This is a genomic window from Roseibium sp. AWQ4_290 (assembly GCF_056160985.1).
This window is the reverse complement of the sequence record NZ_JBSWYG010000007.1, coordinates 113,134-168,571: the sequence shown is the minus strand read 5'-3', so window position 1 is coordinate 168,571 and position 55,438 is coordinate 113,134. Positions and strand designations below refer to the sequence as shown.

Annotated in this window: 53 protein-coding genes and 1 riboswitch; of the genes, 24 read left to right on the top strand and 29 right to left on the bottom strand. The window is 59.7% G+C overall.

Features of this window, described 5'->3' with window-relative positions; translation table 11 throughout:
• Positions 1–3: 3 nt before the first annotated feature.
• The 3 genes from ACXAH0_RS09265 to ACXAH0_RS09255 form a co-directional block, all read right to left on the bottom strand.
• Complete coding sequence (locus ACXAH0_RS09265; protein WP_475190540.1) at positions 4–1,578, bottom strand: tetratricopeptide repeat-containing sulfotransferase family protein; 1,575 nt, start codon at positions 1,576–1,578, stop codon at positions 4–6.
• A gap of 115 nt (positions 1,579–1,693) precedes the next feature.
• A complete protein-coding gene (locus tag ACXAH0_RS09260) occupies positions 1,694–2,566 on the bottom strand; it encodes a hypothetical protein (RefSeq protein WP_475190538.1) in 873 nt (290 codons plus the stop codon).
• A 77-nt stretch (positions 2,567–2,643) separates the two neighbouring features.
• Complete coding sequence (locus tag ACXAH0_RS09255; protein ID WP_475174501.1) at positions 2,644–2,853, bottom strand: hypothetical protein; 210 nt, start codon at positions 2,851–2,853, stop codon at positions 2,644–2,646.
• A 280-nt stretch (positions 2,854–3,133) separates the two neighbouring features.
• On the opposite strand from ACXAH0_RS09255, the gene ACXAH0_RS09250 reads away from it, so the two are divergent.
• Entirely contained in the window at positions 3,134–4,213 is a 1,080-nt protein-coding gene (locus ACXAH0_RS09250; RefSeq protein WP_475190533.1) for a DUF2336 domain-containing protein, read from the top strand.
• Between the two features lie 106 nt (positions 4,214–4,319).
• On the opposite strand, the gene ACXAH0_RS09245 is transcribed toward ACXAH0_RS09250, so the two are convergent.
• From ACXAH0_RS09245 to ACXAH0_RS09235, 3 genes are read right to left on the bottom strand one after another with little or no spacing between them, the layout of a single operon-like run.
• The gene (locus ACXAH0_RS09245; protein WP_475190531.1) at positions 4,320–4,700 is read right to left on the bottom strand and encodes a DUF1491 family protein; all 381 of its coding nucleotides are present in this window, start codon (positions 4,698–4,700) and stop codon (positions 4,320–4,322) included.
• 53 nt (positions 4,701–4,753) lie between these two features.
• Positions 4,754–5,518, bottom strand: a complete 765-nt coding sequence (locus ACXAH0_RS09240; RefSeq protein WP_475174497.1) for a peptidoglycan-binding domain-containing protein — start codon at positions 5,516–5,518, stop codon at positions 4,754–4,756.
• A gap of 8 nt (positions 5,519–5,526) precedes the next feature.
• Positions 5,527–7,215, bottom strand: a complete 1,689-nt coding sequence (locus ACXAH0_RS09235; protein ID WP_475190526.1) for an ATP-binding protein — start codon at positions 7,213–7,215, stop codon at positions 5,527–5,529.
• 385 nt (positions 7,216–7,600) lie between these two features.
• Between ACXAH0_RS09235 and ACXAH0_RS09230 the strand changes: the two genes are divergently transcribed.
• The gene (locus ACXAH0_RS09230) at positions 7,601–8,050 is read left to right on the top strand and encodes a DUF5330 domain-containing protein (RefSeq protein WP_475190523.1); all 450 of its coding nucleotides are present in this window, start codon (positions 7,601–7,603) and stop codon (positions 8,048–8,050) included.
• A gap of 353 nt (positions 8,051–8,403) precedes the next feature.
• Positions 8,404–8,835, top strand: coding sequence for a SufE family protein (locus tag ACXAH0_RS09225; protein WP_475190518.1), 432 nt, complete (start codon positions 8,404–8,406; stop codon positions 8,833–8,835).
• Between the two features lie 195 nt (positions 8,836–9,030).
• Here ACXAH0_RS09225 and ACXAH0_RS09220 read toward each other — a convergent pair whose 3' ends face one another.
• The 8 genes from ACXAH0_RS09220 to ACXAH0_RS09185 all read right to left on the bottom strand — a co-directional run bounded on the left by ACXAH0_RS09220 (position 9,031) and on the right by ACXAH0_RS09185 (position 15,724).
• Positions 9,031–9,447, bottom strand: a complete 417-nt coding sequence (locus ACXAH0_RS09220; protein WP_475174486.1) for a Ros/MucR family transcriptional regulator — start codon at positions 9,445–9,447, stop codon at positions 9,031–9,033.
• 319 nt (positions 9,448–9,766) lie between these two features.
• Complete coding sequence (gene mnhG, locus ACXAH0_RS09215) at positions 9,767–10,111, bottom strand: monovalent cation/H(+) antiporter subunit G (protein ID WP_475174485.1); 345 nt, start codon at positions 10,109–10,111, stop codon at positions 9,767–9,769.
• A complete protein-coding gene (locus ACXAH0_RS09210) occupies positions 10,108–10,464 on the bottom strand; it encodes a cation:proton antiporter (protein WP_475174483.1) in 357 nt (118 codons plus the stop codon). Before ACXAH0_RS09210 ends, mnhG begins: the two co-directional genes overlap by 4 nt.
• Positions 10,461–10,937, bottom strand: coding sequence for a Na+/H+ antiporter subunit E (locus ACXAH0_RS09205; protein WP_475174482.1), 477 nt, complete (start codon positions 10,935–10,937; stop codon positions 10,461–10,463). The genes ACXAH0_RS09210 and ACXAH0_RS09205 overlap by 4 nt, the downstream gene beginning before the upstream one ends.
• Positions 10,934–12,538 (bottom strand): Na+/H+ antiporter subunit D, encoded by a 1,605-nt coding sequence (locus tag ACXAH0_RS09200; protein ID WP_475190515.1) that lies wholly within the window; start codon positions 12,536–12,538, stop codon positions 10,934–10,936. The genes ACXAH0_RS09205 and ACXAH0_RS09200 overlap by 4 nt, the downstream gene beginning before the upstream one ends.
• A gap of 5 nt (positions 12,539–12,543) precedes the next feature.
• Positions 12,544–12,921, bottom strand: coding sequence for a Na+/H+ antiporter subunit C (locus ACXAH0_RS09195; protein WP_475174477.1), 378 nt, complete (start codon positions 12,919–12,921; stop codon positions 12,544–12,546).
• Positions 12,921–13,340, bottom strand: coding sequence for a Na+/H+ antiporter subunit B (locus tag ACXAH0_RS09190; protein ID WP_475174476.1), 420 nt, complete (start codon positions 13,338–13,340; stop codon positions 12,921–12,923). The genes ACXAH0_RS09195 and ACXAH0_RS09190 overlap by 1 nt, the downstream gene beginning before the upstream one ends.
• Positions 13,340–15,724, bottom strand: a complete 2,385-nt coding sequence (locus ACXAH0_RS09185) for a putative monovalent cation/H+ antiporter subunit A (protein ID WP_475190508.1) — start codon at positions 15,722–15,724, stop codon at positions 13,340–13,342. The genes ACXAH0_RS09190 and ACXAH0_RS09185 overlap by 1 nt, the downstream gene beginning before the upstream one ends.
• Before the next feature lie 733 nt (positions 15,725–16,457).
• Here ACXAH0_RS09185 and ACXAH0_RS09180 point away from each other — a divergent pair.
• Together ACXAH0_RS09180 and msrB are read left to right on the top strand one after the other, a co-directional pair.
• Positions 16,458–17,435: a GGDEF domain-containing protein gene (locus ACXAH0_RS09180; RefSeq protein ID WP_475190502.1), complete on the top strand. Its 978-nt coding sequence runs from the start codon at positions 16,458–16,460 to the stop codon at positions 17,433–17,435.
• A gap of 101 nt (positions 17,436–17,536) precedes the next feature.
• Positions 17,537–18,007 (top strand): peptide-methionine (R)-S-oxide reductase MsrB, encoded by a 471-nt coding sequence (msrB, locus tag ACXAH0_RS09175; protein WP_475174470.1) that lies wholly within the window; start codon positions 17,537–17,539, stop codon positions 18,005–18,007.
• 409 nt (positions 18,008–18,416) lie between these two features.
• Here the strand turns inward: msrB and ACXAH0_RS09170 are convergent, their stop codons facing one another.
• Together ACXAH0_RS09170 and ACXAH0_RS09165 are read right to left on the bottom strand one after the other, a co-directional pair.
• The gene (locus ACXAH0_RS09170; RefSeq protein WP_475190496.1) at positions 18,417–21,044 is read right to left on the bottom strand and encodes an ATP-binding protein; all 2,628 of its coding nucleotides are present in this window, start codon (positions 21,042–21,044) and stop codon (positions 18,417–18,419) included.
• Positions 21,045–21,484: 440 nt separating this feature from the next.
• Complete coding sequence (locus ACXAH0_RS09165; protein WP_475190492.1) at positions 21,485–21,940, bottom strand: winged helix-turn-helix transcriptional regulator; 456 nt, start codon at positions 21,938–21,940, stop codon at positions 21,485–21,487.
• 123 nt (positions 21,941–22,063) lie between these two features.
• Between ACXAH0_RS09165 and ACXAH0_RS09160 the strand changes: the two genes are divergently transcribed.
• The gene (locus ACXAH0_RS09160) at positions 22,064–22,936 is read left to right on the top strand and encodes an SDR family oxidoreductase (protein ID WP_475190488.1); all 873 of its coding nucleotides are present in this window, start codon (positions 22,064–22,066) and stop codon (positions 22,934–22,936) included.
• Positions 22,937–22,999: 63 nt separating this feature from the next.
• Here ACXAH0_RS09160 and ACXAH0_RS09155 read toward each other — a convergent pair whose 3' ends face one another.
• From ACXAH0_RS09155 to ACXAH0_RS09140, 4 genes are all read right to left on the bottom strand, one after another.
• Positions 23,000–23,998 (bottom strand): FecCD family ABC transporter permease, encoded by a 999-nt coding sequence (locus ACXAH0_RS09155; protein WP_475190634.1) that lies wholly within the window; start codon positions 23,996–23,998, stop codon positions 23,000–23,002.
• 90 nt (positions 23,999–24,088) lie between these two features.
• Positions 24,089–25,024 carry an ABC transporter substrate-binding protein gene (locus ACXAH0_RS09150; RefSeq protein WP_475190486.1) on the bottom strand — a complete coding sequence of 312 codons (936 nt, stop codon included), beginning with the start codon at positions 25,022–25,024 and terminating at the stop codon, positions 24,089–24,091.
• A 16-nt stretch (positions 25,025–25,040) separates the two neighbouring features.
• Positions 25,041–25,814, bottom strand: coding sequence for an ABC transporter ATP-binding protein (locus ACXAH0_RS09145; RefSeq protein ID WP_475190483.1), 774 nt, complete (start codon positions 25,812–25,814; stop codon positions 25,041–25,043).
• Positions 25,811–26,245, bottom strand: a complete 435-nt coding sequence (locus tag ACXAH0_RS09140) for a DUF1636 family protein (protein ID WP_475190481.1) — start codon at positions 26,243–26,245, stop codon at positions 25,811–25,813. The genes ACXAH0_RS09145 and ACXAH0_RS09140 overlap by 4 nt, the downstream gene beginning before the upstream one ends.
• A 334-nt stretch (positions 26,246–26,579) precedes the next feature.
• Positions 26,580–26,790, bottom strand: a riboswitch (cobalamin riboswitch).
• A 214-nt stretch (positions 26,791–27,004) separates the two neighbouring features.
• Here ACXAH0_RS09140 and ACXAH0_RS09135 point away from each other — a divergent pair.
• From ACXAH0_RS09135 to ACXAH0_RS09120, 4 genes are all read left to right on the top strand, one after another.
• The gene (locus ACXAH0_RS09135) at positions 27,005–27,958 is read left to right on the top strand and encodes an ABC transporter substrate binding protein (protein WP_475190477.1); all 954 of its coding nucleotides are present in this window, start codon (positions 27,005–27,007) and stop codon (positions 27,956–27,958) included.
• A gap of 71 nt (positions 27,959–28,029) precedes the next feature.
• The gene (locus ACXAH0_RS09130; protein WP_475190476.1) at positions 28,030–30,114 is read left to right on the top strand and encodes a S9 family peptidase; all 2,085 of its coding nucleotides are present in this window, start codon (positions 28,030–28,032) and stop codon (positions 30,112–30,114) included.
• Positions 30,115–30,372: 258 nt separating this feature from the next.
• A complete protein-coding gene (locus tag ACXAH0_RS09125) occupies positions 30,373–31,965 on the top strand; it encodes an ABC transporter substrate-binding protein (protein ID WP_475190472.1) in 1,593 nt (530 codons plus the stop codon).
• A 122-nt stretch (positions 31,966–32,087) separates the two neighbouring features.
• Positions 32,088–32,474 (top strand): hypothetical protein, encoded by a 387-nt coding sequence (locus tag ACXAH0_RS09120; RefSeq protein ID WP_475174454.1) that lies wholly within the window; start codon positions 32,088–32,090, stop codon positions 32,472–32,474.
• On the opposite strand, the gene ACXAH0_RS09115 is transcribed toward ACXAH0_RS09120, so the two are convergent.
• Positions 32,462–33,385 (bottom strand): LysR family transcriptional regulator, encoded by a 924-nt coding sequence (locus tag ACXAH0_RS09115; RefSeq protein ID WP_475190468.1) that lies wholly within the window; start codon positions 33,383–33,385, stop codon positions 32,462–32,464. The genes ACXAH0_RS09120 and ACXAH0_RS09115 overlap by 13 nt on opposite strands.
• 99 nt (positions 33,386–33,484) lie before the next feature.
• Between ACXAH0_RS09115 and ACXAH0_RS09110 the strand changes: the two genes are divergently transcribed.
• Genes ACXAH0_RS09110 through ACXAH0_RS09100 form a run of 3 tightly spaced genes read left to right on the top strand, consistent with a single transcriptional unit; the run spans position 33,485 to position 34,416 of the window.
• Complete coding sequence (locus ACXAH0_RS09110) at positions 33,485–33,799, top strand: putative quinol monooxygenase (RefSeq protein WP_475190467.1); 315 nt, start codon at positions 33,485–33,487, stop codon at positions 33,797–33,799.
• Between the two features lie 7 nt (positions 33,800–33,806).
• Positions 33,807–34,025 (top strand): DUF2798 domain-containing protein, encoded by a 219-nt coding sequence (locus ACXAH0_RS09105; RefSeq protein ID WP_475174448.1) that lies wholly within the window; start codon positions 33,807–33,809, stop codon positions 34,023–34,025.
• 16 nt (positions 34,026–34,041) lie between these two features.
• Positions 34,042–34,416 carry a RidA family protein gene (locus ACXAH0_RS09100; protein WP_475190464.1) on the top strand — a complete coding sequence of 125 codons (375 nt, stop codon included), beginning with the start codon at positions 34,042–34,044 and terminating at the stop codon, positions 34,414–34,416.
• Positions 34,417–34,431: 15 nt separating this feature from the next.
• Here the strand turns inward: ACXAH0_RS09100 and ACXAH0_RS09095 are convergent, their stop codons facing one another.
• Both ACXAH0_RS09095 and ACXAH0_RS09090 read right to left on the bottom strand, forming a co-directional pair.
• Complete coding sequence (locus ACXAH0_RS09095; RefSeq protein ID WP_475190461.1) at positions 34,432–34,926, bottom strand: GNAT family N-acetyltransferase; 495 nt, start codon at positions 34,924–34,926, stop codon at positions 34,432–34,434.
• Positions 34,927–35,037: 111 nt separating this feature from the next.
• Entirely contained in the window at positions 35,038–35,640 is a 603-nt protein-coding gene (locus ACXAH0_RS09090; RefSeq protein ID WP_475190457.1) for a superoxide dismutase, read from the bottom strand.
• Positions 35,641–35,977: 337 nt separating this feature from the next.
• Between ACXAH0_RS09090 and ACXAH0_RS09085 the strand changes: the two genes are divergently transcribed.
• Positions 35,978–37,159 (top strand): YbfB/YjiJ family MFS transporter, encoded by a 1,182-nt coding sequence (locus ACXAH0_RS09085; RefSeq protein ID WP_475190453.1) that lies wholly within the window; start codon positions 35,978–35,980, stop codon positions 37,157–37,159.
• A 31-nt stretch (positions 37,160–37,190) separates the two neighbouring features.
• Here ACXAH0_RS09085 and ACXAH0_RS09080 read toward each other — a convergent pair whose 3' ends face one another.
• Positions 37,191–38,048, bottom strand: a complete 858-nt coding sequence (locus ACXAH0_RS09080; protein WP_475174435.1) for a branched-chain amino acid aminotransferase — start codon at positions 38,046–38,048, stop codon at positions 37,191–37,193.
• Positions 38,049–38,432: 384 nt separating this feature from the next.
• On the opposite strand from ACXAH0_RS09080, the gene ACXAH0_RS09075 reads away from it, so the two are divergent.
• Both ACXAH0_RS09075 and ACXAH0_RS09070 read left to right on the top strand, forming a co-directional pair.
• Entirely contained in the window at positions 38,433–38,849 is a 417-nt protein-coding gene (locus ACXAH0_RS09075; protein ID WP_475190451.1) for a VOC family protein, read from the top strand.
• A 140-nt stretch (positions 38,850–38,989) separates the two neighbouring features.
• Positions 38,990–39,652, top strand: coding sequence for a haloacid dehalogenase type II (locus ACXAH0_RS09070; protein ID WP_475174431.1), 663 nt, complete (start codon positions 38,990–38,992; stop codon positions 39,650–39,652).
• 82 nt (positions 39,653–39,734) lie between these two features.
• Here ACXAH0_RS09070 and ACXAH0_RS09065 read toward each other — a convergent pair whose 3' ends face one another.
• Positions 39,735–40,346 (bottom strand): outer membrane protein, encoded by a 612-nt coding sequence (locus tag ACXAH0_RS09065; RefSeq protein ID WP_475190449.1) that lies wholly within the window; start codon positions 40,344–40,346, stop codon positions 39,735–39,737.
• 341 nt (positions 40,347–40,687) lie between these two features.
• Here ACXAH0_RS09065 and ACXAH0_RS09060 point away from each other — a divergent pair, with 341 nt between their 5' ends.
• Positions 40,688–41,266, top strand: coding sequence for a DUF2975 domain-containing protein (locus ACXAH0_RS09060; RefSeq protein WP_475190446.1), 579 nt, complete (start codon positions 40,688–40,690; stop codon positions 41,264–41,266).
• Between the two features lie 53 nt (positions 41,267–41,319).
• Positions 41,320–41,541: a helix-turn-helix domain-containing protein gene (locus ACXAH0_RS09055; protein ID WP_475174424.1), complete on the top strand. Its 222-nt coding sequence runs from the start codon at positions 41,320–41,322 to the stop codon at positions 41,539–41,541.
• A 33-nt stretch (positions 41,542–41,574) separates the two neighbouring features.
• Here the strand turns inward: ACXAH0_RS09055 and scpA are convergent, their stop codons facing one another.
• A complete protein-coding gene (scpA, locus tag ACXAH0_RS09050; protein ID WP_475190442.1) occupies positions 41,575–43,740 on the bottom strand; it encodes a methylmalonyl-CoA mutase in 2,166 nt (721 codons plus the stop codon).
• Entirely contained in the window at positions 43,737–45,749 is a 2,013-nt protein-coding gene (locus ACXAH0_RS09045) for a methylmalonyl-CoA mutase family protein (protein ID WP_475190439.1), read from the bottom strand. The genes scpA and ACXAH0_RS09045 overlap by 4 nt, the downstream gene beginning before the upstream one ends.
• 703 nt (positions 45,750–46,452) lie before the next feature.
• Between ACXAH0_RS09045 and ACXAH0_RS09040 the strand changes: the two genes are divergently transcribed.
• Positions 46,453–47,154 (top strand): LuxR C-terminal-related transcriptional regulator, encoded by a 702-nt coding sequence (locus ACXAH0_RS09040; RefSeq protein ID WP_475174418.1) that lies wholly within the window; start codon positions 46,453–46,455, stop codon positions 47,152–47,154.
• 182 nt (positions 47,155–47,336) lie between these two features.
• On the opposite strand, the gene ACXAH0_RS09035 is transcribed toward ACXAH0_RS09040, so the two are convergent.
• Positions 47,337–47,744 carry a DUF4332 domain-containing protein gene (locus tag ACXAH0_RS09035; protein WP_475174416.1) on the bottom strand — a complete coding sequence of 136 codons (408 nt, stop codon included), beginning with the start codon at positions 47,742–47,744 and terminating at the stop codon, positions 47,337–47,339.
• A gap of 45 nt (positions 47,745–47,789) precedes the next feature.
• Complete coding sequence (locus ACXAH0_RS09030; protein ID WP_475174415.1) at positions 47,790–48,182, bottom strand: DUF2267 domain-containing protein; 393 nt, start codon at positions 48,180–48,182, stop codon at positions 47,790–47,792.
• Between the two features lie 209 nt (positions 48,183–48,391).
• On the opposite strand from ACXAH0_RS09030, the gene ACXAH0_RS09025 reads away from it, so the two are divergent.
• The 5 genes from ACXAH0_RS09025 to ACXAH0_RS09005 all read left to right on the top strand — a co-directional run bounded on the left by ACXAH0_RS09025 (position 48,392) and on the right by ACXAH0_RS09005 (position 55,247).
• On the top strand, positions 48,392–49,951 hold the full coding sequence (locus ACXAH0_RS09025) for a helicase HerA-like domain-containing protein (protein ID WP_475190434.1): 1,560 nt from the start codon (positions 48,392–48,394) through the stop codon (positions 49,949–49,951).
• Between the two features lie 6 nt (positions 49,952–49,957).
• Complete coding sequence (locus ACXAH0_RS09020) at positions 49,958–50,905, top strand: cation efflux transmembrane domain-containing protein (protein ID WP_475190431.1); 948 nt, start codon at positions 49,958–49,960, stop codon at positions 50,903–50,905.
• A gap of 133 nt (positions 50,906–51,038) precedes the next feature.
• Positions 51,039–52,955, top strand: coding sequence for a mechanosensitive ion channel family protein (locus ACXAH0_RS09015; RefSeq protein WP_475190427.1), 1,917 nt, complete (start codon positions 51,039–51,041; stop codon positions 52,953–52,955).
• A gap of 250 nt (positions 52,956–53,205) precedes the next feature.
• Positions 53,206–54,594: a dipeptidase gene (locus ACXAH0_RS09010; protein ID WP_475190423.1), complete on the top strand. Its 1,389-nt coding sequence runs from the start codon at positions 53,206–53,208 to the stop codon at positions 54,592–54,594.
• Between the two features lie 71 nt (positions 54,595–54,665).
• Positions 54,666–55,247 (top strand): LOG family protein, encoded by a 582-nt coding sequence (locus ACXAH0_RS09005; protein WP_475174405.1) that lies wholly within the window; start codon positions 54,666–54,668, stop codon positions 55,245–55,247.
• The last annotated feature ends 191 nt before the right edge of the window (positions 55,248–55,438 follow it).

Here is a 55,438-nt window from a genome sequence, read left to right as displayed (position 1 = left end):
CTTTCACCCCGCCTTGGGCGCGTAAGGCCCAAGGGCCTCGAACAGCTCCCGGTAATGGGCTTCCTTGCCCCGCCAGCGCTCCAGGGAGGAGCGGAAGATCGGGCGGCGGACCTGGGTGTTGGAAAAGGTCGTGACCGGGCTGTCGCTCTTGTAGAACTCAAGGCAGCCGTCTTCCCAGTCAAGGCCCGCATGTTCCAGCAAGGCCGCGCTTTCCCCGCGCTGGTTGTCCACCAGCGCCTCATAGGACAGCGGATGGATGGTGACCGGCGCGACCTGCTGCCAGTGGTCCATCAGCCCATGATAGCTGCGGAAATAGCGGCCGACGCTTTCCTGGGTCTGAGCATAGTTATGGGCCGGGGACAGGGGATGGGACAGCAGCGAAATACAGATATCGGCCGCAGACCGCTCGCAGTGAATGAAGGCGGCCTTCGGGAACAGCAGGCTCATCAGCCAGATCATTTCATAATTATGGGGCATCTTGTCGGTCACCCGGTCCGCCCGCCGGTTGACCCCGTCCACAAGACCAAGATATTTGCGCGCGATCCGCTTGAACTCCTTCGGTTCCATGTCCTTCAGCCGGGTTTCCAGCTCGGGGCCCGGCCTGGCCTTCAAGCCCAGCTCTTCCTGAAGATGGCGGAAAAACTGGACTTCGCCGCCACTAGCTGCGCGCGAATGGCAGCTGACGATCTGTTCCACCAGGGTCGTGCCGGACCGGGGCAGGCCGAAAATGAACACCGGCTTTTCCGAGGGGTCGCCGATTTCCATCCGGCCTGCGAAATAGGCCGTGTCGAACACCTCTTTCATGAAGGCGATGCGCTCTTCATATGCGGCCAGATCAAAGGCCGGATAATGGAGCGTGCGCGCCTTTTGATAGTGGTCCAGCCCCCGTTCGGTCTCGCCGATATCCAGGCAGATCTTGCCCGCCGCCCAATGGAGATTGGCCTGATCCGGGCCCGGACGCGGCACACCATCGCCGATCAGCGCTTCAATCTGGTCCAGCTCAACGGGTTTGTCCTGGAAAGAGCGCGCGAGGCTGAGGCATTGGTAGGCGGTCGGCAGTTCCTTTTTGCAGGCAATCGCCTTTTCAAACCAGCCGATGGCCTCCTCGATCTTGCCGACACTCACCTCAAGCTGGCCCATTCCGACAAGGGCATAGCCGTTTTCCGGCTCCAGCTTCAGCGCCCGCTCATAGCTTTGGCGCGCCAGGACCGCCTGACGCCGTGCCCGGTAGACATCCCCGAGCTGTGCCTGAAATTCGGCCTGCTGCGGCGCCAGGGACACCGCCTTTTTCAGCGCGCCCTGCGCCCCTTCCAGATCACCCGCATTCAACAGGGCAAGGCCCAGCAACTGATGCACCTGCGGGTGTTTGGCCGCCTTGCGGGCGGCCAGTTGCAGCCGTTCGATAGCAAGGCCGATCCGCCCCTCCTGATAGGCGGCGATCCCAAGGGAGAAATTTGCCTGCGGGTTACGCGGGTCGAGCCGCAGCACTTCCTCAAACATGTTCAGGGCCACAGGAAGACGCCCGGCATGCTGGTGGCTGAGGGCTTCCTGAACAAGCTGCGACACGCGGGGGGACATGAACTCTCCTGACATCACTTTCCGGCAGCGGCCGGTTGCTGTCCCTTGCAATAATGCTGCGCCTTGAAAAGTGCAAACCAAATGGTCCCGTCAGGAGGGACAGGAGGGAGGAGCCTTATTTTTGAACGGGCTTGCGCTCCGTGCCCCAGCCGGTATAGATCCGAGATCTGCGCACCGGCTTTTGTGCGCCCGTTCGGCTGGCGGTTTCGCAGCGTGCCTCGGCCAGCCGCACCTGCCCTTCCAGCTCCCGGATGGCATTGTTGACCTTCCAGACCCGGTTCTTGCTCGGGGTCTCGATCTCAAGCCCCTTCAGTGCCCGCTGATAGGCCACAATGCGGTAGCGCAGCGCCTGGCTGACCCATTTCACCATGACCCGGTTTTCCCAGACCCGTGCCTTGGCGCCATCATAGGTCTCCTCGGTGGTCACTTTCCGGTTGCGCAGCACCCGCAGCCGTTCATCGTCAGCCTTTTGCACCCGCATAGCGACCTCGCAAAAGGGCATGACCAGTTCCGCATCACCGGTCGCATCCGCCGCGATCTTGTCGTAGCGGGCATCGGAGGAGCTGAATTTGTCCGAGCGCAGATAGATCAGGTACAGATCGGGCGGCACCCGCCCTTCCGTTTCCGGCAACACCCGGGTGCGCGACAACTCCACCATCGTGCCGCCGATCCAGTCCTTGGTCCAGGGTGGGCGGATCAGCGTCCAGCCCCGGTCACGCAGCAGCTTTTCGTCATTCGTATAGTTGAACTTGGACACGGGATCGCCGCGCAGGCGGGCCGCTTCAGTGCCGGCGGCCGGCATCAGATCGTCATGGACCACGGACGGTGCTGCACGGCCAAAATCACCGGTGGGCCGTACACAGGCGCCAAGCATGAGGCAGGCAGCCAGGACAGCGGCAGCCGTGACAACAGCAGACGAGTGGGCACAAGGCCGCTTCTGTCCACATTTGCCCGGCCCGCCAAGAACCGCTGTGACGCCTATGCCCATCGGGCGTATCTCCAAACCGCAATCATCAAACGCCCGGACAAGGATGATGCCCGGTGCGGCTGGAAAGGCGTGGACCGTCAGTCCTTGTCAGACCCAGCAGGTCCAGCTGCCTGTCCGATGGTCGCGATTCGCGCGGCAAGATCAAGATCGTGATGCTCATAGCGGATGCCTGGAAAGAGGATAACTTCCCCAAATGTTTCCTGGCCCGCCGTCTGGCGGTGTCTGGCCTCCTGGCCCACACGCGCAGTGGGCCGTTGAGCGGACGCAAAATCCAACAAAGTGCCCATCGTCTACCTCCTTCGGTTCCAGTTCCCTTTTCCAGCGTATTACCGGGAGGGAACGGTCAAACGGGCGACGCATTACTTCCTGCAGGTTCATTGGAAGCTGTCAGGGTTAACAGCATGCTAACGCTTTTCCTGCAATTTGAAGGAAACAACTTTCGACGGTCGATCTGTCTTTCGTATTTTTTAGTCGGGTGACATGCGAAACAACCAGCGAACACAAGCAGCCGTGCCGCCTTCTTCAGCTCCTTCCGGCTCCCGCCCCGTTTCCTCTTCAGCGCAGCCCGTGTTGCTGCCTGCAGCGGAAATCTTTGTCGGGCGTGCGAACCATACCCCTGAAGAAACACGGGTTTTTCTGGAGCTTGCGCGCAATCTGCTGCCGCTGACCCCGGTAGAGCACCGCCGCCGCATCGCCCATCTGATCGCCGGGCACCCAGCTCTTCCGGACGATCTGAACGAACAGCTTGCCCGGGATGAAGACCCGCTGACCGCAGCGCAAGCGCTTTGTAACAGCCCCAGGCTTTCTGTGGATCTCCTTCTGTCGGTTGCCGAAGCGGGACCGGAAGTCTGCCGTCTGGCCGTCGCCCGCCGCCCGTCTTTGCGCGAATCGGTCCTGTCCGCCCTGTGTGATCACGCCGAAGCCAATGTGATCCAGCGCCTTATGGACCGGGACGACGTGAAACTAACCAAAACCCATCAGGCCAAGCTCAGCCGGCGCAGCGACATCATTGCTGCCCTCGGCCTCGAGCTGGCCGGTCAGGATGCCCTCCATCCTGAAGGTCTGATGGGCCAGTTCCTGCATCTGCCGGCCCCCTTGAGAAAACAGGCCATAGCCGCCGCCGAATTGACCAGCCTGGTGAAACAGGCCCAGACCCAAGGTGGACCCATGTCGCAGAGAACCGAACCCAACCGTCTCCGCATTCAAGACGCTCTTGTCGCCGATGCCCTGACCCAGGACAGACCCCGTTTTGCCGAACGCCTTGCCCAGGGCCTCGGGCTGTCACGGGCAACCTGCAACATTTTGATGCGCAGTGATCAGGGCGAAGGGCTCATTATTGCCCTCAAAGCCCTTGGCATGCCGGAGTGCAAAACCTCCACGATCCTGATCAGGCTGCTCGGAGAAGACAAACCGCTTATGGATATACGGGGCCTGCTGCGCATGCACCGCACGCTCAGCAACGGCGCTGCCGAAGCGCTCGTGAGCCAGTGGATGCTGCATGATCAGGCGCCGCAGACGGCCCAGCCGCGCCACTCGTCCCAGTATCAGGAGGCTAAAGGGCGCAAAGGGACGGCCCAGCCATCCTTTGCCGAGCGGGGCAAGGAGCTGCGCCAGACCAGGCGGCGCAGCGGATCGGCCGAAGGCTGACCACCGGAGCGCCAGCCCAAGCCTTAAAGCATATCGCGGTTCACTGAATTTGCCTTTTGCGTCCTATGCTCATGGATCTCGGGCGCGCCCAAGCCGCAAAAGGACCCTAGAAGCGGAACAGCCCGGCCGCCGGATCGTCGTCCGGCTGGTCCTCGTGTGCCAGCGGCAGGTCGATCCGGCCGTCCCGGGCCTCGACCTCCACAAGCCAGAAGTCCGGATCCATGCGGGCTTCACGGGACAATCGGTCCTGAACCGCTTCGGCTACGGCCTCTTCCAGCACCTTTTCAAAGAGGCGTCCCTCAGGCTGTTCGGTAAACATGGCTTGCGGTGCCGGGCCATAAAGGTCAAGGGTGCCGTCCATCCGGTCAACACTCACAAATACAGCTCCAGCTTCTTCCGCCCCCCGCCTGGAGACTGCCGCAAAACCGCCTTCGCCGAAAATCCGGCGCACCAGCGCGCTGACGAAAAACTCCGATGTAACCCGCATAAGGCTCCCACCCTACCGATCTGGCCATTCCGATCTGGCCCCTCCGGCCTGGCTCACCCGGACAGGGACTGTCCGCTGAGCGCCTCAAGCCGCCGGATGGTCTTGGGGCCAAGATGACCGGTCAGGGGCAGGCCCCGGTCAAGCTCAAACCGCTTGATGGCAGCCGTCGTGTTGGCGCCCATCACCCCGTCTGCCTTCAAGGGGCCATAACCCAGTTCGGCGAGGGCCTTTTGAACGCGCATCAACTGCGGATCGGCATCAACACCGTCCGCAGCCCCCATCTCCTTCGCCGGTCTGGCGCGGACCGGCGGCCCCAGAACCGCAGCGCCCGGTTTGATCCGTGGTACGGGAACGGCAGATCCTGCCGGTTTGTCCCCTTCCATCAGAACCAGAGCCAGCAGCGCTTCATCCGCCTTGCCGGTCTCCGGCCGCCCGGCCTTGCGTTCAAAGGCCCGGATGGCCCGTTCGGTGGCCGGGCCATTCAGCCCGTCAAGCGGTCCTTCATAGAGCCCGATGCGGCGCAGTGAAATCTGCACATCAAGAACAAGTGTCGAAATCTCCTGGACCTTCAGAGCGCCCCGCCGGCCATTGGGTTCAGGCACCTGCACGGCCTCCGGGCGGTCCCGCGTGCTGAAAAACGGAGCAGGGTGCCGGCCCGGCTGCAGGCCGATGGCATTTGCAACGATCAGACAGGCCGTAAGCACCATGACAACGCTGCCCCCGGCTGCTGCCGGATTATCGAGCGCTGCATGGCCGGCCCGTGCCATCAGGCTGTCCGCCGGCTTGGGATGCTGGGATTTTTGTGACTTCCTTGCCATGCCGCTGCCTATGCCGGGACCGCCAGACGGCCGGGATCAAAGACCGGCATCGAACCGGCCTCACCACGCGCCCCGTTCTGGCTGGCGGGCACAAGAACAAGGACACTTTCGCCCCGGCCAAGGGCGGATTGGATCTTGAGAGTTGCCCCCGTCTTTACCAGAAGAGCCCCCGCCTGATCCAGTACAGATCGCGACCCTTCCGCATGCCAATGCAAACTGGAAGACCGGTTGACCGGGTCAAAATGCACCGCAATCTCCTCGCCTGCCACAGCCGCTTCGACAAAGACCTGCCCCCCTGCCCCAACGGTTTCCACCAGTTCGGACAAGATCAGGTGCAGGGACTGGCGAAAGGCCTTTTTTTCGGCAAAGGCATCTGGCAAATCATCAGCTGCAGAGACATCAAGCCCGACGGCTTGCCGGTCTGCGAGCGGGCGAATCAGATTGCTGCTGTGGTCCAGGCAGGTGCGCACATTCACCGGGCCACAAGCAGCCGAGGTGGCGAGCGGCGCTTCCGGCACCAGATCCAGAATCGCATTGAGAGAGTCAGCGCTGCTCTTCCCGGCGGTGCGGATCCGCTGAACCGACCTGTGAAGGCTGCCATTGGAGAGGGTTTCCTCCTGATCTTCCACCATGGAAGCCAAGTCTACGATCTCGGCAAGCTGATCCCGCGCAGCTGTTCCGGCCTCTTCAATCATGGTCCAGCGGGTGTCTGTTCCGCGCCGGGTTCTGTCCTCAACAGCCGGTAGACTGGCTTCTCCGATATCCTTAGCCGCCGGACGCAGAGACAAAAGAAGCGTGCGCTCACGGCTCTCCTCCTCTCCGTCTGCGGAATTTGCGGGGCGCAAGGTCAATGAGAAGACCGCGTACTCGGCCTTGCCCAAATCGCCCGGGCGTCCTGATCCGGTGCGCAAGCGCACGTCGAACGTTTGTACGTCGCCATGCATCCGCACATCCGCCAGATTGGTCAGATAAAGGGGACGGTCAGCTACATGCAGACGGTGAAACAGCCAGTCCCGCTCACTCTCGCTCGGCTTGACACCGACCATTTCTTTCACCGGCCCGCCAAGAACCGAGATCCGGCCATCGGGCGAGACGGAGCAAAGCGTTTCGGACAGATTGCTGCAGATCGTCTGCCGGCGCACCTCTGCGGCCGACACAAGATGGCGGGCAAGCCCACGATCCATCGATATGCGCACAACCAGCATTCCAGCATAAAAGAGCGCTGCCGAAGAGGCGACAATGCGCGCCTCCAGCGGCAAGTTGACAACGCTTGCCACCTGCCCGGCCAGAAGGCACACCCCGGCAAACAACGCCAGACAAAAGCCGCTGATGGCAAGGGTTACCTTCCGCTCGGTCGCGAAAGCGGATTCAACAATCGGGATAACCAGCCAGAGCAGCGCAAATGAGCTTTCGCCGCCGCTCATCACGCAGATGGCCGATACAAAACAGGCAAACAACCCGGAGGACAGGCCAATTGCCTTGTTCAAGGCCCCTGTGCGCGACAGGAAATGAGCAATCGGCCACTGGCTCAGCATCCAGGTCATGACCAGCAAGGTGGCCGCGTGGGGCGCACCTGCAAACGCCAGATGAAGCGGCAGGATAAAGAGAGCGGCCGTACCACTGACAAAACAACTGATCAGGAAAGACCGGTGCAAAGGCGCAAGAAAAATATCGGCCGCTGCCTCAGGGTGAATCATCCCGTCGACACGCACCGCCAAAAGACTTCCAAAATCTTTCAATTTTTTCAGAAGGTTACGCACTATACACTTCCACACGAAACTCGCGGATTCTTCCGCTAGGAACTCCTGTACAGGCATTGTCAGGTTCAGCGCTTAAGGAAGGATAAAGGATGAATCCAAAGGGCGAAAAAACTTCAAATCCTCAGATTTTCAGGCAGTTCTACGGAGAAAGATAAAATTTGAATCAAATTATCAGAAAACTTAAGTCAAATACCTGATTCATTTTACGAAAATCCAATCTTCCCGCTCAACCAGGCATTCTCATCTGTTTGCTAGATTGTGCTCATAACAAGTGTTCCGCCAAAAGGAGCACGGGCTTTGAACAGACTGAATGGGTAGCAACATGTTCTTTCTTCTGAGGACGGCCTTCTGGCTCACCTTGGTGCTGGTTCTGATTCCTCTTGGCTCGGAAGAAGGCACCACAGAACCGCAAAACGCCGCTGTAGATCCAGTGTCCGCCTTCCTGGCGGCTCAGGCCACAGTGTCCGACATTGGCGGCTTTTGCGCCCGCAATGCCGATGCCTGCGAGACGGGCGGCAATGCCCTGACAGCCATTGGCAGCCGGGCCAGAGATGGCGCCCGGATTGTTTATGAGTTTCTCGACACCCAGATTGCCAGCCAGCCGGCAGGCGATGATCTGGTGACGGGCTCCACATCCAAGATATCTTCCAGGGACATGGCGGCCGCAGTGGCTGGCCAAAGCTTGCCCGCAGCTGGAGAAACAGCCGCCCCCCTGGAGGTTGCCACCGGCCCGGTTCCCCGGCCCAAACCACGCTCAGGCGGAAATTCCTGAGTTAAAAGCCGCTGGTGGGGAGAGCCATCTCCCACACACCGGCACCTTGCACCCCGCGAGAGCGATGCTGCCAGAACCGCAGCAACGACGGCTTAACTTCAGCGGCTTGTACCGCTGCGCCGCAGATGGATAGCTGCCCATTTCATCTGCGGCGTGTTTTCTTGCCCGCCGTCTTCACGCGTCCCCCGATACGTCATACCAACCGCAGACCTGAAGCCCTCCCCCCTCCCCCTTTCGCGCATCCTCACGGCAAGGAGCCTTGAGCAAACAGGGTCACGACCCCAGGGCCGCATTTGCACTTTCGAGGCCAGGGGCTATATCAAGGCGGGAACTGACCTTTAAAGACGGGCGTCATGACCACAAGCATTCAAGATATTCTGGACACATTCGATTTTCTCGACGATTGGGAAGACCGCTACAAATACCTGATCGATCTGGGCAAGGACCTGCCCGCCTTAAGCGATGCGGAGCACACCGACGACTACAAGGTGCCCGGTTGCGTCTCCCAGGTCTGGCTTGTCACCTCGGTGGCTCGGGGCCCAGATGGCCAGCCTGTCCTCAGCTTCAAGGGCGACAGTGATGCGCTGATCGTTCAGGGGCTTGTGGCTATTGTCACCAGCCTGTTCAGCGGCAAGACCGCCCAGGACATTCTGGATACGGATGTGGAAGCTGTGTTTGCGAAGCTCGGCCTTCAGGACCATCTGACCCCGCAGCGGTCGAACGGCCTGCGCTCCATGGTCGGGCGCATCCGCGCCGATGCCCAAAACGCCCTCACCGCGGCCTGACAAACGCCACAGCGCCTTGTCATTGGAGCAAAGCCCTCACGGCAAGGAAACCGGGCTGGTGGCATCCATCGCCGGAGCAAGTTGCCCTTGACCCGATTTGTCTTTCGCTGCCTGAAATCAAAGATTTCAACGCAAAAACAAAAAAAAGAGCTGCCCGGCCGGGCAGCTCTTCAAATCGTGCGAGACACGACAGACTTACTTGGAGCGCTTGCGCTGCTGTCCAAGGCCCATCTTCTTGGCCAGTTCAGAACGCGCAGCGGCATAGTTCGGCGCCACCATCGGGTAGTCAGCGCCCAGGTCCCATTTGTCCCGGTACTCTTCCGGGGTCATGTTATAATGGGTGCGCAGATGACGCTTGAGGGATTTGAACTTCTTGCCGTCTTCAAGGCAGATGATGTAATCAGGCATGACCGACTTCTTAACAGGCACAGCGGGCTTCAGCGGCTCTGGCTCCGGCTCGCTGGATGCGGATGCTGTTTTCTGCAATGCGCCGTGGACGTCGTTGATCAGGCTCGGCAAGTCAGTTGAAGCCACCGTATTATTACTTACATATGCGGACACAATGTCTGCGGTAAGATCAATCAGATTAGCATCCACCGGATTGTCAGTCATATTCCACCCGTTCTCTTCTAAATTCGGATACAGCTTCGGTTTTAACCTGCAAATATTTCACTCCGAAAACGTCCGAAAAAAGACGTTACTTACGGAGTTAGAAATCAAAAATGATTCTACTTTGCAGGTGATTGTCTCTGCCTTATATAGGCGCTCTGCACTTCGCACAACCCCGAAAAACAAATAAAAATGCCTAACAGCCAATAAAAATTAGTTTTTAATAATACCGACTATTTCATGAAAATCGAAAACGTCAAAAACAGGACAGTATTCCCATACGGCAGTCTTCGAGGATCGCATGGCAGCTATGCGCCTCATGTCAATCTCTTGGGCGGACCGTGTCCGCGAGTTCGTCGATTTTTGTGTCCGCGCATGTGCGGTAGCCTGCCGCATATGCCGCCTTGGCCAGCAAATGCGCCGAGATCGGAGCCGTCAGCATAAAGAACACCACACCGGCAACCGCCCGTGTAAACAGCGACAAATCCCCCGCCTCAACGGCCAAAGCCAGAAGCATCAGCCCGGACCCGAGCGTGCCAGCCTTGGAAGCTGCATGCATGCGCATATAGACGTCTTTCAACCGGATCAAGCCAAGGGAAGCAACAAAAGCAAACAATGCACCGGTTACCAGCATAATGCCGGTTACAATATCGACAACGGCACTCATTTCCCTGCCTCCCTGCGCTCAATACTCTCCTTCACTTCGTCCATGATCGTTTCGTCCCCGGCAAGTCCCCGGTTGAGGACGAAGCGTGCGAAAGCGACCGTTGCCAGAAACCCGACGAGGCCAAGGGTGATCGCGATATCGATATAGAGATAAATTCCGGTCAAAACACCGATCGCGGCAATAAAACCGATCCCCACCGCCACCAGCATATCCAGCGCGACAATCCTGTCGGGAAGGCTTGGCCCCTTCACGGTCCGGTACACGATGATCAGGAAGGAGACCGTGAGAATAGCCAGGGAGATCTTGAGCGAAACCGCCAGGAACAGCGCCGCGAACATTTCCGGTACGGTCATCTGAACGCCTCCATGATCTTGCGCTCAAACCCGTTCTTGATCACTTCAATGGTCGCTTGTGGGTCAGGAACATCAATGCAATGGACGTAGAGCGTCTTGCGGTCCTCCGAGACATCCACGGACAGGGTCCCCGGTGTCAGTGTGATCAGATTGGCCAACATGGAGATTTCGAAGTCGGTGTCGACCGTGAGCGGAAAGGCAATGATCCCGGGCTCCAGATCGATCTTCGGCCGCAGCACGATCATCGCAACCCGCCAGGCAGACAAGACCAGTTCATAGACAAACAAGGCCGCCAACCCGGAAATCTTGCCGATCCTGCGGAAATAGGCCGAGGTGCCGATCTGCTCACGGATGACAAACAGAACTCCGAAGCCGAGCACAAAACCGAAGAAAAGATTGATCTCGGCGAAGCTGCCCGTCACGGCTCCCCAGGCCAACGCCATGAGGATGTTGATTAGAAAGAGGCCTGTCATCCCTGCCCTCCCAAGACCGACCGCAGATAGCCAAGCGGGTCAACAACACCGCTCGCCCCCCGGGTAGAAAGTTCCAGCATCCATTCCGGCTGCAGCCCGAAATAGATGACGAGCGCAGTGAGCACCCCAAGCGGCAGCCAGACCGCTCCGCCCGCCAGTTGCTGCTGCGCCGCCCCCTCCACCGCAACGCTTTGCCCATCGGCCGTGCCTTCCGGACCGCCCCGCCAGAAGGCATAGATCCAGACCCGGCCCATGGCGAGGGTCGTCAGGAAGCCGCTGACCAGGATCGCGGCCCCCAGCCAGAAGCGGCCATCACTGAAGGCCGCATCCACCAGCATGATCTTGGGCCAGAAGCCGGAGAATGGCGGCAGCCCGGAAACCGCAAAGGCCAGAACCAGAAACACCCCGGCAAAGGCGGCATTTTTCTGGTAGAGCCCGCCCAGCTGACGCAGGTCATAGGTGCCGCTCATCATGTTCATGATCCCGGCGGCCATATAAAGCGCGGTCATCACGATGATTGAATGCACCGCATAGAAAATCACGCCGGACACGGCCAGAACCGCCTCGGTGCTGCTGGAGGCGACAGCCAGTCCGGCCAGCATCGAGCCGATGCCCGCAATCACGAGATAGCCCAGAAGACGCCTGAGCTCGCTTTGGGCCAAGGCCCCAAGAGCGCCGGTCAGAAGCGTGAGAATGGCGACAAGTGCGATCATGTCCGCCATGTAGCTGAGCGAAGCGGGCAGAATAAGCACGAAGATACGGATCAGGGCATAGACACCAACCTTGGTCAAAAGGCCCGCAAAGACCGCCGAAACCACAATGTTCGGCGTGTGATAGGAGGCGGGGAGCCAGAAATTGACCGGAAAGGCCGCCGCCTTCATTGCAAAGGCCAGGAAATACAGCGCCGCGACCGTCGCTAACGTGCCGGAGGCCGGATTTTCCAGCTCGGACACCTTGAGCGCGATATCGGCCATGTTGAGAGTTCCGAAAATCCCGTAGAGCAGGCCGGTTGCGATCAGAAACAGGTTGGTGCCCACCAGATTGAGCACCCCGTATTTGACCGCTCCGTCCAGCTGGATCTTCTCGTTGCCCAGGACCAGCAGGCCGTAAGACGAGATCAGCAGCACCTCGAACCAGACATAGAGATTGAAAATATCCGCCGTCAGGAAGGAGCCGCATACACCGGTCATGAGCAGCAGCAAAAACGGATAGAAGCCGTAGCGGCGTCCGGAGCTGTTGACCGTCTTCATGCCATAAAGACCGGCACAGAAGGCCACGATGGACCCGATCAGCGTCAGCGTCGCCCCCAGCGCATCAGCGGTCACGGCAATGCCGAAGGGCGGCAGCCAGTTGCCCATGACCATGGTGATGACACCCTGATCCAGAACCCGGATCAGAAGAGCCAGGCTTGCCAGCACCAGCGCCCCCAGAAAAGCGATGCCGAGCCTGGGCTGCAGATCAGTGTCCTTACGCAGCATCAGGCACAGGGCCCCGCCGAGCATGGTAATCAGCGAAGGCGCCACGACGAGCCAGTCTCCCGCCGGAACCGGCGTGGTGAGCATCGCATCAGCAATATCAACGGAAACAGAAGAACCGGCCATAAAGTCTAGTACCCTTGCGGCGGAGTTTTTTCGTTGTCAGGCTCGGCGATCCGCATCTTGTCCACTTCATCGGTGCCCAGCTCCTGATAGGCACGGAAGGCGAGCACCAGAAGGAAGGCGAAGAAGGAAAAGGAAATCACGATCGCAGTCAGAACCAGCGCTTGCGGCAGCGGATTGGCCGTCTCCACCGCAGGTGTATAGAGGTCGGAGGGAATGAGCGGCGGGATTTCCCGCGTCAGGCGCCCATTGGTGAAGATCAGCATGTTCACCGCATTGCCGAGGATCGCGATCCCCAGAAGGATCCGCACCAACTGGTCCGACAACATGAGATAGACCGCGACCGTGAAAAAGAGTCCGATCAGGATGGCAACCCCCGTTTCCATCAGTCCGCCTCCCTTTCTTCCAGCGCAAGGGCAATAGATCCGATGGCCCCGACCACCACGAGATAGACCCCGATGTCAAAGATGAGTGGGGTCGACAGGGCGATTTCCTTGTCGACCAGATCAAAAATCAGCCACTGGCTGGTCATGAAGGCCTGCCCCTTGAAGAAGGACAACACTCCGGCCAGCGCACCGATGAAAAGACCGAAGCCTGAAATGCCCATCGGGTGGAACACGATGGCCCGCCGGACCGGTGCAACGCCACAGGCGATCCCGTAAATGGCAAGCGCCGAGGCAGCGATCAGGCCGCCGATAAAGCCCCCGCCCGGCTCATTGTGGCCCCGAAGAAGCACGAAGATCGAGAATAGGACCATCAGAGCGGCCAGGTAAGGCGCAATGGTGCGGAAAATGATCGTACGCATCAACGGGCCTCCGCAGTCTGGGTCGTGGCCGCTTCGTCAGCGGGAGGTTTCGGAGGCTCGCCCCAGTTCGGGCGCACCCGGATCAGCGCCAGCACACACAGTCCGGTCAGCACCACCACGGCGATTTCACCAAGCGTATCAAAGCCGCGGAAATCGACCAGGATCACGTTGACGATGTTGCGGCCATGGGCAATCGAGCGGCTGAACTCGGTGAAGAAGTCCGACAGGGTGCTGTCGAAGGGCTGCTGCACGATGGCCAGCATGGTCAGGGTCAGGCCGAGCCCAAGCGCGATGGCCACCGCGCCGGTTGCCACACTCGACACAGCGGATCGGTGATCGCTGGGCGCAAGATTAAGGCGCGTCATCACAAGGGCCAGGATGACCACCGACAGGGTTTCCACCATGAACTGGGTGAAGGATAGGTCCGGCGCCCCGAACATCATGAAGATCAGCGCCACGGCAAAGCCCTGGATGCCGAGAGAGACAATCGCGTTCAGGCGGGTCCGGGCCGCCAGAACCGCAATCAGCCCCAGAAACGCAATCAGCAGGATGCCCCATTCATAGAAGCGGTATTCCGGCATTTTCGGCATGGCCGGTAGGCTGCCGGTCAGAAAGCCGGGCGCAAACGTGGCGGCCGCCGCAAAGACAAAGGTCAGCAGCATGTAACTCTGCATCTTGCCGCCCTGCAGGAGACGGGTGATCAAAGATGCCACATGCACGATGGCGCTGACAAACTGGTCGAAGCCCTTGTCCGGCCCCCAGCCGATGCCTGTCAGCACCGAGGCGACCAGTGCCCGGAGCTTGTCCAGCTGGGTGAACAGGGCAATGCCGAGGCCAACGGTAATAATGGAAAGGATCACCGGTTCGTTGATTTTGGTCGGCACCAGATGCAGGTCAATCTCGGTGAAAGTTCCCACAAGGGACGACAGGGTCGGGCTGATGAACAGCACTCCTGTTGTGTGGGCCATCAGCGCCAGCACAAACCCGGTGACCGACAGCACAACCGGCCCTGCATAAAGAAGAACCGGCCCTTCATGGGCATGTTTGGGTGTTTCGGCCCTGGGCCCGAAAAACGGTTTGATGGAAATGGCCGCCGCAATCACCAGCATCAGCGCATTGCCGATGACGGCAACACTGGTGATGACCAGTCCGATTTCCGTCCAGTCCCAGGTCCCATCATAAAGGATTTCCTTGGCGATGAAGCCGATAAAGGGCGGCAGACCGGCCATGGAGAGCGCCGCCAGCCCCGCCGCTACAAAAGTAACGGGCATGGCGCTGCGCAAGCCACCCAGCCGGGTGATATCCCGCGTGCCGGCCTCATGGTCGATTGTTCCGGCCACCATGAACAAGGCGCCTTTAAACAGGGAATGGGCCAGCAGATAAAGCACCGCCCCTTCAAGCGCTTTCTCGTCGCTGGTGCCCGTCAACATCACCAGCAGGCCGAGGGAGGCCACGGTCGTATAGGCAAGCATCAGTTTCAGATCTGTCTGGCGCACGGCCAGGATCGTGCCCACCAGAAGTGTCACTCCGCCAAACAGGGGCAGAACCGTCATCCACATAGGCGTGTCGCCTAAAAGCGGATGCATGCGCATCAGCAGATAGACCCCAGCCTTGACCATGGTGGCCGAATGCAGGAAAGCGGAGACCGGTGTCGGCGCTTCCATGGCATTGGGCAGCCAGAAATGAAACGGAAACTGGGCTGACTTCGTGAAGGCACCGCCAAGCACAAGCAGAAAGACCGGCAGATAGAAATCGCTGTCCTGGATGATCTCCGGAGAGGCCAGAAGAATGGACATCTCAACTTCGCCGGTCGCCATGATGATAATGATGAACCCGGCCAGCAGCGCCAGCCCGCCGCCGCCCGTCACCACCAGCGCCTGAATGGCCGCCCGGCGGGACGCGGCCCGCAGGTGATCAAACCCGATCAGCAGGAACGACGTGATCGAGGTCAGCTCCCAGAAGATGAACAGGGAAATCAGGTTGTTGCCGAGCACAAGCCCCAGCATGGCGCCCATGAACAGGAACAGGAACGAAAAGAAACGCCCCTGCTGCGGATGCCCCTTCAGATACCCCCCCGCATAGAGAATGATGAAGGTGCCAATGCCGGAGATCAGCAGGCCGAACAGCGTTGACAGGCCGTCCACATAGACGGAAAAATTGATCCCGTAGCTGGGCGCCCAGGCCTTGGCGGCCACGAAACTCTGCCCTTGCGAAACCGGCCCAATAAAGCCGGCGAAATGCAGGAAGATCAGAGCTGGAACCAGCGCCAGCGGCCAGGCGGCGTTGTGTTTGAACCAGCGTGTAAGAAAAGGAGCTGCAACGGCTGCGGCGAACGGGGCCAGTACGGCGTATAAAGTAGTGTCGTCAATCACTGCTGGCGTCATACTGATCTTTCGTTTCGTTTTGAATTAAAACGACTGATGTCAACCTGATCGAATCAACACCCTCCCGCTAGATAATAACGGTTAGGAAGATTAATGACATGTCTTAGGCATAAGAATTCACGTCTTCAAGCCTTTCCGGCAAGATTTTAATTTCCTTCAACACTTGACTTTAAACATCTTAACCCCATGAAATTCCCACCACGCATTCACGACGTTGCGGAAGCTAAAACAGGCAGGATATCGCAGCCCAATGTTCTGGTTTCAGAACGCGATCGACAAGGTCAAACTGTGCAAATTAACCAAGTCCGCGCCACTTCCGCCCCAGGCGCCCGGACCCGGGCAGCAAAGCCACTTGATTTCACACCTCAAATACCGTTGAGTTTGGAACAGCGAAGCCGAGGTCTGTCCAAGTCAGAAGTTGGTCGCGATTTGAGGGATAGCAGCCCATCTGACCATGAAGAGAATGCCGGTTTGGCAATCCCCGGGTCGGAAAGAAAAGGGCGGCAAAACGGGAACAGCCGCAGGATCTAAAGGGATTGTCAGCGGCCTCAGGCCTGAAAAGACAAGTAAGGGCGCGCTGGATGGAGACGCCGCGTGCCTCTTGTGCCTAAGCGGGCGTCCTGCTGGTCCACAGACCGCATACTGGTCTGGTGTGTCCTTGCGCCCTGTCCCTTTGGCGTGTCACCGGATCGGGACAGACGGCGGTGCGATCGGAATGCTCAGTGAGGCAAATATGGCGTTGGACGGCAACACAACTCCTTCGACCGGACCGGACCTGCTCCGGCCATCCGGCATTGATTTTGAAACCATCGTCGGGTTGAGCAAGGACGCGGTGATGCTGCTCGGGCTCGACGGAACCCCTACCTATATTTCCCCGGCCTCAGAAACCCTTTTTGGCTGGAGCCCGGACAGCCTCGCCGAGCGCTTGAGCGACCTGGTCTATGTCGAAGCCTCCAATCCGGAAGCGGACGAGCTCCACAAGATCTTGTCCGGCAGAGGCGACCCGAACGGGCCGCTGCCAGCCACCGAGGTTCAGGTGAGATCCGATGGCGGGCGACTTGTCTGGGTGGATGTCAGCACCCATGTGCTGACCAACCAGGAAAAGGCCCCTTATGCCTTCGCCGTCTTTTTCCGCAGCATTGCCAAACAGCGCGAGCTGGAGGGCCTGCTGGAAGCAGCATCCCAGACCGACACCTTGACCGGCCTTTACAACCGCCGGGCCTTTGAAGAGAACCTGAAGCGGGAATGGGCCGTGGCCCTGCGCGAAAAGACCCATACCACCTTGATCAAGGTAACGCTCGACCGGTTCGACGCGCTGGCGGACGCGCACGGCCCGGGGGTGGCAGAAGACTGCCTGACCAAAGTGGCAGATGTCCTGAAACAGACCGCTCGCCGGCCGGCGGATATCACGGCACGCACCGCCTCGTCTGAATTCTCGCTGCTGTTGCCGAGAACCCACGAAATGGGCGCCGAGACCATCAGTGCCTATATTCAGGTGGCCATTGAGGATCTGGGCATTCCCAATCCCGGTAACACGGAGGGAAGCGGTATCGTCACCGCCTCGGTTGGGGCCGCCTGTGCGGTGGCCGAGCAGACCGGCATTTCCGAAAACGCGGATTTTATTGTGGCAGCCGCCGAGAACTGCATGTTCGAGGCCCGTCAGGAGGGCGGCAACCGGGTGAAGACCGTCATGAACACCCTCACCCGCTAGCCCTCTCCGGCAGCAACACAAAGGCATGGTCCGAGGATGTGTTGCGGCCCGGCTGATCGCCTCCTATCTGCCCCACGGATTAAAGGTTGAGACAATCAAAGATGAGCGACGATATCTCCCGCCCTGACGAAGACACACCTCAAGTGCGTAAAACAACTGCCGAATGGATGGACCAGCTGACGGCGGAGCAATTCTATGTCACCCGCCAGTCGGGCACTGAACGCGCGTTCTCCGGCCCCTATTGGGACAACACGCTGGTTGGCCGGTATGATTGTGTGTGTTGCGATGCGCCGCTGTTCATGTCGGACACCAAGTTTGATGCGGGATGCGGCTGGCCAAGTTTCTTTGAGAGCGTTCATCCCGATGCCATCCGGGAACTGGAAGACCGCTCCCATGGCATGGTGCGCACGGAAATCCGCTGCCGCAAATGCGATGCGCATCTTGGCCACGTGTTCCCTGACGGGCCAAAGCCGACCGGTCTGAGATATTGCCTGAACGGGCATGCCATGAATTTCGTTCATGGCGGCAGGCGCCCGGCCAAATCCAGTGGTCCAGAGGGGGCCCCAGAGTAAGACAAAACTCAAACGAGACAAAAGGCCACCCGGCCAAGGGCCGAACCGGAACTCGCCGATCCGGCCCTGTCGGTGCAGTGGGGCACAAGGCAGCAGGAACAGGCGCTGCCAGACGCTGGCACACAGGAGCGTTTCGGGCTTGCGGAAGAAAGAGCCGCAACGTTCAGGCAGCGTCAAGCCGCTCAAACGCATCTGGCCCAAAGTCTTCTGCACGCTCCCGTGCCGGAAACCAGATCGCTGGTCCCGTTGCAACCGGACGTCGCCCCCCTTGAGTGGATGAGGGTTGACCCGGTCCGCGTACCCTAGCGCCCTACCCGTGATCGGTCTTGAGTAAAGCTACGCAAATTTCACAAGCAGGACACCCCCGGACAGCGTTTCATGAGGCCGGATGCCCTACAGTCTCCCGCTGTCAGGCGTCCGCTTGAACCGCCAGGAGAGACGGCTCATTGCGGGCCTTGAGGATCACCTCAAGACGGCTTTGCGCCTGAAGCTTGGACAGGATCGACGCCACATGGTTTTCAACCGTTCTGGGCGAGCGGGACAACTCATCGGCAATTGCCCTGTTGCTCTTGCCGTCCACCAGATGGCGCAGCACCATCTGCTCCTTGCCGGTCAGCCCATAGGGATGGCGTCTTGCGGCTCCGTAGTGTCCCCGGGCCAGCTTTGGCAACGCCACTTCTCCGGCACGATCCCCACCGATCATCCGCCGCAGGCCTTTGCGCGCCGCCTGGGCGCCAATCTGACTGAAGATCCCGTCCGCCTTTTGCTGGAAAGCTGCGTCCTTCAAAAGCGTCAAGCTCCAGGCCGACAAATAGGCCGCACCTTCAGCTGAGAACTGGTCAGCGGCAAGAGCGGCCTCGCCTTGCAGCATACGCCGGAACGGGTCCGGTGCCTTGCGGGCCAAATCCACCGCCACTGTTTGACCGGCCAGGCGCGACCAGAACAGCCACTCCCCCAATTTGCGCGGGCTGAGAAGATCCTCCCCCAACGCACCGGCTTTGCCGTGCAAATCCCGGGCGGCCTCTTCATCTGCGCTCAAAACCGCCAGCTCAAGCGCAGCGGTCCAGACGGCAGCAAGATATTGCGGCTCGCCGATCTTTTCCGCGCCTTCAAGGGCCCTTTGCAGGATCTCCTGTCCCTCCGCTTCCCCCAGCCGGATCAAGGATCTTGCAAGGATCAGCAAGGCAGGCAGACGCATAAGCAGGGTCTGGTTTTCCTGCTCCAGCACATCTCGGGCAATTGCAGCCGCCTCGTCATAGCGGTCCTGCTCGAAGCGCAGCTGCGCCTTGCGTCCGATCAGGTAATATGTCCAGGAATCCAGATCATGAGCCAGATCAAAGGCAATTCCTTCTTCCAGCAGGGTCTCAGCCGCGTCCAGATCCCGCAACTCGATCAGACATTCGGACAGGTTCGTATAGACGCGGGCCGCCTGTTCGTGAAAGCCGTGGGCCAGAGACAAGGACAAACTGTCCCGCAGCAAGGCCTCCCCGTCCCTGTCCCACCGGAACAGCTTGGCAGATCCGACCGTGTTCAGCGCATGCGCGCGGGTTTCAAGGTCGGGGAAGCGCAGTTCAACGGCCAGAGCCTTCTCCCCCCAGAGGACCGCGTCCTCCATCAGGTCCTGCAACATGAAAAACTGGGCGCGCAGGGCATAGGCTTTCGCCCTGGCCGCCGAGGGGGCTTCCCCCTCCAGCGCCTCAATGGCCTGACGGATATAGTCCTCCGCCAGTTCCCCCTCCCCCCGGTACCAGACAAACCGGGACAGCCAGCGCAGGTTTTCGCCGACCCGCACGGCCCGTCCCGCCTTTTTCCAGATGGCAAGAGCGGCCTGCTGAGCGGCAATCACCTCTTCATCAATGGCCTGCGACAGGCCAGCTTCATAAGCCCAGCTTTCCAGGATATCTGCAGCCTGCTCATCCTGGTCCTGCTGGACCAGATCCTTCGCATATTCCAGATAGCGCGCCGCCTCCCGATGAGCACCAAACCCGGCAGCCTGACGGGCGGCCCTTGGCGCATACTCCACAAGAATGTCTTCCCGTTGGGCGCCCTGGGCATGGTGAACCACCATGTCGAGCGGCGGGTCTTCCGGCAGCGCCAGAAGACCTTTGAGAAACAACTCATGAGCCGCAATCTTGTGATGGGGCAACAGGCGGGAATAAGCAGCCTGCCGCACCAGTTCGTGTCGGAATTTGTAGCCCCGGCCCGCATCAACCAGAAAATGGCGTTGCAACGCCAGTTCGGGCCCGGCTAGCCTCTCTTCCTTGTCCAGGGCTTGCAGGCAGGCAAACGGGATGACACCGGGCCAGCACGAGACGGTCTCCAGAAACCGCATGACTGGTGCGGGCAAGCCATTGAAGCGGGCGTCGAGCGCATCGGCCACCGACAGTGGCATCTCCCCGGCCGGGGCCGTCTCCGCCGCCATTTCGGTCAGAAAAAACGGATTGCCGCCGGTGACTTCCAGCAGCTTTTCCGGCTCGTAGCGATTGGCAAAGTCCAGTTTGCGGATCGCGTCCAGAGACAGTGGCGCCAACGGCATACGGGTCTTGCGCCCGGCCGGAATATTGCCGATTGCCGAGCGCAGCCCATGATCCGGACCCACTTCATCCTCCCGGTAGCTGCAGATGAGAAAGACCGGCAGGGCGGCGATCCGGCGCCCGAGAAATTTCAGCCAGTCCAAAGTCCGGTCATCAACCCAGTGCAGATCTTCCATCACCAGCACGACGGGCACCGGCTGGGCCTGCAGTTTTTGAACGAACCCGCCGAAGCAGGCATCTTCCAGCGTTCCCTCAGCCACCGGCCCGAAGAGCTGAAACGCCATGTCCTGAACCGGCCCCAAGGGCCGGGGCGCATGGAGCGGATCACACAGGCCCATGGCCTGGCGCTGTCCAGAGCCCAATGTGGACACATAGCGCTCGATCAGCGTCGACTTGCCAATGCCCGCCTCACCGCAGACAAAGGCAATCCGCCCTCCCGAGCGGCGGACCAATTCCTCCAGATCCCGCAATTGCTGGAGGTTTTCTTCCCGTTCCAAGAACACAGGCTGCATCCCGTTTCACGAAGACAACAACACTTTGAAATCACTCATCAAATCCTGAGGGCAGCCGATCGGTTCACCGGAAAGGCTGGAAAACCGCCATTGTTCTTGTCTGCCCGCAGCCGGAACTATCGCCGTAAGACCGGCCGGGACGCAAGCGCTGTTGCCGAACGTTGTGCGGTCAGGCCCGCACTGTGGGCACTCAAAGCGCTTTGTGTCAGAGGATGTTCCAATCAAAAAGTGTTGATCAAACCTCCGCGAACAGCGCCCAGGTCATCAGGCCGGTTCCGGCAAACCGGTCCCATAGGGCACCGGGCGCGGCCCGGGAATGCCGGTCATATAAAGCAGCACATAGAAAACCGGCCCCAGAAAAAGAGCTGCGCGCGGCCGAACAGGCCGGCTGTCCCTCTTCCCTCTGACCGTCTTGTCAGAAAACTCCGCTTCTAAGCAGCGCTTTCTGCCTCCGCCCGCCGCTCGGCCTTGGCGGTGAGAATACGGCCGATATTCACCTCGATCCAATCGGCCAGATCACGCACCTTGATGGCAACTTCGCGCCCGAGCGGGGTCAGACTGTAATCCACATGGGGCGGGACCACCGCGTGGGAAAACCGGTCGACAAAGCCGTCCGCCTCAAGCGTTTGCAGGGTTTGTGCCAGCATTTTCTCACTCACCCCTTCAATGGTCCGGCGCAGCTCGGAAAACCGCCGGTCCTTTTCCAGGAGAGTAATCAGCACAAGAACGCCCCAGCGGCTGGTCAGGTGTTTGAGAACATCCCGGGACGGACACTTCCCGCTGAACAGCACGCCACGCCGCATCAGCTCCGACAGGGCCAGCCCGGTTCCCTCTGCCGGATAAGGCATAGGATCGGCGCTCTTTCTCTCTTCTGACGTGTTTTTCATCTGCTGTCCCAAAGTTTCTTAAAACTAACCTTTTTGTACGTACTAACAAAAAGTAAGCACATCGTCTACATGGGAGTTATCCGAGCCGATTCAACGGTGCACCCGTTCAACAGGAGACAGAAAATGATTGCAGTTACCGGCGCCAATGGCCAGCTTGGCCGGCTTGTTCTCAAGTATCTCGCCCAATTGACCAGCGGACCCGTCCGCGCTTTGGTCCGCACGCCGGAAAAGGCTGCGGATCTGGCAAGCGACACCGTCAAAGTCGTAAAAGCCGATTACAATGACCCGGCCACCTTGCCGGAAGCGCTGAAAGGCGTCGAGCGGCTGGTGCTCATCTCCGGGTCCGAAATCGGGCAACGCACTCCCCAGCACGCCGCTGTTATCGATGCTGCCAAAAGCGCAGGCGTCTCCTTTATCGTTTATACCAGTCTTTTGAACGCGGACCGCTCCAGCATGATCCTGGCTCAGGAACATGTTGCAACGGAAACTTACCTTAAAGACAGCGGTCTTGCCCATGTGGTGCTGCGCAATGGCTGGTATCTTGAAAATTATCAGGGCACGGTCGCGGCCGCCCTGCAGCATGGGGCGATTGCAGGCGCGAGCGGAGACGGCCGCATCAACGCTGCCAGCCGCTCAGACTATGCAGAAGCAGCCGCCAAGGTGGTGGCCGGGGACGACTTGTCCACGCGCATTTATGAACTGGGCGGCCAGCCCGGCTTCACCATGGCTGAATTCGCTGCCGAACTCTCCAGCCAGACGGGACGCGACATTCCCTTCAGCAATATGGGAGAACCCGACTATGCCGGAATGCTGGCGACCGCTGCGGGCCTGCCAGAGGCTTTTGCCAAGGTCCTGGCCGATTCAGACCGGGGCGCGTCAGAGGGGGATCTCAGCACTCAATCCACCGATCTGGAGACCCTGACTGGCCATCCGGCAACATCTCTTGCCAGCTTCCTGTCAGACAATCTGGCAGCGTTGAAAAGCTCAGACGCCTGACCGGCAACATGGAAACAAGCCGGGGGCCAATCGGCGCCCCGGCCCTGTTTGAAGACGCGCGTGTCAGCCCCGCCCTGCCTTTGAACGCAACAGACAGATGAAGAAAATACCGCCGATCAGGCCCGTCAGGATGCCAATGGGCATGTCTTCCGGCGCCATCAGCGTGCGTGCGGCCATATCCGCCCAGACCAGAAAGATTGCCCCCAGGAGCAGACTGATGGGCAAAACACGGCTGTAATTTCCTCCGACCAGAAACCGGGCGATATGCGGGATCATCAGGCCGACAAAGCCGATAATTCCGGAAAATGCGACCATCACACCCGTGATCAGTGCACCTGCGGTAAACACCACCAGCCGGAACCGGGCGACGGGAATGCCAAGGGTGGACGCTGTCTCATCCCCGATGGTCATGGCATTGAGATCCGCAGCCTTCATCAGCAAGTAGGGCACGGTCAGCACCAGAATGCCCAGGGGAAAAAGCAGATGGCTCCATTGGGCAAGGCCCAGCCCACCCAGCATCCAGAAAACCACCGTGTGCGTGGCTCTCGGATCTCCGAGAAAAATCAAGATGTTGACAAAGGACATGATAATGAAGGAAACCGCCACCCCGGCCAGCACCAGCCGGTCGGCACTGGTCGCAGAGGCAAAGCGGGTGACGCCCAGCACCACCAGAGTGGCTGCCAGCGCTCCGGCAAACGCCATCAGGGGAACGGTCAAAAGCCCCAGAAACAGCCCCGTGTGCAAAAGCGCCAGAATGGCCCCGGCCGCACCGCCTGAGGAAATGCCCAGAAGATGGGGATCTGCCAGGGGATTGCGGGTCACCGATTGCAGAGCAGCCCCTACAATCGCCAGCCCGGCTCCAACAAAGGCGGCCAGAAGGGTACGCGGCAAGCGGATGTTCCAGACAATCGCCTCCCGGCCTGCCGACCAGGTGACCTCTACCAGGCCGGGCAGCATCTTGTTGGCCACCACACCGAAGACCGTACCGGGGGCAACCGGAACCGCCCCGACGGAGACGGCCAGAACCACCGAGACCAGCAGCACGCCCGCCCCAGCGGCCAGAAGAAGCGCAAAGCCCCCTCTGGAGGCTTTGACCGGGAGTGAGTCTGTGACTGGGTCCTGCGAGGGAGGAGCCGGGCGTTGCAGCAAGGCTCAGTCTCCCCAGAAGGCCGCAGCCAGTTTCTTCACCGCCTTGATGTTGCGCGGGCCCGGCGTTGCTTCCACATATTCCAGCGTCACAAACCGGTCGTTGCGCACCGCATTGATCTGTGCCAGCGCCGGATTGGTTTTCATGAACGCCCGCTTCTGGTCCGCAGTCACATTGCCGTAATTCACGATCACGACCACATCCGGGTTCTTTTCCACCACGGTTTCCCAGTCGACCTTCGCCCAGCTCTTGTCAAAGTCATCCAGAATGTTGACCCCGCCTGCGGCCTCGATCAGTGCAGTCGGCATGGCGTAGCGGCCCGCTGTGAACGGCCGATCTTCTCCACTGTCATAGACAAAAACTTTCAATGTTTTATCTGATCTATTTAAAGTCGATTTGAAGCTTCCCAACTCGGCCTTATATCCGTCCACAAGCTTCTGAGCCCTGTCTTCCACGTCAAAGATCCGGCCCAGATTGAGCAGGTCATTATACATGTCCTCCATGGAGACCTTCGGTTTGTCACCAATATGGATGCAGGATTCCGTCAGTTCATAGACCTTGATACCATAGGGCGCGAGGGTTTCCGGCGTCACCTCACCGCCCACTTTCATGCCGTAATTCCAGCCGGCAAAGAGGAAATCCGCATCTGCGCCGACCAGCACTTCCTTGGTCGGGTATTTGGCCGCCAGTTCCGGCAGCTTGGCCACGCCCGCGCGCATGTCCTCATCCAGCGTCTTCCAGCCGGAAATGCCCGTATACCCGGCCATGCGGTCGCGCAGGCCCAAAACCAGCATCATTTCAGTCAGATTGACATCATGGGAGACCGCCGCCTTCGGTGGATGGTCAAACGTCACATCCCGGTCGCAGCTGCGGACAGTGGTTTCGGCAAATGCCTGGGCGGAAAACAGCGAGGCGGCAAGACACAGGGCCAGTCGTTTCATGAAGAACTCCAGAGTTTCAAAGGTGAAAAGTCAGATGCGGCTCATTGCCCGGCACCAGCTTCTGGCGCTGCGCCTGAACGCAATAGGCTTGTTCGATATGGGTCGGGGTCAGCACTTGTTCGGGCAGACCAAAGGCAACAGCACTGCCCTTGTGCAATAACAGAACCCGGTCGCAGACCCGCCCGGCAAGATTCAGATCATGCAGGCTTGTGACAATGGTGATGTTGAGACTGCCGATCAGGGCAACGATCTCTAGCTGATGGCGGATGTCGAGATGGTTTGTCGGCTCATCCAGTACAAGCAGCTGCGGCTCCTGGGCCAAGGCCCTTGCCACCATCACCCGCTGGCGCTCCCCCCCGGACAAGGTCCCGAAAGATCTGGAGGCAAGAGGCGAAAGCCCCATGCGTTCTAGAGACGCCCCAGTGATCTCCCGGTCCCGTTTTCCGGCAGCGGCAAAGCCGCTGCCATGGGGCCTGCGGCCGAGCGAAACGATTTCGCGGACGCTCAAGGCAAAATCAGTCGGCTGCTCCTGAAGAACAGCAGCCACTTTGCGCGCAGTCTGCCGGGCAGACAGTTTCCACAGATCAGCCCCATCGAGCAGGATCATGCCGGAGCTCGGCCTGTGAAACCGATATAACAGCCGCAGCAAGGTCGACTTGCCAGCCCCATTGGCCCCGGCAATTCCAAGCACCTGCCCCGGCGCCAGATCGAAACTGACCGATCTAAGAATGGTCGTGCCCTGCCCGGTGGCCCAGCTGGCTTCTTTCACGGAAAGCGACGCGCCCGTCATAGCTGGCCCCCCATGGCAGCTCCGCCGTTTCGGGCAGATTCACAGGCAAAACACAGAAACTGCCTGCCAGCGCCGCGCGGCTTGCCCGGCCGCGTGCCGGAATTGAACCAGCCATCCAACGGCTCCCGGTACTGGTTAGCAAAGGCAACAAGATCCCCGATATCCGGCTGCGGATCGATGTCCCCGAAAAAACAGGCTGCTTTGTCCCTGACGCTGAAGGCAACCTTGCCGGGCCGGTCGCAGCCCGCCATAAAGGCCAGGCCGGACAGATCAAACTCCGGAATTTTTCCAGACGCAGCCTCTCCGGTCTGCCCAATCGGCAATGCGTGCAGAAGCTGCGTGATCAGCTCCGGCCCGGGGCGGCCATCCGGCCCTCCCGATTGTTCCGGAAGGCCTTGCGTGATCCGGAGGCCCGGCTGCCCCTGCTTCATGTGCCCCTGCTCTGCGCTAACAGCTTGTGTGCCGGCACACGGACGCATGCGGGCAGGTCAAGCCGAGATGAAATTTGTAATGTTATTACATTACGATCCTCAGACGGCGCAAGCAGCTTTTCCTGTCCGTTCGCACAGGTGGCCCGCCCGGTGCGGCTGCTCGAGGCACAGACCAGCCCAGGCGGATCTCCGCAGGGGTCACAGGTTTGGAAACGTCTCCGGCTCATATCGCCCTCCGCGACCAAACGGGGCTTTCAAGAACCGAATGTCCGGCCAGGCCGGGATCATATGTGATGCCATGTCATCCGCTCCTCCGGAACACCCCGTCCGGGTTGAAGTTATGGGTGATATGGCAGGTCTCCTGACTTGCGGGTCGCTGCGCACCTGAACCTTCCCGGGCATCCCCAGTGGTGTTGTCAGGTTTGCTCTCCGCTCACAGTTGCGGGGGCAGTCACGGACTTGGTGCCTGTTGGCTACGCCGCACCGTGTTCCCTTTTAATCCCGATCCGTCTCCGGATACGAGAACCATCCCTTTGTGTGTGTCGAATTCCGAAGCGCCTGTCAATAGTTAACACAAAAGGTTGTAACTCGAAATAATACACTTAAAACAAAAGCAACCCTAAGATTCCAATCAAAAATTTATACATCCAAAGAATTTTTGAATGCCGGTTGATAATATCAATCAAAACAATATCATTAACCTTACAGTATTTATCGAAAAATAAGCAGAAACAAGATTCACAACCGAGAGATAGTATTGTGTTTCTACGGCTGACAATAGCATTTCTTCTGATCTCCGCTTTCAGCGCCGCTCCGGTATGGGCGGATGCAAAGTCCATCCTGATCATCACCTGGCGCGGCACCACTGAGGCGGAGGACGGCTTTGTCCGCAAGCTTGAAACCTTGGGGGTTGACGCTGACTTTGAATATTTCGATGCCCGCAGAAGTGAGGATGAGCTGGCCCGGTTTCTGCGCGACAATCTGGACCATCTGAAATCAAAGGACCTGATCTACACATTCGGGACAACCGCAAGCCTGACCGTTCAAAATTTCGGTGCAGGCGGCGTGCCTCATGTCTTCAATATTGTGGCTGATCCGGTTGGCGCAGGACTGGTGCTCTCCCTGGACCAGCCTCCAGCCGGACTGACCGGTGTGAAGATGTCTCTGTCCCCGGACACCAATCTGGATTTGCTGCGCAAGATCTACAGTTTTTCGTCCCTTGCCATCCTGTTCGATCCCCGCGAACCCAATGCGATTGCCGAAACGGACCGGCTGACCCAAGCCGCCGAAGCGCTTGGCATCAAGGCGGTGCGCCTGCGGTTTTCGCCCGATGCAGATGAGAAGGACCTGCAGATCGCGGCCCTGAAACCGCAGCTCCGATCCGTCGGCGCCCTTTATGTGACAGCCTCTTCATCTTTTGCTGCACATGCCGAAGCGATCGCAGAGCTCGTCCCGCCTGATCTGGTCAGTATCGGCTCCTCAACCGCCTATGTGACAGAAGGGATCATGCTGGCCTTCGGGACGGAATACCGGGAACGGGGAGAAGCTGCGGCGCGAATGGCCGCAAAAATTCTTCTTGAAAAGGTGCCGCCGGGTAGTTTGCCGGTCAGTGAAGTGCACGCCAGCGAAGCAACACTCTATATCAAGGCGGGCAGCCCGGCTCTGGACAAGCTGAACCTGGACAAGGTGCGCAACCGGATCGTCTACAAATAGGGCCTTCCTGTCTCTGGCCGGCAGGAAATCCCATCTTGCCATGACCGCTCAAAAATCCTACCTGCTTGGCCATGACCAAAAGCACTTTGCCTCCCCGCGCCGAAGCGCGCCCCGTCACCCTTGAAACCCACGGCATTTCCCGGCAGGACGACTTTGGTTGGCTGCGGGCGGACAATTGGCAAGAGGTCATGCGTGACCCGGCCGTGCTGGACGCTGACATCCGGGCCTATCTGGAGGCTGAAAACGCCTACCAGGAGGAAGCCATGGCCACCACCAGCGCGCTTCAGGAGACGCTCTTTGCAGAGATGCGTGGCCGCATCAAGGAAGATGACAGCTCCGTGCCCGCCCCGGACGGACCTTATGCCTATGGCATGAAGTATGAGACCGGCGGCCAGCAGCCGATCTTCTTCCGCACCCGGCGGGAGGGCGGCGAGGAAACGATCCTGCTGCATGGCGACAAGGAAGCGGACGGCAAGGCCTATTTCCGCATTGGCGGGGCCAGCCAGTCGCCGGACCACACCCTGCTGGCATGGGCCTATGACGACAAGGGCTCGGAATATTATTCCCTGCAGCTGCGCGACACCGCCACCGGCAAGGATCTGGACTACAGCATTGAAGACACGGGCGGCGGCGGCGTCTTTTCCGCCGACAGCAAATTCGTGTTCTATGTCCGCCTCGACAGCAATCACCGGCCCTCAAAGCTCTTCCGCCACAAGATCGGCACCGATCCGGCCGAAGATGTTCTGGTTCACGAGGAAAAGGATGCCGGCTTCTTCATGGGGGTCGGCAAGACCCAGTCCGGCGAAACGATCCTGATCGATATCCATGACCACGAAACCTCCGAAGTCTGGATGATCCCGGCCCATCTGCCCGAAACCCCGCCCCAGCTGATTGCGCCGCGCGACACGGGCGTGGAATATTCGGTCGATGACCACGGTGACACGCTCTATATCCTCACCAATCTGGGCAGCGCAGAAGATTTCAAGATCGTTACCGCGCCAAAGGCGACCCCGAGCCGGGAGTTCTGGAAAGACTATGTCGCACACAAACCTGGCTGCCTGATCCTCGCCCATTGTGTCTTCAAGACCTTCATGGCACGGCTGGAGCGCGAAGACGGCCTGCCGCGCATCGTCATCCACCGCCTGGCCGATGGCCTGGAACATTCCGTCGAATTTGACGAGGAAGCCTATTCGCTTGGCTTTGGCGGCAGCTACGAATACGACACGACCTCGATCCGATTCACCTATTCCTCAATGACGACCCCGTCGCAGACCTTCGATTATGATGTTGAAACCCGTGACCGGGTGCTGCGCAAGGAACAGGAGATCCCGTCCGGCCACATCGCCGCCGACTATGTGACGCGGCGGCTGATGGCCCCGGCCGCCGATGGGGAGACCGTGCCGGTCTCGATCCTCTACCACAAGGACACACCGCTGGATGGCTCCGCACCGCTGCTGCTCTACGGCTATGGCTCTTACGGCATCACCATTCCAGCCAGCTTCAACACAAATTGCCTGTCGCTCGTGGACCGGGGGTTTGTCTACGCCATTGCCCATATCCGGGGTGGCAAGGACAAGGGCTTCCGCTGGTACAAGGGCGGGCGGCGCGAGAACAAGAAGAACACCTTCACCGACTTCATCGCAGCGGCTGACCATCTGGTCGCCGGGAACTTTACCACCCATCAGCGCATCATCGCCCAGGGCGGATCGGCCGGCGGCATGCTGATGGGCGCCATCGCCAATATGGCCCCGGAGAAATTCGGCGGCCTGATTGCCGAAGTGCCCTTTGTCGATGTTCTGGCCACCATGCTGGACGACACTCTGCCGCTGACCCCGCCGGAATGGCCCGAATGGGGCAATCCGATCACGGACAAGGAGGCCTATGCCTATATCGCCTCCTATTCGCCTTACGACAATGTGGAGGCCAAGGCCTATCCGGCGATCCTGGCCATTGCCGGGCTCACCGACCCGCGCGTGACCTACTGGGAACCGGCCAAATGGGTCGCCCGTTTGCGGGCCACCAAGACAGACGCCAATCTTCTGATGCTGAAGACCAATATGGAAGCAGGCCATGGTGGTGCCTCCGGCCGGTTCGACCGGCTGAAGGAGGTCGCCCTCAACCAGGCCTTTGCCCTGATGGTGGCGGGACAGGCCTGAGCCCTTCCCTCGCCGCAGGCAAACCGTTTCGCCCATCAGACTATCACGCATATTTGACAAGAATACCGGGCCTTCTGTTAGACCCGGTCTTTCTTTTGCGTGTAGATCCCTTACCCTTCATCCCAAGGTATTTTTTTATCGGGACCCCCAGCGTAATTTGAAGGGAACGTGCGACCTTTGCACTGAAAGCTTTGATGTTTGAGCGCGACTGGAAACGGCCTTTCAAACGCGGCGGTCCCCAGGGCATTGGGGTGCATCATGATCAGATCAGGTCTTTGCAAGTCTTGCTGGCTGTCGGGTTGGATTGTCTCGGCCACGCTCCTCTCCGCCGGCATGTGCGCGCAGGCCGCAGAACTACGCTGGTCCTCCCCCACCGATCCCCAAACCATGGATCCCCACGCGGTCAACTCTGCCCCCGTTCTGGGTTTCCTCAACAATATCTATGAAGGCCTCGTTCGCCGCGACCGGGATATGCAGATTGAGGGCTCTCTGGCGGAAAGCTGGGAACCGCTTGGCCAGGATGGCTGGCGCTTTCACCTGCGCAAGGGGGTCACCTTCCATAACGGCGCGGCGTTTGCGGCAGACGATGTGCTGTTCTCCTATGAGCGGGCAGCGTCCAAGGAGGCCGACACCCGTTCCTGGTTCGCACCGGTCCGGGAGGTCCGGATTGTGGGGCCCCATACAATCGATTTCCTGACACATGCGCCCGCGCCGCTCTTTCCCGATTCCATTGCCAATTTTCTGATCCTGGACAAGGACTGGGCCGTGGCGAATGGCGCCGTGCGTCCGGCCAAGGAGTTGGAGACTCACGCAACACTGCACACAAACGGCACCGGCCCCTTCCGGCTCACCACAAGGGAACCGGGAGTGACCACCGTTCTGGAGCCGTTTGAAAACTGGTGGGACATGGCAGAGCACAATCTGACCAAGGCCACCTTCCTGCCGATTGCCAACCCGGCGACTGCGGTCTCCGGTCTACTGAGCGGCCAGGTCGACCTGATAAATCCGGTGCCGGTGCAGGATGTCGCCCGAATCGAAAACCAGGACGGTCTCACCCTGCATCGGGGCATTGAGGCACGGGTAATCATGCTCGGCTTTGCCCATCACCATGAAACCCTGACCTCTTCAAAGGACCTGGCGGACAAGAACCCCTTTCAGGATGTGCGCGTGCGCCGGGCGGTTCAACGGGCGGTCTATGCGGATGCCCTGGTTGACAAGATCATGCGCGGCATGGCCCAGACCGTCTCCCAGCTTGTGAGCCCGCAGATGAAAGGCTATAGCACCGCCGCCTCCGGCCGTCCCCCCTATGACCCGGAAATTGCGCAGGCGCTGTTGGCAGAGGCCGGATATCCGGACGGGTTTTCCTTCGGTCTCAAATGCACCAATGACCGCTACATCAATGACGAAGCCCTGTGCAAGGCGATTGCCGCGATGCTGGCCCAGGTCGGCCTGCGAGCGGATCTGAATGCCATGCCGGTGCGCACTTACTGGCCGGATCTGCGTGCCGGAAATTTCGACATGTACCTGCTGGGCTGGTCGCCGGGCACATTTGATGCCGAACATCCCTTGCGCTTTCTGGCAGCCACCCAAAATGAGGAAAAGAAGCTGGGCAGCTGGAATTTCGGAGGCTATTCCAATCCACGGATCGACGAACTTCTACCCGCCATCCAGACTGAAATCGATCCCGGCAAACGTCAGGCGCTTTTGGATGAAGCCGCCGCACTTCTACAGGAAGACGTGGCCTATGTACCGCTCCATATCCAGCCGCTGCTTTGGGGCTCAAAGGCCACAATTGATCTGACCCAACGGGCTGACAACTTCCTGATGCTGCGCTGGATCACCGTGAACTGAGACGGATCAGATGGGGCCGGAGCATGTCTTGATTTTGCCCCTCTCTTCGGGTCAAGTGGAGACCATGGAGAACCGCTCTTGAGGCAAGACACTCAAGACAAAGCCATTTTCTGGAGCCCTTGATGCGTCTTCCTTTCCGGCAAAAGATCCTGGCAGCCTTCGGGCCCGCCAGGTTTGCCCGCTGCGCCTGCGTCGCCGGTGCAGCCTTTGCCCTCACGGCCTGCCAGCCGCAATTCCAGAGCCCGTCGGATCTGCTGTTCGCCCCCACCTTCAGCAAGACGCGGCAGAACCTGCCTTATACACAGGGCACCCAATATGATTGCCGCAGCTTTTCCGGCGCAGGCTGGAAAGGAATTGCCTCGGGTGTCGTCAATGATTTCGGCAACAGATATCAGGTCTCTCAGGCCGGCTGCTTCAAGTCCCAGGAGACCTGTCTCGCCTGGCTGTCGGCCATGCGAAGCTATATCGACGTGCCACGCTTCATCCGGTGCAATCCCTATTCCGCCTGAGGCGTCCCCTCTCCCGGCAAGCGGCCCTGAAGCACGGGCCGGACTGCCATGAACTCTTCGATATAGCCGCACAGGGCTCTGGCCCGGGCGCTTAAGAGGCGTCCTGTGGGCCAAACCAGATAGGCGGTGCGCACCTGGCCCGTCCAGCCGGACAGAACCGTCTGAAGGCGGCCCGCCTCAAGATCGGCCGCCGTTTCGGTCACCGGAAGCAGCGCAATGCCATGGCCATCCGACACAAGCTGACGGGCAAGGGTGATATCGTCAACCGAAAGAGTGGCGCTGAGATAGACCGTTTCCTGCGCGCCCGCCGGGCTCTTCAAGTGCCACTGGGGAAGAGACGTCACGCTGACAAGCCGTTGGCCCTGAAGGGCGTCCAGCGTCTCAGGCACACCGTGACGGGCGAGATAGTCAGGGGACGCAACCAGCCGTGTGGCCACTTCACCGATGCGTTTCTGGTAGAGGGCCGGATCCGACTGGGGGCCGAAGCGTAAGGCCACATCAATCCGGTTCTCCTTCAGATCCTTGTTGTCATTGCTCAAAAGCAAGGTGAGCTGGATTTGCGGAAACGCTTTTAAGAAACCGGACCACATGGGCGCCAAGACCCCAAGGGAGGCATTGGTGGGTGCAGACACCCGCAAACCGCCCGCAAGCTGGGTCATATCCGCCGACAGGCCATGCAAGGCGTCTTCGGCCTGAAACACCAGATCTGCCAACGCACTGAAATAGGCCTCTCCTTCCGAGGTCAGGGCAAATTTCCGCGCGGATCTGTGCACCAGCTGCGTCCCGAGACGGTCCTCCAGCCGTTGCAAACGGCGGGTCACCGTTGCCGCCGGCAGCGCCAGCCGCTTGGCCGCAGCCGCAAGGCTGCGGCATTGGGCGATGTGCACAAAAAGAGCAACGTCATCCAACATGATTTCATTTCCGGAATTTTAGATCCATTTACTAGCTATAGATTGCCTAAAGACAAATCAATACATGATCCTCATCCCATCAAGGAGACGGAGTTGACCATGTCGAACTATTTCATCAGTGCCGGTATTGAACTCGTGGCCGGCGCGGATCTCAAACAGGCCGAAGACGGCCTGCGCCAGCTGGTGGAGGCCACGCAGCAGGAGCCTGGCTGCCTTCTGTTTGAAATCCGCCAGAACCTGAAAGATCCGACGAAATTCACGCTCTGGGAGCGCTGGACCAGCAAACAGGCGCTAGCCGACCATTTCGAGGCGGCCCACACCAAGGCGTATCTTGCCCGCAACCTGACCCAAGTCCGCTATATCGAAGAACTGGCCGGAATTGGCGAAATGGCGCGGCTCAAAGACGCCTCTTGAGGTGACCATGAAGCACCGCCTGATCTCAACCACCCTAATGTCATTCGGCCTGTCCTTTTTCATGTCCTGCTGGGTGACCTATCTCAACTTGGGCTGGAGCAGCGCTTTTTTCGCTCAATGGATGACGGCCTTCCGGCTCGCATGGCCGGCTGCTGCCGTGACTGCGTTTTTCCTTGGCCCGGTTGTGACCCGGGCCACCCATTTTCTGGCCCGGCGCCTGCCCTGACACGATTGGAATCGCAATGGTTTTGCAAAGACACACCTATGACGCGCTTGGCCCTGCAGCCGGGCCCTATTCCCATGCTGTGCAGCATGGCCAGCTTCTCTATTCGTCAGGCTTGACCGCGTTTGGAACACCGGCACAAAGCGGATCTGCGGGCGACCAGACGGGCGCCATTCTGGAGCAGCTAAAACAGATCGCCGGGCATCACGGCAAATCGCTGAAGGATCTGGTGAAGGTTACGGTCTTCATCACCTCCCCCGATGATATTCCCGCGATCCGGAACGCCTTGACCAGCGCCTATGGCTCCACGCCCCCGGCGAGCGCGATGGTACAGGTTGCCGGGCTGTTTTCTTCGGATCTTCTGGTGGAAATCGAAGCCATCTTCGGTCTGTAGGACCGGCAGCCGGCTTCACACGTCCAATAGAGCTTTCCGGAAGAAAATCGTCTCGGACACAGGTGTCTCATAATAGGCCGGGATCTCCGTGAACCCGGCTGCCTTGTAAAGCCGGATGGCTCCGCTCATGTGCGGCAGGGTGTCGAGCAGCATCTCGCTGTATCCGCCCGCCTGGGCCAGGTTCAGAATTTCAGCAACCAGTGCTGCCCCGATGCCGAGCCCGCGCCCGTCCGGGGTCACATAGAGCCGTTTCATTTCGCAGCTGCCGCTGCTGCCAAATGGCCGCAGACCCACACAGCCCAAGACCCTGCCATCTTCTGTCTTTGCCGCCAGCAGCGCCCCGCCCGGCGGTGCGTAGTTTCCTGGCAGCCCGGCAAGCTCCTCTTCAAAGCCCTGATAGGACAGGTCAATCTCCAGCCAGTCCACATAGGCCCGGAACAGGGTTCTGACTGAATTAATATCTGATGCCTGCACCACTGGCGCTACGGTGAAACGCGATGTCCCTGTCATCGGTTGCGAGTGTCCCCTTCTCTATTTTTTTAGAATTTTTGCGGATAGATCTCCAAAAGAAAACCCCCGGCCCTTTCGGACCGGGGGGCTGTCACCAGCAGAACCGACAGCTTATTTCGTGGCCGCTTCGTAAAGCTCCAGCACGTAGTCCCAGTTGACCATGCTGTCGACGAACGCTTCCAGATATTTCGGGCGGGCGTTGCGGTAGTCGATATAGTAGGAGTGTTCCCACACATCCACGCCAAGAATCGGCGCAGCGCCGTGAACCAGCGGGTTTTCGCCGTTCGGCGTCTTCATGATTTCCAGTTTGCCGTCCTTGACCGCAAGCCAGGCCCAGCCGGACCCGAACTGGCCAACACCAGCGGCAATGAAATCAGCACGGAACTTGTCGAATCCGCCAAGGTCGCTGTCGATCGCAGAGCTGAGGGCGCCCGGCAGGGAGGTGCCGCCACCGTCTTTCTTCATCCACTTCCAGAAATGAATGTGGTTGTAGTGCTGACCGGCATTGTTGAACAGGGCGGCGTTCTTGCCGTAGCTTTCTTTCACGATCTCTTCCAGAGACTTGCCTTCAAGCCCGCTGCCAGCCAGCAGCTCATTGCCCTTGGTCACATAGGCCTGGTGGTGTTTGTCATGGTGAAACTCGAGAGTTTCAGCAGACATGTAAGGGGCCAGCGCATCATATGCATAAGGCAGGTCAGGCAATTCGAAAGACATGACAAACTCCTCAGATAGGTCGGGGACCGGCAGACCGGACAAGATGCCGTCCGGTTGCGTCGAGGCGCAAAATAGGATTCCACACAGCGGACGGCAAGTTCCGAACCCGAAAATAAAATAATTTTTTTCTTATTTTTTTGACACATCCCGGAAGAGCCCTCTATTTTCAGTGCATCTGTCCTGCAGTCCGGGCCCGCCCCAAAGTGTCCACCTCGGCGGTTCAACCTCTGTCCGCCTCCAATTGCCCGAGCGTTCAACGGGTTGTAGCTTCCTTTCAAGGGGGAACGGCCCACCCGCCTGTTCCGCCCCTGCCTGCGCCGTCTTTCCAAGGATCATCATGTCAGATACAGACCGCTCCATGACCCTGCTTGCCTTTGGCGGGCTGCTATCCCTGGCCGCCGCCATGGGGATCGGGCGCTTTGTCTACACGCCGATCCTGCCTTTCATGGCCGAGGGGCTGCATCTTCCGGCCGAACAGGCCGGGCTGATTGCCTCCGCCAATTTTCTGGGATACCTGGCAGGCGCCCTCGCCGGAGCCGCCAGGTCTTTGCCGGGCGCGCCCAGAACCTGGTTTCTCGGCGGTCTGGCCGTCAGTGCGCTGACCAGCGCCGCCATGGCACTGACAACGCTCGTGCCCGCCTTTCTGGTCATCCGGTTTGCAAGCGGTGTCGCCAGCGCTTTCGTACTGGTCTTTTCCACCAGCCTGATCCTGGAGAGGCTGACTGCTGCCGGGCGGGGCGGCCTGTCAGCACTGCATTTCGCAGGCGTTGGCTGCGGCATCGCCTTTTCCGCGGTTCTGATTGCCGTCCTGGCCCAGGTCGGCACCGGCTGGCGCGGATTGTGGCTGGCGAGCGCGTGTGCCACGCTTCTGGTTCTGGCCCTTGCAGCCCGCCTTGTGCCCGCCCCTGCCCCAAAAAGCCCTGCTCCGGCCACCGGCAGCACCCATCCTGAAGCGGCCAGTCCGGCCCCGGACCTGACCCCGGGTCTCAAACGGCTGATCGCCGCTTATGGTCTGTTCGGTTTTGGCTATGTCATCACCGCCACCTTTGTCTCCACCATCGCCCGGGCCGAACCTGCCCTGCAGGTGAGCGAGCCGTATGTCTGGCTGGCCGTCGGCCTTTCCGCCGCGCCTTCCATCTATGTCTGGAACAAAATTTCCGCCAGGCTCGGCGCCCGGCCAGCCTTCGCGGCCGCCTGTCTTATCGAAGCTGCCGGTGTGGCCCTGACCGCCGTCACCGTCCAGCCAGCGCTTTTCCTTTTGGGGGCAGCCCTTCTGGGTGGAACATTCATGGGCATCACTGCGCTCGGTCTGATGGAGGCCAGGCGGCAGACCCTGTCAGGCGGGCCGCCCGCGACGCGCCGCATGCTGGCGGTGCTCACAGCCAGTTTCGGCCTTGGACAGATGGCCGGGCCCTTTTTTGCGGGCAAACTGCATGAAGTGACCGGATCGTTTCAGGCGCCGTCTCTTGCAGCTGCAGCGGCTTTGGTCATTGCCGCCGCGCTGGTCATCCGGTCCTGAAGACTGTTTCTCCGGCCTGCACAGGTCGGTCTCAGGCGTGGGAAAAATCCCAGTAAAGTTCGCGCGCCTTGGCGGCAATCGGCCCCGGCTGCAGGTCACGGTCCTCGATCCGCTTGACTGGCGATACCTTGTTGTAGTTGCCGGTGGAGAAGATCTCGTCCGCTTCCAGAAACTCTTCATATTGCAAAGTGCGCTCAAACACCTCGTAGCCGGACGTGCGCAGCAAATGGATGATCCGCTGGCGGGTGATGCCGTTCAAGAAGGTGCCATTCGGCTCGGGCGTGTGCACCTTGCCGTCCTTGGCCATGAAGATGTTGGCCGAGGTCAGCTCCGCCACATTGCCGAGCATGTCCCGCACAACCGCATTGTCAAAGCCCCGCCCCTTGGCTTCCATCATCGCCCGGGCATTGTTGGGGTATAGGCACCCGGCCTTGGCATTGACCGGCATGCAGTCCATGGTCGGGCGGCGGAAGGGCGACAGGGTAATGCTGGAAGCCGCATCTTTCGGGGCCATTGGCGCATCAAACAGGCACAGGCAGAACCGGGTGCTGTCCGGATCTGCGGTTATCACACCGGGACCATCGCCTTCCGCCCAATACATGGGTTTGATATAGATCTGCTGGCCGCTGCCGAATTTGGCGCAGCCTTCCTTGGTCAATTCGACAATCTCGCCCACTTTCATGGTCGGTTTCATGCCGAGCGCCAGAGCGGAATCGTTCACACGCTGGCTGTGCAGGTCGATATCGGGCATCACACCGTCAAAGAACCTCGCCCCGTCGAACACGCTCGAGCCGAGCCAGGCGGCATGCGTACGGGGCCCCATGATCGGCGGATTGCCTTCATGCCAGGCACCATCAAACCATGTCCACGTATCACTCATTCCGCTCATTGTGTGTCCCTTTGCCTATCAGGTCTTGTAGTCTGCTGCCGACACAACACCCGCCGCCCGGTCAGGTCAATAGCTTACCGTCCTCCTCCTGAAAGAGGCTGTTTTTCTTCCAATTTTTCCACCTGACTGAAAGGTTTCAACCCACAATCATCTGATTTACGAAAAAATATTGCGCGAACGCGGACCATCTTCTTCGCAGACCGCCCCCATTGTCCTGCCCTGCTCCAAAGTCCCGAAAAAGAAGCGCTCCCAACGTTGCAGGAATTTGCCCCATTGACAGGCCCTGCCATTTGTTCCCTATATGTTCCTGCACGCACTTCAAGACATTCACCTGCGGGCACCGCCAAAGAGCAAAAGGACAAGATTGTGGACCAGCGCATATCAATGACAACCCTGGCCGTACCTGATGTGACGCAGGCCCGGCGCTTCTTCGAAGACGGACTGGGCTGGCAGGTGAACGCGGCTCCCTCCCCCGAGGTCGTGTTCTTCCAGATTGTAGGCGGGGTGTTTGCACTCTACAGCCGGGACGCTCTGGCCCGGGAAATCGGCCAGGATGTTACGTCAGAGACAACCGGCGCCGTCACTCTGGCCTGGAATGGCCGCTCGGAAGCGGAGGTCGACGCGACCTTTCAAAAGGCGGTCTTGGCAGGTGCCAAACCCGTCAAGGAGCCGGAAAGGGCCTTTTGGGGCGGCTATTCTTCCTATGTGGAAGTGCCCGGCGGGCATTTGCTGGAATTTGCCTACAATCCCTTCTGGACCCTTGAAGACGATGGTGCGGTCACCTTGCCGCCCGCCCAATAGGGTCTCTTTGCCGTAAAAGGGCCTTTGGAACGCACCGATTAGGGTGTATGTCAGCCGAATTCGCCCATTGGACCGCTTGACGCCTGCCAAGGCGCACGCTTTTCTGCGGCCGTCTTGAAATCCCTTGAAGGAACCCGGTCATGGCTCATGCCGCTTTTGTTTTCGACGCCTATGGAACGCTCTTCGACGTTCATGCGGCCGTGCGCAAACATGCCGCGAAGCTGGGGCCGGATGCCCAAAGGCTATCCTCTCTCTGGCGGGAAAAGCAGCTGGAATATTCCTGGGTCCGGGCGCTGATGGGACAATATAAAGACTTCTGGGAGTTGACCTGCCAGGGTCTCGACACCGCCTTTGCCCTTGTACCATCTGCCGACAGGAGCCTGCGGGACGATCTTCTGAGCGCCTATTGGGAACTGGATTGCTATCCGGAAGTGCCGGAAGTGCTCACCGAACTGAAGGCAACCGGGGCCAAGATCGCGATCTTGTCCAACGGCTCGCCCGCCATGCTGGACGCGGCCGCCAAGGCCGCCGGGCTGACGGAACTCTTTGACGAGATCTTTTCGGTCGATGACCTGAGAACCTTCAAGACCGACCCACAGGTCTATGAGATGGTCACCACCCATTTCCGGATCTACCCGGAAGAGGTCTCCTTCCAGTCGTCCAACCGCTGGGACATTGCCGGGGCCACCGCCTTCGGCTTCCGGACCGTGTGGATGAACCGGATGGGCATGCCGGACGAATATCCGGATCTGGCGCCCAAGGCGGTTCTGGCAGACCTGACCGGCCTCACCACACTTGGCTGAAGATCACAGCCACCGTTAAAATAGGATCAATCCAAACAGGCCGCCCCGGACAGGTCCGGGGCGGCCTTTGCATATGCGCCTGTCAGAACGAGCGGGACAGGCCGATCATGAGGCGGTGATTGCCCGATGCCCTGTTCACATTCGAAGATCCGAATCTGGATGTCTTATCGAGAATGCCCGTTAGCGAATAGTCCGCCCGCAGACGCCAGTCATCTTTGACGGCAACTTCCAGCCCCGCCCCGAAGACCGGCCCAAAGGCCACCGAGGTCTCCTCATGGCCATTTGCTTTCAGACTGTGTTCTGTCGCTGCAAGCCCCAGGCTCAGATAGGGCATGAAATTGCCAATGGGCATACCAGCCCGCGCCTTTGCCGCAACGCTCCATTTGGCACCCGTTTCGACCGCACCAAGCACCGGATGAGTGCCCTTTTCCCGCCCGCCGAGATAGGTGGCCGAGCCTTCGAGCCCGAGCACAACCCTGGACACATGCCAATTGTAGCCGCCAAAGAGGCCAAAGGCCCCATCAATGCGGGAATAGTCGCGGCTCGTCCCGCGTGCCTTCACTCCCGTCACCGTTTGCGAGGCCCCACCCTCCAGACCAAGGTAAGCCCCGGACCAGGGAGACGGCTTCGCACGGTCCGGCACCTCGAACGCATCTGTTCCGGACCCAGGATCAGCCGCGCGGGCGCCAGTCACAAGGACGGCCAGCACGGCACACAAAACAAGAGGTTTGATCAGCCAGACGGCAGATTCAGCGCATAGGGCAATTCCTGGCCGGCAGGCTGGGGGCAACGCCTGTCTCCACTCCGGACGCACAGGACTGGACCTGGAAAATCCATAATAAAATAAAGAGCTTACCATTTCGTCTCTCGTTTCATTCATGATACTTTCTCATGTGTGATTTCATAATTTTTTATCGCTAAACGATAATTTAAAAAATGTACGCAATAATTTTTTTGTCAATAGCAATATTTTTATTGCGGTTTTTCAGGCTCTGCCGTACGAAGCAAGAAAGGCGCGGCCAATCGGAGACAGACATGACTGAGCTTGAACAAAAAGAGCGCAAACGGCGCCTCGTCCGCATCCGCCAGGTGTCGACCGCCATGAAGTGGTTCATCACCGCGGTTCTCGTCACCATCGCCGTGTCAGGCGCGCTTGTGGTCGCAATGATCCTGCTGCCCGCCCTTTTGGACGTGACCACCGAGACCCTGGAACTGACCGAAGTCGAGCGTGCGCTGGGGGACATTCCCGTTGCCCAGCGCATCGGACTGAGCCTTGTGGCCGTTACGGCTTTCGCCCTCTTGCTGGCCATCTGCTGGAATGTGCGACAGCTCTTCGATCAGTTCCGCAAGGCGGCATTCTTCGCGCCCGAGACACTGTCACGCATGATCCGCATCGGTATCTGGCTGCTGACCTATGGCGCCTTTGAGGTCCTGAGCAATCCGATCGTCTCGGTGCTGCTGACCATCGATTTTCCAGAAGGCCAGCGTCAGATCGATATGGAGCTGGACGGTGACGAGTTCTTCTTTATTGTCTTTGGCGCCCTGATGCTTGTCTTCGGCTGGATCATGCGCGAAGCCGCCACAATTGATGAGGAAAACCGGCAATTTGTCTGACATGCCCCCCCTTTTGCCATTCACCTGGCCCCTCAAGCTCTCATGGCCCGGACATGCCGATAATCATTGAACTTGATGTGATGCTTGCCCGGCGCAAGATGCGCTCCAAGGAGCTGGCCGAACGCATTGGCATCACGGAACAGAATGTGTCGTTGCTGAAATCCGGCAAGGTGAAGGGCGTGCGCTTCGACACGCTGGAGAAAATCTGCGAAGCGCTCGACTGCCAGCCGGGCGACATTCTGATCTTTGAGGATGCATCAAAGAAAGACGGCTGACAAAATAGCCAGCCATCCCTTCGGTCCGAACGTCTATTCCGCCGCTTGCGCCGGACCGTAGCCCAGCTGCTCGTTCAGCTTGCCAATGAGACCAATAGCCGCCTCGGCAATGACGGTGCCCGGCGGGAAAATGGCCGCAGCGCCGGACTGGTAGAGCGCCTCATAATCCTGGGGCGGAACCACACCTCCCACCACGATCATGATGTCTTCCCGCCCCTCTTGTGCGAGAGCCGTTTTCAAGGCCGGAACCAGCGTCAGGTGACCGGCGGCAAGGGACGAGACGCCCACAACGTGAACGTCGTTCTCCACTGCCTGGCGGGCCGCTTCTTCCGGGGTCTGGAACAGCGGGCCAATATCCACGTCAAAGCCCAGATCGGCGAAGGCCGAGGCAATCACCTTCTGGCCCCGGTCGTGGCCGTCCTGGCCCATCTTGGCGACCAGAATACGCGGGCGGCGGCCGTCGTTTTCCTCAAAAACCTCGACCAGCTTCTGCACCTTTTCAAGGGTCCCGGACATGGCTCCTGCCTCCCGTTTGTAGACACCGGCAATGGACTTGATTTCCGCCTTGTGCCGGTCAAAGACCTTTTCCATGGCGAGCGAAATTTCCCCCACCGTTGCCTTGGCCCGTGCAGCCTTGACGGACAGGTCCAGAAGATTGCCTTCGCCGGTCTGGGCGCACCGGGTCAAGGCCTCAAGCGCAGCCTGAGTGTCCGCCTCGTTCCGTTCCGCCCGCAGCCGCTTCAACTTGTCGATCTGGGCGGCCCTGACCTGGGCATTGTCGACTTTCAGAACGTCAATCGCCTCTTCACTATCCGGTTTGAACTTGTTGACGCCCACCACGGTCTGAGTGCCGCTGTCGATCCGGGCCTGGGTTTTCGCCGCCGCCTCTTCGATCCGCAGCTTCGGAATGCCCTTCTCGATCGCTTTGGCCATGCCGCCAAGACCCTCGACCTCACGGATATGCGCCATGGCCTTTTCGGCCAGATCCGCCGTCAGCTTCTCCACATAATAGGAGCCGCCCCAGGGGTCGATCACCTTGGTCGTCCCGCTTTCCTGCTGCAGGAACAGCTGGGTGTTGCGGGCAATCCGGGCCGAGAAATCCGTCGGCAGGGCCAGCGCCTCATCCAGCGCATTGGTGTGCAGCGACTGGGTATGGCCCTGCGTGGCCGCCATCGCCTCCACGCAGGTGCGCATCACATTGTTGAAAACGTCCTGGGCGGTTAGGGACCAGCCAGATGTTTGGGAATGGGTTCGAAGTGACAGGGACTTGGGGTTCTTGGGCTGGAAATTCTCTTCCATCAGGGTTGCCCAGATCAGGCGGGCGGCCCGGAGCTTAGCCACTTCCATGAAGAAATTCATGCCGATGGCCCAGAAGAAAGACAGGCGCGGCGCAAACCGGTCGATATCCATACCGGCAGCCACCCCGGCGCGGGCATATTCAATGCCGTCCGCAATGGTATAGGCCAGCTCCAGATCCGCCGTCGCCCCGGCTTCCTGCATGTGATAGCCGGAAATCGAGATCGAGTTGAACCGGGGCATGTTCTGGGAGGTGAATTTGAAGATGTCGGAAATGATCCGCATCGACGGCTGGGGCGGATAGATATAGGTGTTGCGGACCATGAATTCCTTCAGAATGTCATTCTGAATGGTCCCGGACAGATCCGCCTGGGCAACGCCCTGTTCCTCCGCAGCCACAATATAGAGCGCCAGCACCGGCAGGACGGCACCGTTCATGGTCATGGAAACACTCATCTTGTCGAGCGGAATGCCCGAAAAGAGCGTGCGCATGTCATAGATGGAGTCAATGGCCACCCCGGCCATACCCACATCCCCGGCGACACGCGGGTGGTCGCTGTCATAACCCCGGTGGGTAGCCAGATCGAAAGCCACCGAAAGCCCCTTTTGCCCAGCGGCCAGATTGCGCCGGTAGAAAGCGTTGGAATCTTCCGCCGTCGAGAAGCCCGCATATTGGCGCACGGTCCAGGGCTGCTGCACATACATGGTCGGATAGGGCCCGCGCAGGAACGGGGCCAGCCCGGGCCACGTGTCCAGATGGGCGAACCCTTCCAGATCCGGGGCGCCATAGGCGGACGCTACATCAATCCCTTCCGGGGTGTGCCAAGTGTCCGCGCCTCCGGTTTCTGCCGCCTGCAGCCTGTTGCGGAACGGCTTTTCGGAAAAATTCGGGATCCTGCTCATGCCGGAACCTCCAGATCGGTTGGGGTCAGTCCATGCGCGCGCGCGAAACTGGTTTGCGCCTCTGCCAGCAGCGCCAGCAGATCGCCCCCGGCATATAGAAATGTGTCGACGCCTGCCGCTGTCCAGCCCGCTTCCTGCTCTCCCGGACGGCCAGCCAGATATAAATGATGCGCTCCGGCGGCCTTGAGGGCTCGGGCGGCCGGGACCGCCTCGTCCTTGTAAACCGCATCGGAAGACACCAGGCAGGCCAGAACCGCCCCGCTTTCCTGAAAAGCTGCCACCAGGTCGTCCAGACTTGCATAAACGGCCGCCTCGACACTGCCAAGGCCGCCGGCAGCAAAGGCATTGGCCGTCCATGTGGCCCGTGCAGTAAACTGCGACAGGGGACCCAGGCTCGCCAGAAACACGACCGGCCTCCGGGCGGTTTTCTCTTCAAGCTGCTTGGCAGACCGACGCAGCGTTTCAAAGGGCTCAGCCAGCCGCATGGGGGACAGGCTGTGCTGATCAAGTGCCACAGACTTTGGCCCGAACGCCACTTGACCAAGCCCCGGCATCGCCTTGCCGTCCAGAGCGGCCGCCACCAGCGCCTGTGTCCACGCGCCTTTGCCCGGCGGCGGCAGGTCTACAGGCACCGGTTTCCCGTCTCCCTCCCCCGCGCTGCCGCCGGTCTCAAGGACCGCCACCGGCTTTTCGCTCAGGTTCGGAAACTCGCTGACCCCGGTAACCGCCCGTTTGCGGGTGGCAATCTTGAGCGCCAGATCTGCCTTCGCCGCCTCAAGACGTGTCTGCACCAGCCCCTGCCGCACCGCCTGGGCCAGACCGCCCGCCGCCTCAATCTCCTGAAACACCTCCCAAGCGGCAGCGCACAAGGTTTCTGTCCGGTCCTCCACCGCCCCGGCTCCGGCAGCCGGATCCATGACCTTGGCCAGGCTGCTTTCTTCCAGAAGGATCGCCTGGGTGTTGCGGGCCAGCCGCCGCGCCAGACCCTCCGGAAGCCCGACGGCATAGGTATGGGGCAGCACACACACGCTGTCCGCCCCTCCAACCCCGGCGGCAAACACTGCGACCGTGTTCCTGAGAAGATTGACCCAAGGATCTTTCTGGGTGAGCATCCTAAAGGATGTGGTCATATGCAGATAGGCGGGTGCCTGAGGCAGGCCCGCTCCGTCCAGAACGCTGGCCCAAAGAGCACGCAGTGCCCGAGCCTTGGCAATCGTGCCGAACTGGTCCGCATCCGCCGCAAGACTGAAGGAAATCTGCCCGGCCCAGTCCTGTGGTGCGAAAGGCGTCTGTTCCAGAGTACGCATCTGTGCAATTGCGGAGGCCAGAACAAGACCCAGCTCCTGGGCCGGTGTAGCCCCGGCCGAATGCCAGACAATGCCGTCCGCCGCCAGGGCACGCACGCATGCACGCCAGTCCCGGGCCGCAAGCGCCGTATCAATGGCAGCTTCCATCTCTTTATGCGGGCCGGACGCGGAAGAGTGGGATCTGGCCAGAAACTCAAACGGATCACGCGCGGCACTGATGGCCACTGCTGCCGGGTCGGTCCCGATCTTGTCCAGATGCGCCAGCAAAAGGGCGATTGCTTGCCAGGTCGCCGAACCACCATCGACCCGGATCCGGATCAGGTTCGGCAGAACACCGGCCAGCAGCGTCTCAAGCCCGTCCAGATCCGCAACCTGAAGCCCCCCTGAGGCCGCAGCGCCAGCAAAAACAAGCTCAAGTCCGTTTGCCCCACCTTCCAGGTCGTCCAGGATCTGCCGGTTTGCCTGCGCCGGGCCGGGAATATCGATCCGCTGAGAAATGGTCCAGCCATGCCTATCTTGCCGGAGCTGCCGGGCGGGCGTGTCCCGCCGGCCCGCATAAAGCGGAGCGATCTGAAACCCGTCTTCGGTTGCTGAATAGAGCTTTTCCCGCGCCATGCCCTTGAGCGCTTTATCCACAGCCGCCCACCAGGCCTCTTCATCGGCGGAAAAAAAGCTGTCTGGTCCGGTAAAACTGAGTGGCATCGCACGCCTCCCTCGCGTGGCATTGTAACGTCGGGCTCATGATAAAACAGCCCTCAGACCGCCCGCGCTCTGAAAGGTCTGTGCGTTTTGAGCGCCTGCAGCCACCTGACCTGGCCAGAACCACTCCTTATAATAAGCGCACAGGAGGCGCAGCTTGCGGGTCATCCTTGTTGGCTCATGGTCATAATCCCGCCCAGAATGCTTGGCAACTCAGCACAAAGGGTAAGGTTTCACCGCGGCCTCATTTTGATGCAGCGTCTGCTCAACAACCCGGCAGCACAGACCCGCATGAGACAGGCAACGGCGGAGCGTGGCCAGGTCTTTCACGTCACCAGTGGATATCCGGACGCACCAGCGCCTTGAAAAGAAAGCAAAGCGCAACAATCGCGCTTCTCTGAAAGAAACGCCGCCGGAACAACAACCTATGCGAAAAGTTCAAAATTTCACAATTTGATAAAAAATCAAATATTTGGCGGATTTCGCAAACTTTGTGTGTTTTCCCTATTGGTATGATCATCAATTATATTGTAGCGTTATCTTGCTGACGCATGGGAATTTGTACCCTCTATAAAATGCGCAGCGTCAGGTTCGTATCTTTGTCAGGAGAGTCGAAGATATGACCTTTCGTTACCCATCAGCGGCCACGGCCTTCAATGGCCCTGTCCGCAAACGAGCGGGAAGTGAACCGCCAAGGATGTGCACAATGCTTGATCAAAGCGAATTGAAAAGCAAACTGAGAGCAATTTCGGAAGCAAATGCGGCCCACCACGTTTTGGATATTCTGGAATCCAATCTGCGCCGCATGGGGGCAACTCACATTCTGATTACCGGTCTGCCGATGCCGAACCGGCCCATCGACAATCTGGTTCAGCGCTTCCGGTGGCCCGATCAGCGCAATGACGGGATCGAAAGCACGTCATTGTCCGCCAATGACAGCGCCCTGATGCTTGGCCTCGGCTCAAACCGGGCTCGCGTGTGGACCATCTCCGCAGGCGATATGGAACATTCCGATCTTCTGGCCTCTGCCGGGGAAGGCAGCCAGATCGTCGTGGTTCCGGTGACCGAGCTTTACCCGTTCCAGGCTTTCGTCTTTGCCAGCGGCCCCTCCCTTCAGGTCAACAAGTATGACCTGTCCAACCTGGAGGTTCTGTCGGCAGCCGCGTTCTCGCGGCTTCGGGAGCTGGGGATTGTGTCCGGACAGCGTCCCGGTGCCCTGTCGACCCGCGAACGCCGGGTTCTTGAACTGACAGCCTATGGCAAGACGGCCGGCGAAATTGCGGATGTTCTGGACATTTCCCAGCGGACCGTCCACGCCCATCTGCAAAATGCCAGCGTCAAGCTGAACGCATCCAACAAGACCCACACGGTCGTGGAAGCCCTGCGTTACGGACAGATCAGCGTCTGACCCCAAAGGCACAAGTTCACCTTGAAATCAAAGGCCCGCCGGTAAGGCGGGCCTTTTTAATTTGGGCCGGAAAGAACGCTTCCAGCGCAAGCTGCGGTCCTCCGGATTGAAGCTGTTTTGGCTTTCGCCCTGAAATCTCTGATGTCAGGCAACGGCAGGCAAATCCGAAAACGCGCTATGCTCTAATAGGTCATCATCGGGGCAAGTTCCTTGGCCTGCTCCACCCATTTGGTCACCTGGCTCTCGCTCGGCACCTGACGCACGAGGCTCTTTTCCTCGTTCACTTCCTTCATTTTTTCGGCCAGATTGGCAGCGTTACGGTGCTTCAGCTCCTTCACGGTATCCACACCGGCCGCTTCCAGCAGCTCCGAATATTCCTCGCCCACACCGCTGATGCGCATCAGGTCGGCCATATTCGCCCATTTGAGGATGCGTTTGCCGTCAATGCCGGTTTCGTCCTCCAGGGCCTTGCGGCCTTTCGGGTCCTTTGCGCGCTCAAGATAAGCGTCCGTTGTCTTGATACCCACTTCGCCCAGCTTTGCTGCGTAAGTCGGGCCAATGCCCTCGATTTCATCGATCGAATAAGACATGCGCACTGAACTCCCTGTATGACCGGCGGTAGAACCTTAAGGCACTCAGAGGACTTGGCTCAGCCCCGGAATTTTTGAAACCACTTCATCAACAACGTCGTCCCCTGCCTTTTCCTTAGCATAAGAAATGAGTTCTTTGGCAACACTTTGCACACCACCCATATCAAGTCCGGCACTGTTCAGTTCGCTCAAGGCAGCCATGGCGCCCATGCCACCGCCCATCATGCTGCCAAGCCCTCCCAGAAGACCGCCGCCGGACCCAGCTTCCGCACGGGCTGCCACAAGCTCGGCCGCACCAGGCAGCGCATCGAAAATCATCTGCATCTTGTCCTCGGGGCCTTCCTTGTCCAGAAAGCCGAGAATGATCCCAACCGCGTTTCTCGCCAGGTCTTCATCGATCCCGGCCGCTGCGATAATCCGGTTGATGAGCTCATCCATGTCATTCTCCAGGTTTTAATGCTTTTCACCATGACGGTCTTAAAATTGACCGCGCGTTTCTATACCTCCCTTTGCCCCGCCCCGTCGATGGCCAGCTCTTCAGAGGACGGGCCTTTTTTGTGCGCAGCCCGCACATCCTTTGCGGTTCAATTGCGCAGAGAAAGGTTCTAGGTTTGGAACAAAACAGGTGGTGAGATTCGGGGGTATCCGTGACGGACATAGACAGCATTTTCATCGGCGCCAGCACCAAGGACGAGACGCTGGCACTGAAACTTGCCAACCGGCACGGATTGATCGCAGGTGCCACGGGCACAGGCAAAACCGTCTCCCTTCAGATCCTGGCAGAAGGCTTTTCGAAAGCCGGGGTGCCGGTCTTTTGCGCCGATATCAAGGGGGATCTCTCCGGTCTGGCGGCCGACGGGGTGTCCAAGGACTTTCTGGAAAAGCGCGCTGAAGAGGTCGGGCTCGCAAAAGACTACTCCTACAACGCGTTTCCGGCCGTCTTCTGGGACCTTTTGGGGGAACAGGGCCATCCGATCCGCACCACTATATCGGAGATCGGCCCCCTGCTTCTGTCCAGCCTTCTGGAACTGAATGATACCCAGGAAGGGGTGCTGAATGTCCTTTTTGAGCTGGCCGATGACGAAGGGCTGCTGCTTCTGGACCTGAAGGACCTGAGGGCCATGCTCGCCCATGTGGCCGAACGCGCTTCCGAACTGTCCACCCTTTATGGCAATGTTTCCAAAGCCTCTGTCGGCGCGATCCAGCGGCGGCTGCTGGTTCTGGAGCGCCAGGGCGGCGAGAACTTCTTCGGAGAGCCCTCCCTCGACATCCGGGATTTCATCCGCACGGCCCCGGACGGGCGCGGGCTCGTCAACATTCTGGCGGCCGACAAGCTGATGACCTCCCCCAGGCTCTATGCCGTCTTCCTGCTGTGGCTGCTGTCGGAGCTGTTTGAGGAACTGCCGGAAGTCGGCGACCCGAAAAAACCAAAGCTGGTCTTCTTTTTCGACGAAGCTCATCTGCTCTTTTCCGGCGCTCCCAAGGCCCTGGTGGAGAAGGTGGAACAGGTTGTCCGCCTGATCCGCTCCAAAGGCGTCGGCGTCTATTTTGTCACCCAGAATCCGCTCGACATCCCCGAAACCGTTCTGGCCCAGCTTGGAAACCGCATCCAACACGCCCTGCGCGCCTTCACACCGCGCGATCAAAAGGCGGTGCGGGCGGCGGCCGAAACCTTCCGTCCCAATCCGGATCTGGACACGGAGCGGGTGATCACAGAGCTGGGTGTCGGAGAGGCTCTGGTCTCGACCCTGGAAGGAAAAGGCATTCCCTCCGTGGTACAGCGGACGCTGATCCGCCCGCCATCTTCCCGGCTCGGTCCGGTGTCCCAGGCCGAGCGGCGCACCCTGATCCAGTCCAGCCCGGTCTTCGGCCTTTATGAGCGTGCCAAGGACCGCACCTCCGCCTATGAGGTGCTGATGGCCCGGGCGGAAGAAGCCCAGCGCCAGGAGCACCGCCAACAGGAGAAGGAAGACGGCCACGCCCGCAAGCACGGCACCCCGAGACGCGGCCGCTCCGGCTTTCAGCTGCCGGATTTCGGCCGGGACGACCGGCCCCGCCGGGACAGTGTGGACCGGCGCAACAAACGCAAGAGCCAGAGGGACACCGTGCTGGAGGCCGGATTGAAATCGGCCGCCAGAAGTCTCGGCTCCTCCCTGGGCCGGGCCCTGGTACGCGGCCTTCTGGGATCGCTCAAGCGGGGCAACTAGACGGCAATGCCCGCATCAGCCGGCCACCGGGAGACCGAGCACCGCGCCCTTGCCATCGGAAAATGGGCCAATCTTTTCATGGCTTTCGCAGGTCTTGTGACCGCTTGGCTGTCCCGTTCCGATGCCATGCTGGTGGACGGTCTTTATTCGGCGGTCAATTTCCTCTCCGCGATTGCCGCCGCCCGCATCGGCGCAAGGGTGGCCCAGCCGCCAAGCCGCCGCCATCCCTGGGGCCACGATTTTGAGGAAGTGCTCTATGTCACCTTCCGCAGCCTGATCCTTGTGGGCATCCTGGTATTCGCTGCCATTGTCTCGGGCGCCAAGATCTGGACCTTCCTAAGCGGAGGCACCGTTCCGGACCTCATCTTCGGCCCGATCGTGGTCTATATGACTGTGATCATTGTCATCTGTTTTGCTCTTTCCTTCGTCTACTACCGCGCCTTCCGCAAAACCGGCGGACGCAGCGCCCTTTTGAAGACCGAGGCCCAGGCCGCCCTGATCGATGGTGCCCTCAGCGTGGGCGCGGGCGCCGCCCTGCTGTCGCTGCCTTATCTGAAAGACACGTTTCTCGCCCCCTATTTACCGATTGGGGATGCGGTGATCGTCCTTGTCCTGATTTCGGTGATTGTCTGGCAACCGCTTGGCGCGTTCCGCACAACCCTTGCGGATCTGGCAGGGGTCAGCGCCCCGGGCGGTACCCATGCCAAAGTTTTGCGCAGCGCGCGGGACCTGTGCCGGGAAAACGGCTTCAAGCTGCAGCGCTCTGCTGTTCTCCAGGCTGGCCGCATGCATTATGCAGCCATCTACACCGATCCCGGACGGCCGGTGCGGGCCGAAGAGATCGACAGGTTTCAGGCAGAGATGTCAGACCGGCTGGAAGAGGTCCTCGGCCCGGTGCGGGTTGAGATCATCGTGACCGCAAAAGGCCCGCTGACAAGATCTGCCGGGATCTGATCCTCCACATCCGTGGCCGCTGCCTGCCATGTCCCCCAGGGGCATACGGCACAAACATCCCTCCAATCCTGCTAACCAGATAATTACCTATCAGACGTATTCTTACGGGACCTTCCAAGACACGGATTGCAGGATGCCGTTTCAGACCATCTTTTCCCGCCGCTTCATCATGGCCCTCTTAAGAGACGCCCGACGCCACGGCCTAGTGGTGTTGGTCCTTGCCGGTGCTGCGCTTTCGCTGTCCGCAGCCAGTGTCCGGGCAGAGGCGGATGCCAAAAGCCTCAACAAGCAGAGTACGGTGCTCAACCCAGCCCGGCTGGAGCAGGCCCGCGCATTTTTGCGCGACAATCCAATTTCCCCGCCCGACACGGCCAGCCCCCGCGCCACGCTGGAAAGCTTCCGGTTCATCATGGGGGAAGTCAGCGTCCTGTGGCAGAACGTGCGCAAATCCTATGAAGACGGCAGCGATATCTTCCTGACAGACGCGCAGAAAGATCAGGTTGTCCTGATTGATGCGCTGATGGAAAAAGCAGAACGCACCTTGGATCTGTCGGAGCTTCCCCAGACAACCCGGGCCCGGGCGGGGATAGAACTGGTACTGCAGCTGCAGGAAATTCTGGACCGGATTCCGTCCATTGATCTGACCGCGGTTCCAGGTGAAACCGCCGGCACCTTCCGCACGCCCTTCAAAGGGGACAACCTTCCCGAGCAATGGACAATTCCAGGCACCAGCTTGCGTCTTGTCCGGCAGACCCAGGGCGAGCGCCAGGGGCACTATCTCTTTTCCGATGACTCCGTCGCCCGGATTCCTGAAGATTATGCGATCGTCAAGGAACTGCCCTTGCGCGCGGACAGAGGGGAGGATCTATTTGCCTATTACATCTACACCCCCGGGAATCTGATCGCACCGCGCTGGTACAGCCTTTTGAAAGCCGGGCCCGCCTGGCTGCACAACCAGTTCGCCGACCAGGCCTATTGGCAATGGCTGGGCCTGTGTCTGGTCAGCCTGTTTTATCTGGGGTCCGTCAGTATGTACCTGCGCTGGAAACGGTGGCGGCCGGTGTCCGTTTCCGAGCGCGCCCGCGCTCTTCAGGCACTGTTGCGGCCTGCTGCGGTGATCGGCGGGGCGATGCTGTTCCGTTATCTTTGCGAAAACCAGATCAATATTAGCGGCATGCCCTTGCAGATGATCAGCACAGCCACCACCGCCCTGGTCTGGTCCGCAACCGCATGGCTGGTCTACAGGGCCCTGGAACTCATTTATGTCTGGTTCGTGCAGGCCCCTGGCGCTGCAAGGGCAAGCCTGGATGCCAGCCTGATGCGCACAGGTTTCCGGGTTGGTTCTCTCGCCATTTCCCTGTTCGTGCTCGGCTATGGAGCCACTCAGATCGGCATTCCCATCTATGGTGTGATCGCCGGTCTCGGGGTCGGAGGGCTGGCTATCGCCCTGGCGGCCCAGCCAACAATCGAAAACCTGATCGGCGGGATCATTCTTTATGCGGACCGCATGGTACGTGTCGGCGAATATTGCGAATTTGACGGCCTGTCGGGCACCGTGGAAGCGATCGGTATCCGCTCAACCCGAATCCGTGCCCTGGACCGGACGTTGATCACCATTTCCAACGCGGATCTCGCCAAGCGCAAGATCGTGAATTACAGCTACCGGGACAAATTCCATTTCCGCCACAAGATCGGCCTGCGCTACGAAACCTCGCCTGAGGTGATGAGAACGCTGCTGGACCGGATCTGCGCCTATCTCACGGCCCATGAGAAAGTCGAGGAAACGCCCTTGCGCGTGCGGCTCGTCAGCTTTGATGACTATGCCCAGACCATCGACATCTATGCGTATGTGACTGCCCCCGCGATGGATGCCTATCTGGAAATCCAGGAAGAGCTGCTGTTTGCAATTCATGACATCGTCGCAGACTGCGGCTCCGACTTTGCCTTTCCGTCCTCCACCGTTTATCTGGGCAAGGATGGGGGATTGCCGGGCCCGGAACCACTGGCGCAGCCCGGGCACACGGAAAACCCGCGCACGCAAGCCGCCTAGAACAAATCGGCTTTGTTTTGGAAGTGTCTTTCGCTGCCGGATATCAAAGATTTCAGCGGAAAAGACAAAACTGGTTGAACCCGAAGGACCGCGACACGCACACCGGTGGCCAGGCCTTTCTCCCGCCCCTCGTTGCGGGGGATGGCGTAACTTACCAATTGCGATTTTTGCTACGATATGGCCTGTTAGGTGTCTTCTGTAAGGCCGTTGTTAAGCACGGCCGCTTTCGAATAAAATTCAAGGACCCATCATGAGTTCCATCGACAAGGTCTTGGCGCGTGTGGACGCCAATTTCGACGCCAGCCTCGACCGACTGTTCGACCTCCTCAAGATCAAGAGCATTTCCACCGACCCCGCCTATGCTGCGCCCTGCCGGGAAGCCGCAGAGTGGCTTGCCGCAGAGCTGAACAGCATCGGCATTGACGCCTCCGTGCGTGACACGGCCGGCCACCCCATGGTCGTTGGCCACCGCAAATCGGGCAAGACGGGACCGCATGTTCTGTTTTACGGCCACTATGACGTCCAGCCCGTCGACCCTCTTGAGCTTTGGGACCAGGACCCGTTCGAGCCCAGCATCAAGACCCGCGAAGACGGCAGCAAGATCATCGTTGCCCGCGGCTCTTCCGACGACAAGGGCCAATTGATGACCTTTGTCGAGGCGGCCCGGGCCTATATTGAGGAAACCGGCGATCTGCCGATTGATGTCTCCATCCTGTTCGAGGGGGAGGAGGAATCCGGCTCGCCGTCCCTGCATCCCTTCCTGACCGCCAACAAGGACGAGCTGACCTGCGACCTCGCCCTGGTCTGCGACACGGGCATGTGGAACGCGGAAACACCGGCAATCTCCGTCATGCTGCGCGGCATGGTCGGGGACGAAATCATCGTGCGGGCCGCCAGCCGGGACCTGCATTCGGGCATGTATGGCGGCTCCGCCCAGAACCCGAACCACATTGTCGCCAATGTCATTGCCGGCCTTCATGACGAGACCGGCCGGATCACCCTGCCCGGCTTTTATGACGGCGTGATCGAGCTGCCCGAAGATGTCAGCAAAATGTGGGATGGCCTCGGCTTTTCCGTTGAGGATTTCCTCGGAGACGTTGGCCTGAAATACCCGCGTGGGGAAACCGGCCGCAAGCCGCTGGAACATATCTGGTCCCGCCCGACCGTTGAAGTGAACGGCATGTGGGGCGGCTATCAGGGCGCAGGCTCCAAAACTGTCATTCCTGCAGAAGCCCATGCCAAATTCACATTCCGCCTTGTAGGCGATCAGGATCCGGACAAGATTCAGGAAAGTTTCCGGGCCTATGTGCGTTCAAAAATCCCGGCGGATTGTTCGGTGGAGTTCATCGCCAAGGAAGGCAGCCCGGCCCTGCGGCTTGATTTCGCCATGCCCGCTCTGGCAAAGGGGGCCACCGCGCTGAAAAACGAATGGGGCAAGGAAGCCGCGTTGACCGGCATGGGCGGGTCCATCCCGATTGTGGGCGACTTCAAGCGCATGCTTGGCATGGACACGCTGATGATTGGCTTTGGCCTGGAAGACGACCAGATCCATTCACCCAATGAGAAATACAATCTGACCAGCTTCCAGAAGGGCATCCGCTCCTGGGCCCGGGTGCTGGACGAATTGTCCAAAACGTGAGGCCCATTGCGGCGGACCTCTGGCCGGTCCGCCTGCCCGAAGCAGACCCTGTGTGCAAAAGAAGGATTGACATGAAATCCATCTGTGTATTTTGCGGCTCCAGCTATGGGGCGCTTGAAACCTATTCAACGGTGGCCAGCAACACCGGGCGCATGCTCGCCGAAAACGGCTACAAGCTTGTTTATGGCGGCGCCAAGGTGGGGCTGATGGGCACCGTTGCCGATGCGGCGCTCGCCGCTGGCGGCGAGGTGATCGGGGTTCTGCCCCACTCGCTGAAGGAGAAGGAAATCGGCCACGAGGGCTTGAGCGAATTGCATCTGGTGGGCTCCATGCATGAGCGCAAGGCGATGATGGCCGATCTCTCCGACGGTTTCATTGCGCTTCCGGGCGGTGTCGGCACCCTGGAGGAAATCTTCGAGGTCTGGACCTGGGGCCAGCTTGGCTATCACCAGAAACCCTGCGGTTTTTTGAACATTGAAGGCTATTACGACCAGCTGATCGCGTTTCTGGACCACCAGACCCGGGAAGGATTCACCAAACCTGCTATGCGCAACATGGCCCAGATTGCCGCGACCCCGGAGGCCCTGCTCGATCTCTTCAAAGCCTATGAACCGCCCCAAACGCCGAAATGGATTGCCCGGTCCGACATCTAGAACAAATCGCGTTTCATCGGATTTGCCTTTCTCTGCCTGACTTGAGAAGCGTCGGCGCGCAAGACAAATTGGTTTGATCCCGGAGGAAGGCGACACGTTCTGGCCGCCTTTCTTTGGCAGCAGACTTCTTTTCATCCACCGGACAAGCCGGAGCCTTTTCCACAGCAGCGGTTTGACCAATTGCAAATTCA

Bases quoted from the DNA above. Each gene is read 5' to 3' on its own strand.
- ACXAH0_RS09265 (WP_475190540.1), bottom strand. From the start codon at position 1,578: ATGTCCCCCCGCGTGTCGCAGCTTGTTCAGGAAGCCCTCAGCCACCAG.
- ACXAH0_RS09260 (WP_475190538.1), bottom strand. From the start codon at position 2,566: ATGGGCATAGGCGTCACAGCGGTTCTTGGCGGGCCGGGCAAATGTGGA.
- ACXAH0_RS09255 (WP_475174501.1), bottom strand. From the start codon at position 2,853: ATGGGCACTTTGTTGGATTTTGCGTCCGCTCAACGGCCCACTGCGCGT.
- ACXAH0_RS09245 (WP_475190531.1), bottom strand. From the start codon at position 4,700: ATGCGGGTTACATCGGAGTTTTTCGTCAGCGCGCTGGTGCGCCGGATT.
- ACXAH0_RS09240 (WP_475174497.1), bottom strand. From the start codon at position 5,518: ATGGCAAGGAAGTCACAAAAATCCCAGCATCCCAAGCCGGCGGACAGC.
- ACXAH0_RS09235 (WP_475190526.1), bottom strand. From the start codon at position 7,215: ATGATTCACCCTGAGGCAGCGGCCGATATTTTTCTTGCGCCTTTGCAC.
- ACXAH0_RS09230 (WP_475190523.1), top strand. From the start codon at position 7,601: ATGTTCTTTCTTCTGAGGACGGCCTTCTGGCTCACCTTGGTGCTGGTT.
- ACXAH0_RS09225 (WP_475190518.1), top strand. From the start codon at position 8,404: ATGACCACAAGCATTCAAGATATTCTGGACACATTCGATTTTCTCGAC.
- ACXAH0_RS09220 (WP_475174486.1), bottom strand. From the start codon at position 9,447: ATGACTGACAATCCGGTGGATGCTAATCTGATTGATCTTACCGCAGAC.
- mnhG (WP_475174485.1), bottom strand. From the start codon at position 10,111: ATGAGTGCCGTTGTCGATATTGTAACCGGCATTATGCTGGTAACCGGT.
- ACXAH0_RS09210 (WP_475174483.1), bottom strand. From the start codon at position 10,464: ATGACCGTACCGGAAATGTTCGCGGCGCTGTTCCTGGCGGTTTCGCTC.
- ACXAH0_RS09205 (WP_475174482.1), bottom strand. From the start codon at position 10,937: ATGACAGGCCTCTTTCTAATCAACATCCTCATGGCGTTGGCCTGGGGA.
- ACXAH0_RS09200 (WP_475190515.1), bottom strand. From the start codon at position 12,538: ATGGCCGGTTCTTCTGTTTCCGTTGATATTGCTGATGCGATGCTCACC.
- ACXAH0_RS09195 (WP_475174477.1), bottom strand. From the start codon at position 12,921: ATGGAAACGGGGGTTGCCATCCTGATCGGACTCTTTTTCACGGTCGCG.
- ACXAH0_RS09190 (WP_475174476.1), bottom strand. From the start codon at position 13,340: ATGCGTACGATCATTTTCCGCACCATTGCGCCTTACCTGGCCGCTCTG.
- ACXAH0_RS09185 (WP_475190508.1), bottom strand. From the start codon at position 15,724: ATGACGCCAGCAGTGATTGACGACACTACTTTATACGCCGTACTGGCC.
- ACXAH0_RS09180 (WP_475190502.1), top strand. From the start codon at position 16,458: ATGGCGTTGGACGGCAACACAACTCCTTCGACCGGACCGGACCTGCTC.
- msrB (WP_475174470.1), top strand. From the start codon at position 17,537: ATGAGCGACGATATCTCCCGCCCTGACGAAGACACACCTCAAGTGCGT.
- ACXAH0_RS09165 (WP_475190492.1), bottom strand. From the start codon at position 21,940: ATGAAAAACACGTCAGAAGAGAGAAAGAGCGCCGATCCTATGCCTTAT.
- ACXAH0_RS09160 (WP_475190488.1), top strand. From the start codon at position 22,064: ATGATTGCAGTTACCGGCGCCAATGGCCAGCTTGGCCGGCTTGTTCTC.
- ACXAH0_RS09150 (WP_475190486.1), bottom strand. From the start codon at position 25,024: ATGAAACGACTGGCCCTGTGTCTTGCCGCCTCGCTGTTTTCCGCCCAG.
- ACXAH0_RS09145 (WP_475190483.1), bottom strand. From the start codon at position 25,814: ATGACGGGCGCGTCGCTTTCCGTGAAAGAAGCCAGCTGGGCCACCGGG.
- ACXAH0_RS09140 (WP_475190481.1), bottom strand. From the start codon at position 26,245: ATGAAGCAGGGGCAGCCGGGCCTCCGGATCACGCAAGGCCTTCCGGAA.
- ACXAH0_RS09130 (WP_475190476.1), top strand. From the start codon at position 28,030: ATGACCAAAAGCACTTTGCCTCCCCGCGCCGAAGCGCGCCCCGTCACC.
- ACXAH0_RS09125 (WP_475190472.1), top strand. From the start codon at position 30,373: ATGATCAGATCAGGTCTTTGCAAGTCTTGCTGGCTGTCGGGTTGGATT.
- ACXAH0_RS09120 (WP_475174454.1), top strand. From the start codon at position 32,088: ATGCGTCTTCCTTTCCGGCAAAAGATCCTGGCAGCCTTCGGGCCCGCC.
- ACXAH0_RS09115 (WP_475190468.1), bottom strand. From the start codon at position 33,385: ATGTTGGATGACGTTGCTCTTTTTGTGCACATCGCCCAATGCCGCAGC.
- ACXAH0_RS09110 (WP_475190467.1), top strand. From the start codon at position 33,485: ATGTCGAACTATTTCATCAGTGCCGGTATTGAACTCGTGGCCGGCGCG.
- ACXAH0_RS09105 (WP_475174448.1), top strand. From the start codon at position 33,807: ATGAAGCACCGCCTGATCTCAACCACCCTAATGTCATTCGGCCTGTCC.
- ACXAH0_RS09100 (WP_475190464.1), top strand. From the start codon at position 34,042: ATGGTTTTGCAAAGACACACCTATGACGCGCTTGGCCCTGCAGCCGGG.
- ACXAH0_RS09095 (WP_475190461.1), bottom strand. From the start codon at position 34,926: ATGACAGGGACATCGCGTTTCACCGTAGCGCCAGTGGTGCAGGCATCA.
- ACXAH0_RS09090 (WP_475190457.1), bottom strand. From the start codon at position 35,640: ATGTCTTTCGAATTGCCTGACCTGCCTTATGCATATGATGCGCTGGCC.
- ACXAH0_RS09085 (WP_475190453.1), top strand. From the start codon at position 35,978: ATGTCAGATACAGACCGCTCCATGACCCTGCTTGCCTTTGGCGGGCTG.
- ACXAH0_RS09080 (WP_475174435.1), bottom strand. From the start codon at position 38,048: ATGAGCGGAATGAGTGATACGTGGACATGGTTTGATGGTGCCTGGCAT.
- ACXAH0_RS09075 (WP_475190451.1), top strand. From the start codon at position 38,433: ATGACAACCCTGGCCGTACCTGATGTGACGCAGGCCCGGCGCTTCTTC.
- ACXAH0_RS09070 (WP_475174431.1), top strand. From the start codon at position 38,990: ATGGCTCATGCCGCTTTTGTTTTCGACGCCTATGGAACGCTCTTCGAC.
- ACXAH0_RS09060 (WP_475190446.1), top strand. From the start codon at position 40,688: ATGACTGAGCTTGAACAAAAAGAGCGCAAACGGCGCCTCGTCCGCATC.
- ACXAH0_RS09055 (WP_475174424.1), top strand. From the start codon at position 41,320: ATGCCGATAATCATTGAACTTGATGTGATGCTTGCCCGGCGCAAGATG.
- scpA (WP_475190442.1), bottom strand. From the start codon at position 43,740: ATGAGCAGGATCCCGAATTTTTCCGAAAAGCCGTTCCGCAACAGGCTG.
- ACXAH0_RS09045 (WP_475190439.1), bottom strand. From the start codon at position 45,749: ATGCCACTCAGTTTTACCGGACCAGACAGCTTTTTTTCCGCCGATGAA.
- ACXAH0_RS09040 (WP_475174418.1), top strand. From the start codon at position 46,453: ATGCTTGATCAAAGCGAATTGAAAAGCAAACTGAGAGCAATTTCGGAA.
- ACXAH0_RS09035 (WP_475174416.1), bottom strand. From the start codon at position 47,744: ATGTCTTATTCGATCGATGAAATCGAGGGCATTGGCCCGACTTACGCA.
- ACXAH0_RS09030 (WP_475174415.1), bottom strand. From the start codon at position 48,182: ATGGATGAGCTCATCAACCGGATTATCGCAGCGGCCGGGATCGATGAA.
- ACXAH0_RS09020 (WP_475190431.1), top strand. From the start codon at position 49,958: ATGCCCGCATCAGCCGGCCACCGGGAGACCGAGCACCGCGCCCTTGCC.
- ACXAH0_RS09015 (WP_475190427.1), top strand. From the start codon at position 51,039: ATGCCGTTTCAGACCATCTTTTCCCGCCGCTTCATCATGGCCCTCTTA.
- ACXAH0_RS09010 (WP_475190423.1), top strand. From the start codon at position 53,206: ATGAGTTCCATCGACAAGGTCTTGGCGCGTGTGGACGCCAATTTCGAC.
- ACXAH0_RS09005 (WP_475174405.1), top strand. From the start codon at position 54,666: ATGAAATCCATCTGTGTATTTTGCGGCTCCAGCTATGGGGCGCTTGAA.